General features: G+C 67.6%; 54 protein-coding genes, 1 tRNA gene and 1 pseudogene (1 of these 56 running past the window's edge). 20 read left to right on the top strand and 36 right to left on the bottom strand.

The genetic code is table 11. The features are described 5' to 3' along the window. The 11 genes from H5397_RS10835 to H5397_RS10785 all read right to left on the bottom strand — a co-directional run. Nucleotides 1-179, bottom strand: partial view of a hypothetical protein gene (locus H5397_RS10835; protein WP_182817382.1) — the 5' end (the start) only. 1,828 nt of this gene lie to the left of the window's left edge; only the first 179 of its 2,007 coding nucleotides appear in the window; its start codon is at nt 177-179; its stop codon lies off the left edge, out of view. 86 nt (nt 180-265) lie between these two features. Continuing rightward, nucleotides 266-1,711: a hypothetical protein gene (locus H5397_RS10830; RefSeq protein ID WP_182817378.1), complete on the bottom strand. Its 1,446-nt coding sequence runs from the start codon at nt 1,709-1,711 to the stop codon at nt 266-268. Then, on the bottom strand, nt 1,708-1,998 hold the full coding sequence (locus H5397_RS10825) for a hypothetical protein (RefSeq protein ID WP_182817376.1): 291 nt from the start codon (nt 1,996-1,998) through the stop codon (nt 1,708-1,710). The genes H5397_RS10830 and H5397_RS10825 overlap by 4 nt, the downstream gene beginning before the upstream one ends. 186 nt (nt 1,999-2,184) lie before the next feature. Beyond that, nucleotides 2,185-2,261, bottom strand: a tRNA-Ile gene (locus tag H5397_RS10820). A 223-nt stretch (nt 2,262-2,484) separates the two neighbouring features. Further along, nucleotides 2,485-3,099 carry a CDP-alcohol phosphatidyltransferase family protein gene (locus tag H5397_RS10815; protein WP_182817374.1) on the bottom strand — a complete coding sequence of 205 codons (615 nt, stop codon included), beginning with the start codon at nt 3,097-3,099 and terminating at the stop codon, nt 2,485-2,487. 1 nt (nt 3,100) lies between these two features. Continuing rightward, entirely contained in the window at nt 3,101-3,583 is a 483-nt protein-coding gene (locus H5397_RS10810; protein WP_182817372.1) for a DUF3566 domain-containing protein, read from the bottom strand. Further along, complete coding sequence (gene gyrA / locus H5397_RS10805) at nt 3,576-6,170, bottom strand: DNA gyrase subunit A (protein WP_182817406.1); 2,595 nt, start codon at nt 6,168-6,170, stop codon at nt 3,576-3,578. Before gyrA ends, H5397_RS10810 begins: the two co-directional genes overlap by 8 nt. A 233-nt stretch (nt 6,171-6,403) precedes the next feature. Further along, complete coding sequence (gene gyrB, locus H5397_RS10800) at nt 6,404-8,464, bottom strand: DNA topoisomerase (ATP-hydrolyzing) subunit B (protein ID WP_375539362.1); 2,061 nt, start codon at nt 8,462-8,464, stop codon at nt 6,404-6,406. 220 nt (nt 8,465-8,684) lie between these two features. Then, nucleotides 8,685-10,403 (bottom strand): alpha/beta hydrolase, encoded by a 1,719-nt coding sequence (locus tag H5397_RS10795; protein WP_182817368.1) that lies wholly within the window; start codon nt 10,401-10,403, stop codon nt 8,685-8,687. Nucleotides 10,404-10,564: 161 nt separating this feature from the next. Further along, nucleotides 10,565-11,143: a hypothetical protein gene (locus H5397_RS10790; protein ID WP_182817366.1), complete on the bottom strand. Its 579-nt coding sequence runs from the start codon at nt 11,141-11,143 to the stop codon at nt 10,565-10,567. Between the two features lie 10 nt (nt 11,144-11,153). Next, on the bottom strand, nt 11,154-16,442 hold the full coding sequence (locus H5397_RS10785; protein ID WP_182817364.1) for a DUF6531 domain-containing protein: 5,289 nt from the start codon (nt 16,440-16,442) through the stop codon (nt 11,154-11,156). A gap of 167 nt (nt 16,443-16,609) precedes the next feature. Here H5397_RS10785 and ppsR point away from each other — a divergent pair, with 167 nt between their 5' ends. Further along, nucleotides 16,610-17,497 (top strand): pyruvate, phosphate dikinase/phosphoenolpyruvate synthase regulator, encoded by an 888-nt coding sequence (gene ppsR, locus H5397_RS10780; RefSeq protein WP_182817362.1) that lies wholly within the window; start codon nt 16,610-16,612, stop codon nt 17,495-17,497. Here ppsR and H5397_RS10775 read toward each other — a convergent pair. From H5397_RS10775 to H5397_RS10765, 3 genes are all read right to left on the bottom strand, one after another. Continuing rightward, nucleotides 17,479-17,877, bottom strand: coding sequence for a DUF6578 domain-containing protein (locus tag H5397_RS10775; RefSeq protein WP_182817360.1), 399 nt, complete (start codon nt 17,875-17,877; stop codon nt 17,479-17,481). The two genes, ppsR and H5397_RS10775, sit on opposite strands and share 19 nt — an antisense overlap. Before the next feature lie 162 nt (nt 17,878-18,039). Beyond that, nucleotides 18,040-18,207 carry a hypothetical protein gene (locus tag H5397_RS10770; protein WP_182817408.1) on the bottom strand — a complete coding sequence of 56 codons (168 nt, stop codon included), beginning with the start codon at nt 18,205-18,207 and terminating at the stop codon, nt 18,040-18,042. Nucleotides 18,208-18,411: 204 nt separating this feature from the next. Next, the gene (locus H5397_RS10765) at nt 18,412-18,663 is read right to left on the bottom strand and encodes a hypothetical protein (RefSeq protein ID WP_182817358.1); all 252 of its coding nucleotides are present in this window, start codon (nt 18,661-18,663) and stop codon (nt 18,412-18,414) included. Nucleotides 18,664-18,952: 289 nt separating this feature from the next. Between H5397_RS10765 and H5397_RS10760 the strand changes: the two genes are divergently transcribed. The 6 genes from H5397_RS10760 to H5397_RS10735 all read left to right on the top strand — a co-directional run bounded on the left by H5397_RS10760 (nt 18,953) and on the right by H5397_RS10735 (nt 25,724). Next, nucleotides 18,953-19,132, top strand: a complete 180-nt coding sequence (locus tag H5397_RS10760; protein ID WP_182817356.1) for an FDLD family class I lanthipeptide — start codon at nt 18,953-18,955, stop codon at nt 19,130-19,132. Nucleotides 19,133-19,141: 9 nt separating this feature from the next. Next, on the top strand, nt 19,142-20,875 hold the full coding sequence (locus H5397_RS18870; protein ID WP_182817354.1) for a lantibiotic dehydratase: 1,734 nt from the start codon (nt 19,142-19,144) through the stop codon (nt 20,873-20,875). Next, entirely contained in the window at nt 20,872-22,668 is a 1,797-nt protein-coding gene (locus H5397_RS10750; RefSeq protein WP_182817352.1) for an ABC transporter ATP-binding protein, read from the top strand. The genes H5397_RS18870 and H5397_RS10750 overlap by 4 nt, the downstream gene beginning before the upstream one ends. A 40-nt stretch (nt 22,669-22,708) precedes the next feature. Next, a complete protein-coding gene (locus H5397_RS10745) occupies nt 22,709-23,611 on the top strand; it encodes a Clp protease N-terminal domain-containing protein (RefSeq protein ID WP_182817350.1) in 903 nt (300 codons plus the stop codon). A gap of 50 nt (nt 23,612-23,661) precedes the next feature. After that, nucleotides 23,662-24,303: a response regulator transcription factor gene (locus tag H5397_RS10740; protein ID WP_182817348.1), complete on the top strand. Its 642-nt coding sequence runs from the start codon at nt 23,662-23,664 to the stop codon at nt 24,301-24,303. A gap of 290 nt (nt 24,304-24,593) precedes the next feature. Beyond that, the gene (locus H5397_RS10735; RefSeq protein WP_182817347.1) at nt 24,594-25,724 is read left to right on the top strand and encodes a sensor histidine kinase; all 1,131 of its coding nucleotides are present in this window, start codon (nt 24,594-24,596) and stop codon (nt 25,722-25,724) included. Between the two features lie 9 nt (nt 25,725-25,733). On the opposite strand, the gene H5397_RS10730 is transcribed toward H5397_RS10735, so the two are convergent. The 4 genes from H5397_RS10730 to dnaA form a co-directional block, all read right to left on the bottom strand. After that, a complete protein-coding gene (locus H5397_RS10730; RefSeq protein ID WP_182817345.1) occupies nt 25,734-26,258 on the bottom strand; it encodes a DUF721 domain-containing protein in 525 nt (174 codons plus the stop codon). After that, nucleotides 26,251-27,450, bottom strand: coding sequence for a DNA replication/repair protein RecF (recF, locus tag H5397_RS10725; protein WP_182817343.1), 1,200 nt, complete (start codon nt 27,448-27,450; stop codon nt 26,251-26,253). The genes H5397_RS10730 and recF overlap by 8 nt, the downstream gene beginning before the upstream one ends. A gap of 1 nt (nt 27,451) precedes the next feature. Further along, nucleotides 27,452-28,612 carry a DNA polymerase III subunit beta gene (dnaN, locus tag H5397_RS10720; protein ID WP_182817341.1) on the bottom strand — a complete coding sequence of 387 codons (1,161 nt, stop codon included), beginning with the start codon at nt 28,610-28,612 and terminating at the stop codon, nt 27,452-27,454. 444 nt (nt 28,613-29,056) lie between these two features. Then, the gene (gene dnaA / locus H5397_RS10715) at nt 29,057-30,445 is read right to left on the bottom strand and encodes a chromosomal replication initiator protein DnaA (RefSeq protein WP_182817339.1); all 1,389 of its coding nucleotides are present in this window, start codon (nt 30,443-30,445) and stop codon (nt 29,057-29,059) included. Nucleotides 30,446-30,788: 343 nt separating this feature from the next. On the opposite strand from dnaA, the gene rpmH reads away from it, so the two are divergent. The 9 genes from rpmH to H5397_RS10670 all read left to right on the top strand — a co-directional run bounded on the left by rpmH (nt 30,789) and on the right by H5397_RS10670 (nt 36,646). After that, nucleotides 30,789-30,926 carry a 50S ribosomal protein L34 gene (rpmH, locus tag H5397_RS18290; protein ID WP_182817337.1) on the top strand — a complete coding sequence of 46 codons (138 nt, stop codon included), beginning with the start codon at nt 30,789-30,791 and terminating at the stop codon, nt 30,924-30,926. Nucleotides 30,927-30,942: 16 nt separating this feature from the next. Continuing rightward, entirely contained in the window at nt 30,943-31,278 is a 336-nt protein-coding gene (gene rnpA / locus H5397_RS10705) for a ribonuclease P protein component (protein ID WP_182817335.1), read from the top strand. 10 nt (nt 31,279-31,288) lie between these two features. Beyond that, nucleotides 31,289-31,528: a membrane protein insertion efficiency factor YidD gene (gene yidD, locus H5397_RS10700; protein ID WP_182817333.1), complete on the top strand. Its 240-nt coding sequence runs from the start codon at nt 31,289-31,291 to the stop codon at nt 31,526-31,528. Next, nucleotides 31,521-32,624 (top strand): membrane protein insertase YidC, encoded by a 1,104-nt coding sequence (gene yidC, locus H5397_RS10695; RefSeq protein WP_182817332.1) that lies wholly within the window; start codon nt 31,521-31,523, stop codon nt 32,622-32,624. Before yidD ends, yidC begins: the two co-directional genes overlap by 8 nt. Nucleotides 32,625-32,682: 58 nt before the next feature. After that, complete coding sequence (locus tag H5397_RS10690) at nt 32,683-33,342, top strand: R3H domain-containing nucleic acid-binding protein (protein WP_309224343.1); 660 nt, start codon at nt 32,683-32,685, stop codon at nt 33,340-33,342. A 1-nt stretch (nt 33,343) separates the two neighbouring features. Continuing rightward, nucleotides 33,344-33,976 carry a 16S rRNA (guanine(527)-N(7))-methyltransferase RsmG gene (gene rsmG, locus H5397_RS10685; protein WP_309224341.1) on the top strand — a complete coding sequence of 211 codons (633 nt, stop codon included), beginning with the start codon at nt 33,344-33,346 and terminating at the stop codon, nt 33,974-33,976. A 33-nt stretch (nt 33,977-34,009) separates the two neighbouring features. Beyond that, the gene (locus H5397_RS10680; RefSeq protein ID WP_182817328.1) at nt 34,010-34,663 is read left to right on the top strand and encodes a PhzF family phenazine biosynthesis protein; all 654 of its coding nucleotides are present in this window, start codon (nt 34,010-34,012) and stop codon (nt 34,661-34,663) included. Nucleotides 34,664-34,783: 120 nt separating this feature from the next. Further along, complete coding sequence (locus H5397_RS10675; protein WP_375539434.1) at nt 34,784-35,698, top strand: ParA family protein; 915 nt, start codon at nt 34,784-34,786, stop codon at nt 35,696-35,698. A 15-nt stretch (nt 35,699-35,713) separates the two neighbouring features. Beyond that, nucleotides 35,714-36,646 (top strand): ParB/RepB/Spo0J family partition protein, encoded by a 933-nt coding sequence (locus H5397_RS10670; protein ID WP_182817324.1) that lies wholly within the window; start codon nt 35,714-35,716, stop codon nt 36,644-36,646. A 66-nt stretch (nt 36,647-36,712) separates the two neighbouring features. On the opposite strand, the pseudogene H5397_RS10665 reads toward H5397_RS10670, so the two are convergent. From H5397_RS10665 to H5397_RS10650, 4 genes and pseudogenes are all read right to left on the bottom strand, one after another. Next, nucleotides 36,713-37,036, bottom strand: a pseudogene (locus H5397_RS10665) (DUF3817 domain-containing protein); the annotation flags it as partial. Between the two features lie 50 nt (nt 37,037-37,086). Next, nucleotides 37,087-37,830, bottom strand: a complete 744-nt coding sequence (locus H5397_RS10660; RefSeq protein ID WP_182817322.1) for an SURF1 family protein — start codon at nt 37,828-37,830, stop codon at nt 37,087-37,089. Continuing rightward, the gene (locus H5397_RS10655) at nt 37,827-38,792 is read right to left on the bottom strand and encodes a D-alanine--D-alanine ligase (protein WP_182817320.1); all 966 of its coding nucleotides are present in this window, start codon (nt 38,790-38,792) and stop codon (nt 37,827-37,829) included. Before H5397_RS10655 ends, H5397_RS10660 begins: the two co-directional genes overlap by 4 nt. Before the next feature lie 12 nt (nt 38,793-38,804). Then, nucleotides 38,805-40,115, bottom strand: coding sequence for a PLP-dependent aminotransferase family protein (locus H5397_RS10650; RefSeq protein WP_309224339.1), 1,311 nt, complete (start codon nt 40,113-40,115; stop codon nt 38,805-38,807). Nucleotides 40,116-40,161: 46 nt separating this feature from the next. Here H5397_RS10650 and H5397_RS10645 point away from each other — a divergent pair, with 46 nt between their 5' ends. Further along, complete coding sequence (locus tag H5397_RS10645; protein WP_182817318.1) at nt 40,162-40,659, top strand: hypothetical protein; 498 nt, start codon at nt 40,162-40,164, stop codon at nt 40,657-40,659. A gap of 30 nt (nt 40,660-40,689) precedes the next feature. On the opposite strand, the gene H5397_RS10640 is transcribed toward H5397_RS10645, so the two are convergent. From H5397_RS10640 to H5397_RS10605, 8 genes are all read right to left on the bottom strand, one after another. After that, complete coding sequence (locus H5397_RS10640; RefSeq protein ID WP_182817316.1) at nt 40,690-42,114, bottom strand: FAD-binding oxidoreductase; 1,425 nt, start codon at nt 42,112-42,114, stop codon at nt 40,690-40,692. Nucleotides 42,115-42,146: 32 nt separating this feature from the next. Continuing rightward, a complete protein-coding gene (locus H5397_RS10635) occupies nt 42,147-43,445 on the bottom strand; it encodes an MFS transporter (protein ID WP_255438827.1) in 1,299 nt (432 codons plus the stop codon). After that, nucleotides 43,442-44,107: a bis-aminopropyl spermidine synthase family protein gene (locus H5397_RS10630; protein ID WP_182817314.1), complete on the bottom strand. Its 666-nt coding sequence runs from the start codon at nt 44,105-44,107 to the stop codon at nt 43,442-43,444. Before H5397_RS10630 ends, H5397_RS10635 begins: the two co-directional genes overlap by 4 nt. 226 nt (nt 44,108-44,333) lie before the next feature. Then, nucleotides 44,334-45,554, bottom strand: coding sequence for a pitrilysin family protein (locus H5397_RS10625; RefSeq protein ID WP_182817313.1), 1,221 nt, complete (start codon nt 45,552-45,554; stop codon nt 44,334-44,336). Next, nucleotides 45,551-46,150, bottom strand: a complete 600-nt coding sequence (locus tag H5397_RS10620) for a PIG-L deacetylase family protein (protein ID WP_182817311.1) — start codon at nt 46,148-46,150, stop codon at nt 45,551-45,553. Before H5397_RS10620 ends, H5397_RS10625 begins: the two co-directional genes overlap by 4 nt. Beyond that, nucleotides 46,147-46,953 carry a bifunctional 2-polyprenyl-6-hydroxyphenol methylase/3-demethylubiquinol 3-O-methyltransferase UbiG gene (locus tag H5397_RS10615; protein WP_182817309.1) on the bottom strand — a complete coding sequence of 269 codons (807 nt, stop codon included), beginning with the start codon at nt 46,951-46,953 and terminating at the stop codon, nt 46,147-46,149. Before H5397_RS10615 ends, H5397_RS10620 begins: the two co-directional genes overlap by 4 nt. Before the next feature lie 782 nt (nt 46,954-47,735). Then, a complete protein-coding gene (speD, locus tag H5397_RS10610; protein ID WP_182817307.1) occupies nt 47,736-48,806 on the bottom strand; it encodes an adenosylmethionine decarboxylase in 1,071 nt (356 codons plus the stop codon). Then, a complete protein-coding gene (locus H5397_RS10605) occupies nt 48,807-50,159 on the bottom strand; it encodes a carbamoyltransferase C-terminal domain-containing protein (protein ID WP_255438831.1) in 1,353 nt (450 codons plus the stop codon). A gap of 54 nt (nt 50,160-50,213) precedes the next feature. Between H5397_RS10605 and H5397_RS18285 the strand changes: the two genes are divergently transcribed. Next, nucleotides 50,214-50,426, top strand: a complete 213-nt coding sequence (locus tag H5397_RS18285; protein WP_255438837.1) for a hypothetical protein — start codon at nt 50,214-50,216, stop codon at nt 50,424-50,426. 64 nt (nt 50,427-50,490) lie between these two features. On the opposite strand, the gene H5397_RS18280 is transcribed toward H5397_RS18285, so the two are convergent. The 6 genes from H5397_RS18280 to H5397_RS10580 all read right to left on the bottom strand — a co-directional run bounded on the left by H5397_RS18280 (nt 50,491) and on the right by H5397_RS10580 (nt 54,673). Then, nucleotides 50,491-50,625 (bottom strand): hypothetical protein, encoded by a 135-nt coding sequence (locus H5397_RS18280; protein ID WP_255438826.1) that lies wholly within the window; start codon nt 50,623-50,625, stop codon nt 50,491-50,493. Between the two features lie 62 nt (nt 50,626-50,687). Next, entirely contained in the window at nt 50,688-51,488 is an 801-nt protein-coding gene (locus tag H5397_RS10600; RefSeq protein ID WP_182817304.1) for a GTP cyclohydrolase I FolE2, read from the bottom strand. Then, nucleotides 51,485-51,853: a 6-carboxytetrahydropterin synthase QueD gene (gene queD / locus H5397_RS10595; protein ID WP_182817302.1), complete on the bottom strand. Its 369-nt coding sequence runs from the start codon at nt 51,851-51,853 to the stop codon at nt 51,485-51,487. The genes H5397_RS10600 and queD overlap by 4 nt, the downstream gene beginning before the upstream one ends. Continuing rightward, nucleotides 51,850-52,485 (bottom strand): 7-carboxy-7-deazaguanine synthase, encoded by a 636-nt coding sequence (gene queE / locus H5397_RS10590; protein ID WP_182817299.1) that lies wholly within the window; start codon nt 52,483-52,485, stop codon nt 51,850-51,852. Before queE ends, queD begins: the two co-directional genes overlap by 4 nt. Then, nucleotides 52,482-53,171: a 7-cyano-7-deazaguanine synthase QueC gene (gene queC / locus H5397_RS10585; RefSeq protein WP_182817297.1), complete on the bottom strand. Its 690-nt coding sequence runs from the start codon at nt 53,169-53,171 to the stop codon at nt 52,482-52,484. Before queC ends, queE begins: the two co-directional genes overlap by 4 nt. Before the next feature lie 215 nt (nt 53,172-53,386). Then, complete coding sequence (locus tag H5397_RS10580; protein ID WP_182817296.1) at nt 53,387-54,673, bottom strand: citrate synthase; 1,287 nt, start codon at nt 54,671-54,673, stop codon at nt 53,387-53,389. A 152-nt stretch (nt 54,674-54,825) separates the two neighbouring features. On the opposite strand from H5397_RS10580, the gene H5397_RS10575 reads away from it, so the two are divergent. Together H5397_RS10575 and H5397_RS10570 are read left to right on the top strand one after the other, a co-directional pair. Beyond that, complete coding sequence (locus H5397_RS10575; protein ID WP_182817294.1) at nt 54,826-55,371, top strand: YceI family protein; 546 nt, start codon at nt 54,826-54,828, stop codon at nt 55,369-55,371. A gap of 435 nt (nt 55,372-55,806) precedes the next feature. Continuing rightward, nucleotides 55,807-56,745 carry a hypothetical protein gene (locus H5397_RS10570; protein WP_182817292.1) on the top strand — a complete coding sequence of 313 codons (939 nt, stop codon included), beginning with the start codon at nt 55,807-55,809 and terminating at the stop codon, nt 56,743-56,745. Nucleotides 56,746-57,671 lie beyond the last annotated feature (926 nt).

Genomic DNA, 57,671 nt, shown 5'->3' with positions numbered 1-57,671 from the left:
GCGGCGGCCTCGGACGAACCTTTGGCGTCCAAATCGACGCACAACAGTCGATAGCGACCGGTCGCGTCGGCGAGGTGCACGGCCCACGGCGTCCGGGGTCGTGCCCCTGCGATGGGATGGACCAGCGGGTAGCTGTTGAGCGGCTGACCATCGCCATCCACCCCTGCGGAGCGCACCACGCGTCGCGGGCTGATCCGACCAGTCAACACCCAAGCGTCGACCTCCCCGCGCGGAGCGTCGCTGCGCGGCGGGGGGATGGCAGGGGTCACCGTCGCGGTCCCGGCGCGGGACGGCCGCCGAGCTGGATCGGGTTCCGCTGTTCGGCCCGGAAGCCGGCCAAGGGCGAGGAACGAACGGTCTCGAACAGGACGGGCTGGTCCGTCGTCTCGACTGCCACGATCCGGGCGCGGTCCCACCGCAGCCCACCGTCGGACTGACGGGTGGTGACAGAGGCTGCGGTGCGGTCCAGAGCAGCAAGGGCCATCGTGGTCATGTCGAGGGCGTGTTTCGCGTCGGCATGGAGTGCACGACCGGCGGGCTCGCCTAGCGGCATCTGGACCCAACCGTGACGGAGAGCGGCCTCAATGGTCGTTGGCCCGCGGTAGGCCGCTTGGGTGACTGCGGATGCAGCGATCCACAGTCGGCCGCGTCCACGCACCAGCGTGTCGAGAGCTTGGAAGTGGGCCAACGCCACGTTTCCTACCCCATGAACGCCGCGGCGCATCGTGCCCAGTAGTAGCCCCATGTCGAACCGGTCAGCCATGCGCTCGGGCGGCAACCAGTCCCGCCCCTGGCGCAGGTTGTCGGTGACCAGCTTCCGGAGCTGACGCGACGCGTGGACATGTTCGGGGTCACGGACTCCCTCCAGTCGGACCGTTTCCGGCCACGCTGCCGGCCGCCGCCAAGCGGCGTGCGCCGCTCCCAGCGCCGAGGTGGCCACGGCTGCCCGGTCTGCGTCCACAAGTCCTAGCCGGCGGGCCGCCGCGCAGACCGTTCCTGCCGTCGCGGTGAGGATCAAGGCGTCACCCGCGGCGACCTGGAGGGCCGCCTGGCTCACCCCCCGGCGCGAGCTCAGGATGTCTACCGTGGCGTGCACCCAGGTCGAGATCGCAGCGTCCAACGACTTCGACGTGACCGCGCCCACGTCCTCGTATCGGCCGCTCCGTCGTTCGGCGGGGATCATCGCGAACCGTTCCGTGCGGGCCTTGACAGCAGCCAGCACCGATCGAGGCGCCTGCAGATGGTCCCGGTCCTGCAGGAGTGGCAGGGACACCGTGGCCACGGCGTGAACGATCGAGACGACGTTGGCCTGTAAGCCCTCCAGAGCAGCCCGGTCCACATCGGTGCGCGCCGGCTTCTCGCCAACCAGCAGGTCCGCGATCAGCCCCAATCGGAGCGCCAGCTCGCCCACCGCCGGATCGGGCTTCAGGGACGCTGCTGCGGAACCGTTGTCGGCCGTGGCCTCGAGCACCCCTCGCCCGACTTGGCCCAACACCAACCGGACGGACCCCATGTCGTCCAGCCATGCCGGTTCCAGTGGCACCGCGTCCAGGACGCGGAGAGCTGCGGTCGCCAACCTGGGCCATACCGCCAGAACCTCCAGGCCGCGCTCGCCGTAGCGATTCTCGGCACGCCGGTCCTCGAGTTCCGCACACAGTTCCCAGGCGCGGGTGTGGACGTCGTCCAGCAGCATCCCGACCGTGGTGGTCATCGTGCTGCCCCCGCCCGCACCGCCTGTAACGCGGCCCACAAGGCCAGCGGCACCACCTGCCGCGCTGCGACCAACACATTGGACGCGGCGTCCAGCGACGCGATCGCGTCCAAGCCGGGATCGACTTGCTGTGGCACGACCCCGAAGTCACCGAACAGGCCCTCCAGGTCCAGACACTCCGCCGCCAGGAACAGTGATTCCCCGGTTGGGTCGTCCGCCGACACGAACGCGACCACCGCGCTCCGCACATGCCCCAGCGCCCGCGCCAACTCCACCGATCCGTTCACGGCGACCCGCCCTCCCACTAGCTCTCGCTATCCAGAAGCGCGCAGAACCCTCCCCTGCGGACACCCGGAGGAAATCAAGTTCGAGAGGGGGGACAGCCGTGGGGTTGAGGTGGGGTGGAATGTTCCCCAGGAGTTCCCCGCCTAGGCATCGAAAAACCCCCTGCCCTAGTGGGAGGGGGTTTTCAGTGGTGGGCCTAACTGGACTTGAACCAGTGACCTCTGCCTTATCAGGGCAGCGCTCTAACCGTCTGAGCTATAGGCCCGCTGTGCGGTGCACCGGGGAGACACTCTAGCGCCCGGGGTGCGGGGGGCTCAAATCGAGTCCGGCAACCTGATCGCCGTGGGACAAACCCATCCCCGTGCATGGGATTCGAGCGGCATTCGGCCAGATTCCGTGCCAAGACCATCCTCGTGCATGGGTTGGTCCCCGAGGGGTGCAATCAGGCCAGCACAGGCTCTCGACGCAGGGAACGCAGGCTGTCGGCGTCAGGCGCGCAGCGACTGGCGGTGGCGCTGGGCCTTGGTGATGTAGCCCAGCGCCGCGATGACGTGCAGCACCACACCGACGACCAGGAGCACCTGGCCGATCACGTCCGCCGCCGGCCACACGGTGGCGCCCATGACGACGAACAGCACGGCGACGAACAGGACTGCGGTGCGGGACTTGCCGACCCAGCTCACGCCCAGTTCACCGGCCCGGGCTGCCTTGGCCGCCGAAACAGCGACCACCATGTCGACGACCACGATGATGCCCAGCACCCACCAGCCGATGACGCCCGAGATCGACAGCGTCAGTGCCAGCCCCCAGATGCCGAGGCGGTCGGTGAAGGGGTCGAGCCACTCGCCCAGCTTCGAGCGCTGGTCGAGCAACCGGGCCAGCAGGCCGTCCACCCAGTCGGTCGAGGCCCAGATCGCCAACAGCACCACGGGCAGCCACGATCCCTGGACGCCGTGCCACACGAACCAGCACACCGGCACGAGCAGCAACAGGCGCAGCAGCGTCACCGCGTTCGGGATCGTCCACGGGCGCAGCGGCTCGTCGGGCCCTGACTGGCGTCGGGGCGTCGCCACCGAGCGGGGGTGAACCGGCGGCTCGGACATCTCAGTCCTCGGCGAGCGTCAACTCCAGGCCGCCCAGGATGTTGGCGGACAGGTTGTACAGGAAGGCGAAGATCGTGCCCAGCGCGGTGAGGATCACGACGTTCGCCACCGCGAAGATCGTCGTGAAGCCCATCAGCTTGTTGGTGTTCACGAAGTCCTCGACCCGGGTCGGGGTCAGGTTCTGGTCGGAGCTCAGCAGCGTGGTCAGCACGCCGTTGATCGCCTCGATCATCCCGGACGCCCCGATCAGCGTCCACAGCACGTAGACGGCGACCCAGGTCATGATGCCGGCGGCGATCGAGAACAGGAACGACGTCTTCATCACCGACCACGGGTCCACCCGCGAGATGCGCAGGCGGGCCCGCCGCACGCGGATGCTCGGGCGCGGGCGCGTGTCGGACTTCGCCGTGCGCTTCTCGGCGACCGGCTCGAACTCATTGCCGGACGCCGTACGCAACGTCTCCTGTGGTTGGGTGTCAGTCACCGCTGTCCTCCTCGCCCGGAGCCGCATCCTCCGATTCCGGTGCCTCAACGGTAGCCGCTGCATCGCCATCCGTCGCGTCGACGGCCTCGGCGTCGGCGGCAACCTCGGCAGCAGCACCCTCCTCGGCCGTCTCCGGCGTCTCGGGGTAGAGCGCGATCACGGTGACGGTGTCGTCGCCCGACAGGGTGACGAGCTTCACCCCCATTGTGTCGCGGCCCTTGGCCGGCACGCCCAACACGGACGACCGGATCACCTGGCCGGACTGCTTGATGGCGATCACCTCGTCGTCCTCGCTCACGACGAGGCCGCCGACGAGCGACCCGCGGTCCTCGTTCAGCTTCATCGCCTTGATGCCCAGGCCGCCACGGCCCTGCAGGCGGTACTCCGACACGGCGGTGCGCTTGGCGAAGCCGCCGTCGGTGACGGTGAACACGAAGCGGTCGTCCTCGGGGGTGTCGGCGTCGATGACGGCCATCGAGAGCAGCTCGTCGCCGGGGCGGAACTTCATGCCCGTCACACCGGAGGTCGCCCGACCCATCGGCCGCAGCTGGGCGTCGTCGGCCCGGAACCGGATCGCCTGGCCCTTCTTCGACACCAGCAGCACGTCGTCGTCGCCGGAGCAGATGCCCGCCCCGATCAGCTCGTCGTCCTCGTCGCGGAAGTTGATCGCGATCAGGCCGGTCTGGCGCGCCGAGTCGTACGCGGTCAGGTCGGTCTTCTTGACCAGGCCGCGCTTGGTGGCCAGCAGCAGGTACGGCTTGTCCTCGTACGTGCGGATCGTCTGGATCGAGGCGATCTTCTCGTCCGGCAGGAACGACAGCAGCCCGGCCACGTGGCCGCCCTTCGCGTCGCGGGACGCCTCGGGCAGCTGCCAGACCTTGCTGCGGTAGACGCGGCCGAAGTTGGTGAAGAACAGCAGCCAGTGGTGGCTGGACGCCGTGAACAGGTGCTGCACCTCATCTTCTGAGCGCAGCGTCGCGCCACGAACGCCCTTGCCGCCGCGCTTCTGCAGGCGGTACTGGTCGGAGCGCGTCCGCTTCACGTAGCCGCCGTAGGTGATGGTGACGACCATGTCCTCGTCGGGGATGAAGTCCTCGTCGGAGAGGTCACCGTCGGCGGCGATGATCCGCGTGCGGCGCTCGTCGCCCCACTTGTCGGTGATCTCCTGCAGCTCGGTGGAGATGATCTGCCGCTGCCGCTCGGGCTTGGCCAGGATGTCCTTGAGGTCCTCGATCTGGGCCTCCATCGCGGCCAGGCGCTCGATGATCGCCTGGATCTCCATGGCGGCCAGGCGGCGCAGCTGCGTGTTGAGGATGTTGTTGGCCTGCAGGTCGTCGATGTCGAGCAGCTTCTTCAGGCCGTCGCGCGCCTCGTCGGCGGTCTTGCTGGCCCGGATGAGCGCGATGACCTCGTCGAGCATGTTGAGCGCCTTGACCAGGCCGCGGTCGAGGTGGGCCTTGCGCTCGAGGTCCTCCAGACGGAACTGCGTGCGGCGCTGGATGACCTGCACCTGGTGGCGGATCCAGTAGCCCAGGAACTGGTCGAGGCGCAGCGTGCGCGGCACCGAGTCGACCAGGGCGAGCATGTTGCAGCCGAACGTGTCCTGCAGCGGCGTGAACTTGTACAGGTTGTTCATCACCACGCGCGGCTGGGCGTCCCGCTTCAGGACGATGACCAGGCGCTGGCCGGTGCGCGCCGAGGAGTCGTCGCGAATGTCGGAGATGCCGGTGAGACGCCCCGAGTTCACGAGCTCGGCGATCTTCAGGGCGAGGTTGTCGGGGTTGCACATGTGCGGCAGCTCGGTGACGACGAGCTGGGTGCGCCCCTTGTTGTCCTCCTCGATGTCGATCACCGCGCGCATGGTGACCAGGCCGCGACCGGTGCGATAGGCGTCCTCGATGCCCTTGCGCCCGACGATCAGCGCGCCGTTGGGGAAGTCGGGCCCCTTCACGTGCTCCATGCACGCCGCGAGGTTCTCCTCCTTGGACGCCTCGGGGTGGGCCAGCATCCACTGCACAGCCGCATTGACCTCGAGCAGGTTGTGCGGCGGGATGTTGGTCGCCATGCCCACCGCGATACCCGTCGAACCGTTGACGAGCAGGTTCGGGAACCGGGCCGGCAGCACGACCGGCTCGGTGTCCTTGTTGTCGTAGTTGGGCTGGAAGTCGACGGTGTTCTCGTCGATGTCGCGCACCATCTCCATGGCGAGCGGGTTCATCTTCGACTCGGTGTATCGCATGGCGGCCGCGCCGTCGTTGCCGGGCGAGCCGAAGTTGCCCTGGCCATCAACCAACTTGTGGCGCATCACCCACGGCTGCGCGAGGCGCACGAGGGTGTCGTAGATCGCCGTGTCGCCGTGGGGGTGGTACTTACCCATGACGTCACCGACGATGCGGGAGCACTTGTTCCAGCCGCGGTCGGGCCGGTAACCGCCGTCGTACATCGTGTAGAGCACACGCCGGTGCACCGGCTTGAGCCCGTCGCGCACGTCGGGCAGCGCGCGCCCGACGATGACCGACATCGCGTAGTCGAGGTAGCTCTTCTGGATCTCCTCGTTGAGGTCGATCTCCTCGACCTTGCCGGTCATCGCCACCAGGGCGTCCTTGTCGGACGCCACGGCCGCGACCGGGCTCTCACCCGGGTCGGGGGTGAAGGCGTCCGCCTTGTCGAGCTCGGCGTGGATCTCGTCGCTGACCTCCGGCGGCGAGTCGGGGGACTCGGGCGTGCCGGGCGAGGTGGGCGTGTCACTCATGGTTGTTCTCTCCTTGGCCCTTCGACAAGCTCAGGGAACTGTGGGTAGCTGGCTCAGGGACCTGGTCGTCAGATGTCGAGGAACCGGACGTCCTTGGCGTTGCGCTGGATGAAGTTCCTGCGCTGCTCCACGTCTTCGCCCATCAGGATGTTGAACATGTCGGACGCCGCCGCAGCGTCCTCGAGGGTCACCTGCGCCAGGGTGCGCTGCTCGGGATCCATGGTCGTGTTCCACAGGTCCTCGGCGTCCATCTCGCCCAGACCCTTGTACCGCTGGATCGGGTTCACGTTCGGCAGCTTCTTGCCACCTTCGAGGCCCACATCGCGCAGCCGGTCGCGCTCCTCGTCGGAGTACGCCAACTCGTGCGGCGCGTTCGTCCAGCGCAGGCGGAACAGCGGCGGCTGGGCCAGGTAGACGTGGCCCGCCGCGATGAGCGGCCGAAGGAACCGGAACAGCAGCGTCAGCAGCAGGGTGCGGATGTGCGCGCCGTCGACGTCGGCGTCCGCCATCAGGACGACCTTGTGGTAGCGCAGGCGCTCGATGTCGAAGTCGTCGGAGAAGCCGGTGCCGAGCGCGTTGAAGATCGCCTCGACCTCCTTGTTGGCCAGGATGCGGTCCAGCCGCGCCTTCTCGACGTTCAGGATCTTGCCGCGGATCGGCAGGATCGCCTGGGTGCGCGGGTCGCGCCCACCCTTGGCCGAACCACCGGCGGAGTCACCCTCGACGATGAACACCTCACACTCGACCGGGTTGCGGCTGGAGCAGTCGGCGAGCTTGCCGGGCAGGCTCGTCGAGCCGAGCAGTCCCTTGCGGTTGCGGGCCATGTCGCGGGCCTTGCGGGCCGCCATGCGCGCCATAGCGGCGGCCTGGGCCTTGCGGATGATGTCCTTGCCCTCGGCCGGGTTCTTCTCGAACCAGTCGCCGAGCAGGTCGTTGACGACCTTCTGCACGAAGCTCTTGGCCTCGGTGTTGCCCAGCTTGGTCTTGGTCTGGCCCTCGAACTGCGGCTCGCCGAGCTTGATCGAGATGATCGCTGTCAGGCCCTCGCGGATGTCGTCACCCGACGGCCTGTCCTCCTTCTTCTTGATCATCCCCCACGTCTCGCCCCACCGGTTCACGGTGTTGGTCAGCGCCGCGCGGAAACCCTCCTCGTGCGTGCCGCCCTCGTGGGTGTTGATCGTGTTCGCGAAGGTGTGCACCGACTCGCTGAACGAGACATTCCACTGCATGGCGACCTCGAGCGACAGCTTGTCGGTCGGCGACTCGGCGTCGATCGCGATCACGGTGGGGTGGATCGTGTCCTTGTTGCCCGTGAGGTACTTCACGTAGTCGATCAGGCCGTCGTCGTAGCGGAACGTGATCTCCTCGGGGTGGCCGGAGACGTCGTCCTCGAAGTCATCCAGGCCGGCGCCGTTCCCGTTGCCGTTGCCCTCGGTGGACGCCGCAGGTCGCTCGTCGCGCAGCCGAATGGTGAGCCCCTTGTTGAGGAACGCCATCTCGCGGAAACGGCTGGCCAGGGTCTCCCAGTTGAAGTGCGTGGTCTCGAAGATCGTCGGCGAGGCGTGGAACGTGACGGTCGTGCCGATCTCGTCCTCCTCGCCCAACTCCTCCAGCCGCTGCAGGTCGTAGTCGGGGACGCCGAGGGTGAACTCCTGGCGCCAGTGGTACCCGTCGCGGTTCACGTCGACCTGGAAGTGGTCGCTCAGCGCGTTCACCACCGAGGCGCCCACGCCGTGCAGACCGCCGGAGACCTTGTAGCCGCCGTCGCCGAACTTGCCGCCCGCGTGCAGCACGGTCAGCGCGAGCGTGACCGCCGGGATCTTCTCCTTGGGGTGCAGGTCGACCGGGAAGCCTCGCCCGTTGTCGGTCACCCGGATGCCGTCGCCCGGCAGCAGCGTCACCGTGATCAGGTCGGCGTACCCGGCCAGCGCCTCGTCGACGGAGTTGTCGACGATCTCGTAGACGAGGTGGTGCAGGCCCCGCTCACCGGTCGACCCGATGTACATGCCGGGCCGTTTGCGGACCGCCTCCAGGCCCTCGAGCACCGTGATGGCGCTCGCGTCGTAGACGCCCGCCTCCACCGAGTGCGACGACCCGTTGCGGGGCGCTGACTGGTTCGTGTCCGTCACAGACTTCACATCTCCTAGCACGCGGACGCCGCCCTTCACTCCTGAGTGCGGGGCGGCGACCCTTGAACTCGTCCATCCTACTAGGAAGGCCTCGAAAACCGCGTGTCTGTGAGTGGTGATTTGCCCCTGATCGGGCTTCTGTGGCCGGTTGGGCGTCCGTTCCCCCCGGTTTCCGACCCCCGGTACACCTCCGGGGGGTGAACGGACGCCCAGCGCGGGTTCAGCGGGACTGCGTGACCAGCAGGTCGCGCAGCATGGCGTTGGCCTTCTTGACCTCCTCGGTGCGCATCTTCAACTTGATCGTCCCCTTGGGCCCGATCGAGCCTGCGACCTCGTACGTCTTGTCCTCCAACGGCAGCGGCTTGGCCTGGCACGTGGTGAACGCGGCGGGCTGGACGCCCCGCAGCATGTACGCCTCCACCGCGTCGTCGACGCACGTGGTGCCGTACGGGTAGATGGCGTGCGACCCTTCGTTGTCGACGCTGATCAGCGACGTGTTGGGCACCTGCTGGGCCGAACGGACGCCCGCCTCGTACGGCGTCGCGGCGTCCAGTTCGGTCTGGATCATCAGCGTCTTCGGGGCGTCCTTCTTGGAGAGCTTCTGGGGCATCTCGGTGACCGCCGGCCACTGGGCGCACACCGGGGCCTCCATGAGCGGAGCGATGAACGGCGCCTTCTTGTCGAGGTCAGCGAGCCAGGCCTTCCAGTAGCCCTGCGACTGCTTCCACGGGCCGTCCTGGCAGCGGATCGCCTCGAACTCGAAGCCCGTGTACGTGTAGACCTCGGCGAGGCCACCCCGCTTGGCCGCGGCGAGGTGCTTGTTCAGCCGGGCCTTCTGGTCGGCCGTCAGGGCCGGGTTCTGGGCGGCCTTCTTCACCAGCTTCTCCAGCTGCGCGAGCGCCTGGGCCTCGTCACCACCGGACCCACCCAACTCGATGAACAGGGAGATCATCTCGGCGGCGATCGGGTAGTCACCGGTGTAATACATCGCGGGCAGCAGGACGAAGCCCGTGATGAGCTGGCCGAGCGGGTCGCGGGTGCCGCCGGCCTGCTCCCAGAGGCGACGCAGCTCCTGCGGGTCGCTCGTGGGTGCGCCGAACGTCGCCGCGTTGCGGCCCAGGTAGGGCAGCATGGCTTCCTGGAACTGCCGGTCGCGGCTGCGCGGCTGCAGGTCCCACGTCTCCTGCAGCGACTTGCGCGTCACATCGGTCGAGGAGTCGAGCAGGAAGCGGTGCGTGTGCGTGGGGAACACCCGCTGGTACCAGCTGCCGAGCCACGTGCCGTAGGAGTAGCCGATGTAGCTGAGCTTCGGCTCGCGCATGAGGGCCCGGATGAAGTCCATGTCGTAGGCGGTCTGCTCGGTGTTGATGTACGGGGTGAGCGGGTTGCTGCGGCAGGCGAGCGCCAGGTCCTCGTAGCTCGCGGTCTCCAGGTCACCGGCGTAGTCGCACTCGAGCGGGGTGCTCTCCCCCACGCCGCGCGGGTCGAAGCCGTAGAAGTCGTACTCGGTGGCCAGCTCGGGCGCGAGGAACGCCATGCCCGGCCCCCACAGCAGGCCCGAACCGCCCGGCCCGCCCGGGTTCACCAGCGCGATGCCCTCACGGGTGGCCGGATTCGTGGCGGTCGCCGTCTTCGAAATGCGCAGCGTGATGGTCTTTCCGTCACGGGGGTTGTGCCAGTCGCGCGGCACGGTGACCGTCGCGCACGCCAGCCCGGGAATGTTCTCGAACAACGCGTTGAGGTCCTCGCCGAAGTCGCACGCCTCCCACGCGATGGGTTGGTTGAGCAGGTGTGCGGCCAGGACGCCGGCGTCCGGCTTTGCCTTGCTGGGCGGTGGGGCGGACGCCGCGGGGAGCACCGTCGTTGCCGTGGACAGTGCCAGCGCACCAGCCGCAACCAGGGCGAGCGCACTGCGCCACGAACGAGGTCGGGATGACATGGGGAACCTTTCGCCAGGGGTGTCACACTCCACGGGCGGTGTGGAGTGCCGGGACCATCGTTGCCGTTGTTGGCGGGACGTGTCACCCGTTCTGCGCGACCTCACTCCCAAGAACCGACTTTGGTCGAATGTCTCGGCGACGAGTGCCGGGTTCGGCAGCGCTAGGAGCGACGCCGCTGCAGCGCGGGGCGCACCAGCAGGACCACGAGGCTCACGACCCCGAGGGAGCCCATGATCCGCAGGATCGCCAGGTCGAACGCGGCGGCCCCCCACAGGGCCACGACGACGAAGACGATGTGCGCCACGACGAGCCAGGCCAGGGTGCGCCCGGTGGCGGGGCCCTGTCCGGCCACGCGTTCGCCGGCGATGCGGGTCAGGCAGTCGGCGTCGTAGGGGGGCAGCGACGGTGCCTCGAGCAGGCTTCGTACCCAGGCGACCGCTCGCTTGGGTGGGGGCTGGTCGAACCGGGCGAGCTTCCTCCCCTCGGCGCACGCGGCCCACACGTCGGCGTCCACGAAGCCACCCACGCCGGGCAGGGCGACGTCGACGCCCCAGTACCCCGAGTTCGTCCAGACGCGGACGATGCCGATGGGGGTCGTGGCGTGCAACGTCCGGTCGCCCCGTGGTGCACCGCTGAGCGCTTCCTCCCGCAGCGGCGTGCCGCGGGAGGCGAGCAGGTCGGCCAACTCCCGGATCGGGCCCGGGGCTCGGCCGAGGTCGGCGGGGCGGGTGTCGTTCATCGACGCCACCCTACCCAGCCGAGGGGCCCGGCGGCAGCGCGAGCATCGGGGGCGGTGCCGGCAGCGCCGGCAACGGGGGTGCCCCCGGCGGCAGTGCCAACGGCGCGCTCGGGCCCGGCGGCAACGCCAACGGCGGTGGTGCTCCCGGTGGCAGGGCCAGCGGCCCCGGCGGCGCGGTCGGGGCGACCGGCGCCGGGGTCGGCGGCTGGTAGAGGACCAGCTCGGTCGACGGCGGCCGGTAGAGCACCAGCTCCGTGGACGGGGCGGGTGCCGCCGGCGCCGGGGCCGGTGGCGCCTGGCTCGGGGCCGGGTTGACGGGCACCAGGTCGGTCGAGGTCGACGGCTTCGGCGTGGAGGCGACGTGGCCGATCCCGTTGAGGATGCCCCCGAACAGCGCACCCATCCCCACGCTCTGCGCGACACTGGAGACCAGGTCGGAGCCCGACAAGCCGTCGCGGACTCCGGTGTAGATGCCCGTGACGAGACCCGTGGCGGCACCCGCGCCGGCTCCCCGCCCGAAGGCGCTGAAGACGGTCGCCGCCCGGCCGAGGGGGATCGCTCCGAGGACACCGTTGATGCCGACCTCGACGTAGTCGATCGGTATGCCCGGCTTCTGCAGGGTCTGGGTGACCACGTTGATGCCGGCACTGGCGATACCCGCGCCGATGATCTGGGCGCCCGGGATCGGCGCGAACATGATCGCCACGCCCGCCGCCGTGACCAGGCCGCCGACGATGGTGTCGCCGTTGCGCTCCCAGAAGCTCCCGGTGTGGGCGGCATGGGTGTAATCGGCGAGTTCCTTGTCGGTGACCGGGCGCAGGCCGGTCGGGTCGAGCGCGTGCAACGGGTCGTTGCCCGCATAGCTGTAGGGGTTGCCGGCCCACGGCGCGCCCAGGGTCGGGTCGAGCGGGTCGGGGCTGAGGAATCCGCGCGAGGCAGGGTCGTTGACCCGCTCGCCGAGCCACTCCAACCCCGCGAAGACGACCTGCCCGGACGCCCCGAGGCTGATCGGCCCGTGCGTCGACCCGGTGGCCAGCGCCCACGGATCGACGGCGTCACCGCGCTCGGTACGCCACCCGGTCGCCAGCCAGCCAGCGCCATCGCTGAGGAACCCGGGGGCCGCAGTCACGGCGTCGCCGCCGACCTGAACGGGGGCGACGCTGCGTTCGGCGATGTTCCAGAACACGTCGGCGTCGTTGACGCGGGCGAGTTCGCCGAGGGCGTCCACGTGCACGCTCGTGTGGCCGTGCGGGCCCTCGATGGCCGACAGCCACCCCATCGGGCTCCAGGTGAACGTCGTCTCGCCGTGGGGCCCGACCTCGCCGGTGCGGCGCCCTGCGGCGTCGTAGCTGTAGGTGGTGACCACCCCGTCGGCGTCACGTCGCACCAGTTGGCCGGCGTCGTCGTGGGCGTACGTCCTGGTCGTCGGGCCGTCCGCCTCGCGCACGAGGCGTCCGCCGGCGTCGTACTCCCACCGCTGGGTCGCGGCACCGGTGGTCGCGGACACCAGTTGGCCCGCGGCGTCGTGCCCGTACTCGGTGCGGACGCCGTCGCGCACGATCGTGGCGATCCGGCCGTCGGCGCCCCGCTCCACCTCGGTGCGACTGGTCTCGCCACCACGGGTCAGGGTGTGGGAGACGACGTCCCCGTCCTCGTGCACCCACGCCTGCTCGGCGCCGGGCGCGGTCGCGGCGACGAGGCGCCCGGCCGCGTCCAGGGTGAGCTGCACCCGGCCCGCACCCGCGGCGTCCACGGCGACCCGTCGGCCGACCGGGTCGTACTCGTAGCGGGTCGTGGCGCCGTTGGGGGCCGCGACGGCGGCGCACCGCCCGTCGACGTCGTACGCCCAGTGCACCGTGTCATCGCCACGGGACCGTTCGACGAGGTGGCCGCGGCGGTCCCAGCGCAGGCGATGCGTGACCTCGCCGGCGGGGTCGGTGTGGTCGAGGATGGTGAGCGTGTTCGTCGCGAAGTCGCGCTGGTGCTGCGCCACCGTCTCGCCGTCGAGACTGACTCGGCTGAGGGCGCCGTCGTCGTCGTACGCCCAGGCGACGCGTTCGCCGGTGCCGTACTCGTGCCAGGCCAGGCGCCCGGCCGCGTCGTAGCCGACGTGCTTGCGGCGCCCGAGCGGGTCGACCTCCTCGACCTTCTGGTCGCGGGCGTTGAACGAACGGACGGTGGTGTGGCCCAGCGGGTCGGTGACCTCGACGGCCCGCCCGTTGAGGTCGTAGCGGTAGCGCGTGACCCCGCCGAGGGCGTCCTGCGCCTCGACGAGTTGGCCGGCCGCGTCGTAGGCGAACCGGCGCAACCCCCACTGCCGGCTCCTGATGGCGACGACCCGGCCGACGAGGTCGTACGCCCACGTGGTGCGTCCCAGACCGGGCCGGACCGACGCAGTGACCCGTCCGTTGGCGTCGTACTCGTATCGGAGCACCTCACCGGTCGGGCCGAGCTCGGACTCGAGGCGTCCGTCGGCGTCGATCGTGAACGTGGTGGTGGCGCCCGCGGCGTCCGTCACCGAGGCGAGCTTGCCGCGCGCGTCGTAGGTGTACCGGGTCGTGGCGCCGCCCGGACGCCGCAGGCCCAGCACGCGGCCGGCCGCGTCCCGCTCCAGGCTGGTGACGTTCCCGTCGGGGTCGACGTACTCGACCGGGCGCCCGCACCGGTCGTACCGGGTGAGCTGGCTGCCGTACCCCGGCTGGGTCACGGACACGATCCGACCGATGCGGTCGGTGACGAGCGTGGAGGCGGGGCCGTCCTCGCGAACCGATCCAGTCCGGGTCACCGTGCGGTCGGTGCTGCGGGTGACGACGGTGGTGCGGTCGGTGGGGTCGATGGCGCGGACGGGAGTGCCGTTCAGGTCGTACTCCCAGCGCCACTCGCCGCCCTCGGGGTCGATGGTGGCGACGAGTCGCGACAGCGCGTCGTGGGTGAAGACCCAGGTGCTGCCGTCGGGCAGCTCGGTGCGCGCCAGGTTGCCCAGCGCGTCGAACACGCGCGAGGTCGTGCGCCCCAACGGGTCGGTGACGGATGCCGTCTCCCCGGCCTCGTCGTGCCCGTACTCGGTGCGCGCACCGAACGGGTCGATGACCGCGGCGATGCGTCCGGCCGGCGTGTGTTCGAACCGCCACGTGCCCCCATCGGGGTCGGTGCGCGCGGCGAGTCGTTCGTCCGCCCAGGTGAACGTCGTGCGGTGCCCCAGGGGGGTGGTGCTGGCGACGATCCGACCCGCGGCGTCACGCTCGAGCCGGGCCGTGTTGCCGAGGCCGTCGGCCATCGCGACCAGGTCGCCGTGCTCGTCGTGGGCCATCGTGACCCGAGCCCCGGTCGGGTCGACCGTCTCTGTGAGGAGGCCGTCGGCCCAGGTGAACCCGGTCCGGCCACCCTCGGCGTCGATGATGGTGTGGGGGTTTCGCTCCAGCCCGTCGTACTCGAAGCGGGTGGTGGCGGGGGCATCCCCGCCCTCGACCGTGACGCTCACGACACGGTCGTGCTCGTCCCACGCCGTCTCGACCCGGGCGCCGGACGGGGTCACCTCGGCCGTCAGCCGGGAGCGTTCGTCGTACTCGCGGACGGTGATCGACCCGTCGCGCTCGGTCGTCATCACCACCTGGCCGTACTGGTCGCGGGCCATCGACTGCCGCTGGTCGTGGGCGTCCACGACACCGACGAGGCGGCCGCGGTTGTCGTGGATCCACGTGTTCGCGCGCGACCCATCGGGGTCGGAGACCACCGTGACGTGGCCGGGCAGGTAGGCGAAGCGCGTCACCCGCCCGTGCGGCGAACGCTGCTCCACCACGCGGGAGCGGTCGTCGTAGGTGTTCTCCAGCTCGATGACGCCGTCGGCGTCCGTCACCCGGTGAACGAGGCCGGCGTCGTTCCAGTCGTAGCGGCGCGTGCCCTGGGGCGAGGTGGCCAACACCAGGCGGCCGGCGTCGTCGTAGTCGTAGGTGACGCGTCGACCATCGGACGCCTCGGCGGCGACGACCCGGTCGTCGGACCACGTGAGGTCGATGCGCCGCCCGCGCTGGTGGGTGAGGCGCACCAGGCGCGTCCCGTCCCAGGAGAGCACCACGCGGCTGCCGGGGCCGACGGAGGTCGCGGCGAGGCGTCCGGCGGCGTCGAACTCCCAGCGGGCGCCGGTGTTGTCGGTGATCGCGTGCCCGTCGGGGCGGGCCGTCAGCCAGAAAGCCTCGGTGGTGGCGCGGCCCCAGCCATCGCCCTGTCGGGGGAACAGCACGTGCCGGCCGTCGTCGCGCACCCAGCGGGCGCCGCCGTCGTCGAACAGCAGGCCCGCCTCGGTCCAGGACGACCACCCGGGGCCGAACGCGCCCACCGCGGGGTGCACCGAGTTGTACATGCGGGTCAGGCGGAGGCTTGCGGCCCCACCGCCGAATGTGAGATCGGTCTCGGGCTCCAGGAAGTTGCCGGTCGCCGTGTTGACCGGGTCGTTGGCGTAGCCGGTGGTCGGCGGGGCGCCGATGGCCTCGGGCGCGGTGATCACCAGGTCGTCACGGCTCGCGTTGACCCCCGCCGTCTGCAGGGACGCCGTGATGGCCGCGTTGGAGGTCGTCACCACACCCGAGCTGCCCGCGGCCTCGAAGGCACCGGCCACCGTGTCGGCCCACGACACGTCCTGCCCGTTGGCCGTGAGGTAGGCGGCGAACCCGCCCCACACACCGGCGGCGTCGAGGGACCCCCACGTGCAGGACCCCGTGAAGGCGTCGTAGGCGGTGCGCAGCCGACCGGGGTGCGGCGCGAGCGCGTCGTTGGCCCCCCGGGAGTTGCTGGCGAACGAGCGGAGGTTCGCCGGCCGCGCGGAGGAGGTGCCGGTCGACCCGTTGCCCGACAGCGGTTCCCGCGGCGGGGGTGAGTACGGCGGCACCGACAGGTTCTTGGTCGGGTCGGGGCCCCCGACGGGCGGCGGCTCGCCACCGGTGAACCAGTCACTCACCTTGTCCCAGAAGCCGCGCGCCTCCTGCCGCGCCTTCCAGTCGCGCGCCGTCTGGCGGCGATTCTGCTCGGCCGTGGCGGACGCCTTGAGGTCACCGACCGCCGTGGCCACCTGCCGCAATCGGGTGGCCAGGTGGGACGCGTCGCTGGCCTGCGTCCGGCCGTTCTGCTCGAACAGTTGGGCGTAGTAGCCCTTGAAGTCCTCGAGCCCGTGCGCCACCCAGGAGGCTCGCGACCCGGTCTGACCCTCGATGGCCGAGGCGGCGTTCGTGCACGCGGTCACCAGTGCGTCAGCGGCGCCGTGGTCGAACGGGACGTCCTCGGTGATGCCCTGCATCACGCTCATGGTTGGCCTCCTGGGGGCGAACGGGCGGTCATCTCGAACCTAACAGCACCGACGGGCCCGACCCGTGTTTTCCACAGGGGAGCACTCCCCCCGCCCGACGACCCGGTCGACCGCCGGAGTGCTGGCATTCGCGACGCCCACGCACCGGAGTCGGCGAGGATGGACCCATGACGGACGACCTCGAGATCCACCTCATCGCCGACTCCACCGGCGAGACCGCGGCCCGTATCGCTCGCGCGGCCGTGGCGCAGTTCCCGACCCGCGACTTCACCCTGGTGCGGCACCGCCGGATGACCACCAGCGAGGCCGTGATGGGCGCGCTCGATGCCGTCCGCGCCCGGGCTCAGGAGGGGCGGCCGACCGCGGTGATGTTCACGTTCGTGAAGGAGGACAAGGCCCACCTGGTGACCAAGGCCTGTGCCGAGATCGGGGTCCCGTGCGCCGACCTGATGACGGACGCGATCCGCGCACTACGGACGATCAGCGGGGTCGAGCCCGACCGCGAACCCCTGCGCCCGGTCGGCGTCGAGGTCGACTACTTCACCCGCATCTCGGCGATCGACTTCGCGGTGCGCAACGACGACGGCGCCGCGCCCTCGTCGTTCCACGAGGGCGACATCTGCCTCGTGGGCCCCTCGCGCTCGGGCAAGACGCCCCTGTCGATCTTCCTGGGTTATCTGGGCTACAAGGTGGTGAACGTGCCGATCATCCCGGGCATCGTGCCACCCGAGGAGCTGTTCGACGTCGACCGGTGGCGCATCGTCGGCCTCACCATGGATGCCGAGAAGCTCCAGCACATCCGCTCCGAACGCGTGAGCGGGCAGGGCTATGCCGGCATGAAGGACGGCTACGTCAACCTCGCCGCGATCTACGACGAGCTCGACGAGGTGAACGCCCTGCACCGCCGCCTGCGTTGCCCTGTGCTCAACACCACCGACATGGCGCTGGAGGAGTCCGCGGCCCGCGTCATCGACATCGTCCGCGAGCGGGGCCGGCGCATGGGCGGTCGCCTGCGGCGTCCGGCCAACACCACGAGTCAACTGCCGGGGGCGTGAGGGAGCACGACCACGGGTGCCAGCTCGACCACCCACCCGCTGGGCTGACGGTCGAAGTCGATCTCAACCTCGTGGACGCCGATCGCCCGGCCGCGCCCCGTCAGCGTCTCGAACGCTCGTTCACCGACCTGACGCAACTCCCACCAGACCTCCCACAGGTTCACGACCCGGGCCCGCACCCGAGGGGCCGCACTGTCGTCGTGCCACGACCAGTACTGCTCGAGTGGGGTGAACAGTTCCTGCGCTGCGGGGGCCAAGTAGTCGTACAGGTCGGCGTCCACGAGGTCACCCACCCTGAAGGGCGAGCCGCAGCACTCCACCTCCCACCCGGAGACTTCCGCGAACACATGCCCCGGGCGCGACGGGGTGATCGGCTCCATGGAGCCATCGTCGCACGGTGCCGCAGCAGCCGCGTTGTCGAATGGGGCCGCTGTTCGGAGGGAATGGGCGCGCCGACCATCGGCCCCTCATCATCGGCCCCATTTCGCAACAGAGGCGGGGGCCCGTCCGTGCTGCCAGAAGCCTCGGTTCACCCCGATGGCTCACCCCATCGTGTACGGCAGGACGAGCCGGCTGGGGTGGGCGGCGTCCCGATAGATGGTGTGGGTGACCGGGCGCCCCACCGGCAGGTGGAACGAGTCCGGGGGCAGCAGGGCGTTGTGCTCGTCGGCCAGGGGCTCGTTGTTGCTCAGCTCGAGGCTTGGTGCCACGCGGTCAGGGCACGGGCGCAGGATCCAGCGGAGCGCCCCATGACGCAAGGTTCTCATAGGCAATCTCGACATCGGGTTCTCCTGCTCAGGACCGATTCGATCCGACTGTCCGGTAGGAATCTTTCAGTTCTGACAATTCCGGCCAGGACTCGAATGGGCAATCCCACGGCCGATGGGGCATGGCAGCGCGCCCGAAGATAGAAGTCAGTCGCCCTGGGGACGCGTGCGGCGCCGGGTGGATGAGAGGGCGTTCCACCCGGCTGCGGCGAGGCTGACGCCGCCGGTCAGGACGAGGAAGGCCACGGCATAGACGCCCCAACCGAGCCAGGGTGCACCAGAACCCCCCCACGTCGAGGCGGGCGGACGTAGCACGAGATAGGCGAAGAAGGCGACGACCATGGCCGCGCCTCCCACGAGCTGGGCCACCGCAAGGGCTGATCGCTTGGTGGTGTGCATGGGCATCCTCCAGGTGTTCGGTCTCGCCACGGTACAACGCCACGAAGCCTGCACCTCACCCCGTCGCGACGCTCGGCCCACGGTGCACCCGATCGATGACACGACCGTCAACCTTCGGGTCGCCAGCCTCCACCGAAAGTCGACCCAGGCGACCGAGCCCTTGTGCCGGACCAAGAGTCCCGAGTGTGATGAAACCGCGGGAACCCCCTCCCGTCGGGAATCCCGATCGACGAATCCAATTCGTCTTTTCGGCGTTCCCACAATCCCCCAAGAAAGGATGTGTTTCGTCATGAGTGATTTCCAGCTCGATGTCCGGATCAGCACGCCGGCGGCCGGCCACGTGGAGCCCGCCTCCTGGACGCCCGCGCGTTCCCGGACCATCAAGTGCACCAAGTGGACCTGCTTCTGTTCCAACACCTGCACGCCCATGTGCACCATCGGGTGCGGCATGGACGAACCGGCCAACTGAGCCCAGACCGTGGTGGCCACCCGACGACGGGGCACCTTCAGCCTCGGGGGGCGCACCTACGGGCGCTTCCATGACATTCTGCCGCCCACGTCGATGACGAACCTCGAGGACTTGTACAGAGCGTGGCACCGTAGTCGCCCCGAGGCCGTGATCGCCGAGTTGTGCTATCTGCCATCGTCGGGGCACGCCGCCAATGTGGCCGTCCGGCCGCTGCTGACCGACCACGAGATCGTCTTGAACGCGGGAGCGACTGCGGACGAGGAGGGCCGCATCTCCCTCGACGAGCTCGAGGTGGGCATCTCCGCCACCCGGATGTTCCTGTGGTGCCGACGTCTCCAACGCGAAGTCGTGGTGATCCAAAGCCACATGTTGAACGAACAGATGGCCCCCAACGTGGCCCGGTTCCTGCTCGACGTGTCGGCCGACGGGTACGTCATGCCGTCCGGCTTCACCTGGGGACGCCTCGAGGGGGCGACCGCCCTGCCCCGCGTCATCCACCGCGACGTGGTGCTGCGCCCCGCCACGTGGACCGTGTCCCGCCGTCTGCTCGCCGCACTGTTCCCCGACCAGTCACTCTCGCCGGAGACGATCGCCCGCTGGCGCCACAGGCACCGGGTTCCCCGCTGGGTCTATGCCGCTGACTTCGACAACCGGCTGCTGCTGGATCTCGATCACCCCGCATGCGTCCGTGAACTCGTGTCGCTCCTCGACGATCCCGCCCACGTCCAGGGCCTGACCATCAACGAGATGCTGCCCTGCTCCGACGGAACGTGGTTGCGCGGCGACGCGGGCGAACGCCACGCCAGCGAGCTGGTCGTTCCCCTGGTGGCCACCGATGCGCACCCCATGCCCGCCCCCATGAGCATCGGGCCTCTGGACACCGGGCAGCGGCACGGGGCCGGAGGGGAGTGGTGCTACTTGGTGTTGTACGCCAACACCGTGGAACAGGACCGCATCCTGATGGAAGAAATCGCAGAGCGGTGCGAAGCCTGGGTGGCCCAAGGCGTGGTCCAGGCTTGGTTCCACATCCGGTACATGGATCCGCGGCCCCACCTCCGCCTGCGGATCAGGCGCGCTGTCGGCGCAACGGCTGCCCAGCTCGTCGGTCAGGTCGTCGAACTGGCCGAGGATCTGGTCGGGCGGGCACGCGCATCCCACTACAGCTTGCTGCCCTATGTTCCGGAGGAGGCCCGCTATGGGGGCTCCGACGTGTTCCCGATCGTGGAAGAGACCTTCCACGCCTCGAGTCGTCTTGCTGTGGCCCTCCTGCCGTTCCGTGAGGACTGCGGAGGCGCGTTCACCAACGAACAGGTGGGCATGGCCGCCGTGCTCGCCTTGTTCAGCCAGTGGGGCTGCACACCCGACCAGTTGAGCGACATGTTGCCCACAGGGCAACCCTCCGACCGCATGCGAGCAGCGCTGAGAAGTGACGCCCGCAGGCTCGTCAGTCTGGCCGAAACCGTCACGGGCGGAAACCCTGACCCGGCCCTGGACGACCTTCATGTCGCCCTGCGCATCGGGGAGGCGGAGCACCGCCGAGCCGGAGACGCCGTACGTCTGGCCGAGGTGGAGGGGCGCCTGCGCGGGGACCACAAGACCCTCATCGGCAGTCTGGCCCACATGCTCGTGAACCGCCTGCTGCCCATCGACCTTGGTCGCGAAGCGGAGATCTACTTCCTGTGCCACGAGGTATTGCGCACGCTCCGCAGCCGTCAGGCGGCCCGGGACAGGGGGTTGTTGTGAAGGGTCTGGGGCGTGCCGCCCTGCGCACGGCGTCCGAACAGAGGGACGGGCACAGCGTCTGGCACGACTGGATCAGCGCCTTCCGCCTGCTGTGGTCGACCGGACCCCTCACGATCCTGGGGATCATCCTCCTCACCGTGGTCGCGGCCTCCCTTCCGGCCGTCCAGGTGCAGGCCTTGGCCTGGGCAGTCCAGGCGGTCGCGGACGGGATCACCCAGGCTGATCGCTCCTCGGCCGTCCGGGCGGTGGCGCTGCCCGCAGCCCTGCTCGCCGGCGTGATGCTGGCGGCCCATGTCCTCGGTATCGCCACCCAGTACCTGTCCCACGTCATGCAGCTCAAACTGGGCGCGCTGGTCAGCGAACGGCTCATGGAGGTGGGGACGCGCCTGGAACTCGAGGTTGCTCGTGAAGCACTCACGCTCGTGTCGGTGGCCGTGGTCATCATGGGGTGGAACCCCTGGATCGCCCTGTTGGTGATCCTGTCCCCCATCCCGGCGGCCATCGGCACCATGTGGTTCGGCGCCATCTCTTACCAGATCGAGTACGACCGCGCGCCGGGACGGCGTCTGCTCAGCTACCTGCAGCACCTCACCACCAGGGACCACTCCTTCAAGGAGGTGCGCCTGTTCGGGCTGGGCGCCCACCTGATCAACCGCTACCGCGGACTCGTCCGCGAGTTCCTGGCGGTCGATCGCAGCATCGCCGCGCGGCAGGCATGGGTCCTGGGCGGGCTGGGGCTGGTCACGGTGGTGGGAGCGGGCGCTGCGATCACGGCGGCCCTGTTCCTCGCCCTCGACAACGGTCGCCTGGGGGAACTGGCCGGCTACCTGCAGGCCCTCACCACCATCAACGCCTCGATGCTGGCGCTCCTGGCGGCTGTCGGCGGCCTCTTCGAGCTGTCACTGTTCCTGGGCAACCTGTTCGCGGTCTTCCGGATGCCCCGGAACCGTGAAGGCACCGGTGGGCTCCCCTTCCCCCGGACACTGAAGCAGGGCATCGAGTTCCGCAACGTCTCCTTCACCTACCCCGGGACCACGCGGGAGGTCCTCCACGACGTCAGCTTCCGCATACCCGCGCGCACCTGCGTCGCCTTCGTGGGGCGAAACGGCTCCGGCAAGACGAGCGTGGTCAAGCTCCTGACGCGTCTCTACGAGCCGACGTCGGGCCAGATACTGCTCGAAGGGCGCCCGATCGAGGAGTACGACCTCGACGCCTACCGAGCCAACATCGGGGTCATCTTCCAGGACTTCATCCGCTACGAGATGAGCGTGCGGGACAACATCGGGTTCGGGCGTGTCGATGAGCTGGCACACCCCACGTCCATTGCGGGGGCTGCCGCAGCTGCGGGGATCGACGCCGAGATCCGACAGATGGAGCACGGCTACGACACCACGCTCGGACGGCACTTCGTGGCCGGGCGTCAGCTCTCCGGCGGCCAGTGGCAGCGGATGGCCCTGGCCCGGGCCTTCGTGCGGAAGGCGCCCATCGTGGTGCTCGACGAACCGACCGCGGCCATCGATGCCGAGTCCGAACGCGAGATCTTCGAGCGGTTCAGGGAGCAGACGCGGGACGCCAGCACCTTCCTGATCGCCCACCGGTTCTCCACGGTGCGCATCGCTGATCGTGTGGTCGTGATCGACGGTGGCCGCATCATCGAGCAGGGCACCCATGAGGAGCTCCTTGCCGTGAACGGACAGTACGCCCACCTCTACCACCTTCAGGCCTCCGCCTACGGCGACCCGCAGCCGACGTCCCTGGACATCGAAGAACAAGGGGTCGCGAGCCCGTCCTGACAGTTCAGCACCCCATCACCCAGCAACAGGGAGGACCCCCATGACACTCAACCTCGCCAACCTGTGGACGACGGCCGCCCACCGCGAGGCGCTGCGCCTCCGGGCGACGCGGATCGACCGTGCCCACCTCTACCTCGGCCTCCTCCAGACCGGCGGCGATGCAGCCCGGCTGCTCGGCACGCACGGGATCAGCCTCGACTCCGCGAGGACACATGTCGTCGCCCTGACCGGTCCCGCTACCGGGCCGGCGACCCACCCCAAGGCGACACTGCCCCTCACACCGCCGGCGCAGGCCCTGACCGAGGAGGCCCTCCGGACGGCCCCCGGGACCGCTGCGCTGTTGATGAGTCTGCTCGAGGACCCGTCAGGCGTCGTGACACGCCTCGTGGAAGCGGCCGGCCTTCGCCCGGCGATGCTCACCGCCGAACTGGACGTGACGGCCGTCGACCCCTTCGTCCCCACGGTAATCCCCGGAGCCCCCGTGGAGCTACCCGCACCTGCTCGGGTCCAGCGACTCACCTGGTACGTCTCCGTCCCGGGGGCGACGGTCACCGACGCCCTGATCCGACCCGACTCGTTGGACTGGTGGGCATACGATCCCACCCGTGCCACGCGCTCCGGGGACGGCACCACCATCCACCACCACCAACGAGGCGGGGACACCTCGGTTCACATGCACCCCAGCAGCCGCCAGGAGGACGGTGCCTCCATCGTCGTGTGGCGCGCCGAACTGGTCGAGGGGCCACGCGCCGGTCAGCTCCTCACGATCGACCGGTTCGAGATCCGGCGGGCCACCGGTGGATGCCACATCACGCGGGTCGCCGCTCGACGTTCGTTCGGCCTCATCGGGCGCGCCATCGTGCCCCTGACCGACCGCGTCTACGCGCGGACCCTGATGCAAGCGGCCTCGAGCATCACCTACGGGGTCAACGAACAGGGCTGAGCAACGGGCTGGCTGACGCAACTCCCGGCGCGGACCCGCACATTGGGTTCATGTCACCCCACATCCGCGTCCTCCTCGCTGAGGATGACCCCCTCGCCCAGCGCGCCATCGAGACGTATCTCGCCCGTGCCACCGACCTCGAACTGGTGGGGATCGCCTCCGACGGCGCCGAAGCCGTTCGCTTGGCCGAGGAACTGCTGCCCGACGTGGCCATCGTCGACCTGCACATGCCGCACTTGGACGGGATCGAAGTCACGGCGCGGATCACGGCCCTACCGGTGAACTGCCGGGTTGTCTGCTTCACGGCTCTTGGCGATGACCGGTCCCTGGTGAGGGCGCTGGAGGCTGGCGCCTCCGGCTTCCTCCTGAAGTCCGACAACCCGGGCCTGGTCCTCCACGGCGTGCGCAGCGCGTACAGCGGTGACGCGCTCGTGTCGCCCAAGCTCGTCGCCTCCCTGCTCCGGACGGTCGCTTCGCGACACACCCCTCCGCCGGACCACCTCACGGACAGCGACAAGGAACTCCTCGGCCACGTCGGTCGCGGGTTGAGCAACGCCGAGATCGCCGAACTCCTGTTCCTGTCGCCCAGCACCGTCAAGACCTATGTGTCCCGACTGCTGAGCCGCCTCGAGCAACCCAATCGCGCCGCGCTGGCCGCACTGGCCCACACCTGGGGGCTCGTCCCACGCTGACGAGGCGTCACCCACCCGAAGGTTGACCGGGTGAACCACCCCGGTCGACAAAGCATCCTCCCGGGTAGACCCGGTCCACCACAGCCTCTCCGTCGTGCCTACCGTGGGGCCGTAATCCCCACCCGAGAAAGGCACCCCATGACCGAGGCCGTGATCGCCCTGTCCCCGACCGTCCTGTTCCTTCGTCCGCCCCTGACGCTCCTGCTCAGGGATCGGACCAGCTGGATCTGTCGGGTGATCCCGATCCGCTGCCCCCGGTAAGGTCCCAGCCGACCCGCTAGACTCCGGGGGTGTTCCCGCCGCACACCCCTCGCGAGGAGCCCGCTGAAAGACTGGCCCTCAGCTACCTCGCCGAGCCCAGCCTTGCCCTACTCAGCTTCCTTTTCGTCTTCACGATCCAGCACAGTTTCGAGACGTCTCCATGGGCGTGGGTCACAGCTGGGGTCATCCACTTGGCGGCTGCCGGGTCCGGACGTTGGCCGGTCCCGGCGGCCGGTCTGGCCCTCGTGGCTGTCGGGGTTGAACTGTTCATCCCCGCGGCGGAGACGACGACGGCCTCCATTGCGCTCCTCATCAATGCAGCCTCAGCGGCGGCACGCAACCACCGGTTCTCGGTCGCGCTGACCACCGCCATGATCACTGGCTCCTTCGTGGGGCTCGTCCTGCACCTCGACAACTTCGACCCGACGCTTCGGTCCTTCACGCCCTTCGCCGTCACGACGTTGGTGGCCGTCGGTGCCGCCCTGCTGTGGCGGCTCGCTGCCGCTCGCCTCTCCCACCAGCGGGAGGAGTCACGCCTTCGAATCGAGGAGCTCCGGCTCGAACTTGCCCGGGAGCTGCACGACACGACCGCCCAGAGCCTGTCCCACGCCGCCATGCGCGCATGGATGGCCGCGGAGGACCCCGGCGTCCCGGACGCGACCCGTGACGAGTTGGGTCGCATCGCAGAGGACTGTGCCTCAGCAGCGAGGGACCTGCGGCAGCTGTTGTCGTCCCTCCGAGATGGCCACCCGTCCGTCATCCCCGCGACGATCCTCCCCGGCCCCGACGCCCTCACGACCATGATCGAGGACCAAGCTGAGCGCCTCCGCCTGCATGGCCTGATCGTCCACACCGACATCCGCCTGGGAGCGGTGTCCCCAGCCCGTTCCGCCACCTTGGCCAAGATCGTCCGTGAGGCGACCAACAACATCATCAAGCACGCCCCCTCGGGCTCGACCTGCTGGTTCTCCGTGTACGAGGAGGACGGGCTCTTGCACGGGTTGTTCGTCAACCGCACCCGTTCCAAGCGGATCGGCGCCAAAGGGTTGGGGCTGATCGGCATGGAGGAGCGCCTCCGTCTGCTCAACGGGACGGCCGAGGTGTCGTTGGTGAACGGCCAGTGGCGCACGCACGTGACGCTCCCCACCGGCCAGCGCTGACCTGGCGTACTACCCGTAGGTGTCCCGCGGGCCGCGCCCCTTCACCGAGCGCGGCCCGTGGCGCCAGCTCGGCGCCTCCGGCCCCAGGATCTGCACGCGTTTGACCGTGCCCTGGCCCAGGGTGGCGTTCATCTTCGCGACGATCTGCGGCGCCATCAACCGCAGCTGGGCGGCCCAGTTGGTCGACGTCGTCCGCACGACGACGACCCGATCGCGGTACGCCTCGGGCGTGGAGTGCTGCGCGACGGCGTCCCCCACCAGCTCGGCCCAGCGGCCCAGCAGCAGGTGGACGTTCACCTGGGTGCCCCAGCCTCGATCCTCGATGACGCCCTCGAGCGCCTCACCCAGGCTCAGCGGCTCGCCCCTCTCCTTGCCGGACGCCCCGCGCCCCGGTCCGGCCTTCTTCCGCAGCTTCTTGCGCGGGGGTGGCGCGGGCGCGAACCGGCCGGCCGCGGCCGCGACCTGGCGCGCGAGGTCGAGCCCCGTCGGGTCGAACGGGACGGCCTCGGTCTCGTCGTCGGGCAGGTCACTCATCGGCATCCAGCGTGACAGTTCCCTCGTGGATGATCCAGCGCTTGCCGGCCAGTGACGCCGGCACATCGGAGGCGACCGCGGCGGTGATGATCACCTGCTCCGCACCGGCGATGCGCTCGGCCAGGCGTTCGCGACGCACTTCGTCGAGCTCGGCGAACACGTCGTCGAGGATGAGCACCGGCTCGACACCATCGGCACGCAGCAGCGCGTAGGCGCCCAGGCGCAGCGACAGGGCGAACGACCAGGACTCCCCGTGCGAGGCGTACCCCTTGGCGGGGAGGTGCCCCAACGACAACACCAGGTCGTCGCGGTGGGGGCCGACGAGCGTGACGCCGCGGGCGACCTCCTCCTGGCGGCGATCCAGCATGCACTCCTTCAGCAGGGCGGCAACCTCGTCGGGGGTGGCGGTGGTGATGTGCCCTTCGACAAGCTCAGGGACCGAAGGGCGAAGGGGCTCCCCCGGCGCCGGATCCAGACCGAGCGAGCTCGACCGGTAGGCGACCACCGCATCGTTGTTGCTGGGCGCGATCGCCAGGTAGGCCTCGGCGACGAACGGCGCCATCTCAGCCAGCGTCTGCAGCCGGGCCGCGATGATCTCGCCGCCGAGGGTGGCGAGTTGGTCGTCCCAGACGTCGAGGGTCGCGGCAGCGTCGGGGAACGTGGACCCACGGCGTCCGGACAAGGACTTCAGCAGCATCGACCGCTGGCGCAGCACGCGGTCGTAATCGGCGCGCACGCCGGCCAGCCGCGGCCAGCGCTGGGTCAGGAGGTCGTCGATGAAGCGGCGCCGGTCGGAGGGGTCGCCCTTGACGAGGGCGAGGTCCTCGGGTGAGAAGAGCACGACGCGCAAGGCGCCGAGGATGTCGCGCACGCGGCGGAGTGGTCCGCGGTTGAGCGACGCCTTGTTCGCCCGGCCCTGGTGGATCTCGATCTCCAGCCCCAACGCGCGGGGGTCGTCCAGCCCGGCCTGCACGCGGGCCCGGACGATGGCCCGGGGTGCGCCGAACCGGATCAGCGGGGCGTCCGAGGCGACGCGGTGCGAGCCCAGCGTGGCCAGGTACTCGATCGCCTCGACGAGATTGGTCTTGCCCTGCCCGTTGCGTCCGGTGAGCGTGGTGACGCCGGGCGCGAGGCTGAGTTCGGCGAACTCCCAGGAGCGGAAGTCGGCCAGGCTGAGCTGGGTGACGAACAACCTACTGGGGCAGGCGCATGAGCATGATGACGTGCTTGTAGTCGGTCGACGGCTCACCGTCGAGCTCAACCAGCGGCGTCAGCAGGCAGGGCTTGCCGGGCGCGGTGAAGGCGAAGTTCACGCACGGGGTGTCGAGCGCGTTGAGGGCGTCGAGCAGGTAGTGGGGGTTGAAGCCGGCCGCGGTCATGGCCACGCCGTTGCCCGTCTCGTCGACGACGGTCGCCTCGACGGCCTCGACCGCCTGCGCCTGGTCGCCCGTGGCGGCCTCGAGCGTGATGTGGTCGTCGTTGATGACCATGCGCAAGCTCGTGTTGCGCTCGGCGACCAGGGCGACGCGCTTGACGGCCGCGACGATCTCGGAGGTGTTCGCCCGCACGGTCACGCTCGGCTGGACGTTCATCAGGTGGCGGACCTTGGGGAACTCGCCGTCGAGCAGGCGGGTGGTGATCTGGCGGGTGCCGTTGGTGCCCTCGCCCTCGAAGCCGATCAGGCCGTCGCCGCCCTCACCGGAGGACAGGCTGAGGGAGATCTTCTCGCCCTGGGTCATCGACTTGCTCGACTCGGCGAGCACCTTCGCCGGGACGAGCGCGGCCGCCTCGGTGTTGCGCGAGGTCGGGTTCCAGGGCAGCTCCTTGAGCGCCATGCGATAGCGGTCGGTCGCGAGCAGGCTGAGCGTGTCGCCCTCGATCTCGACGCGGACGCCGGTGAAGACCGGCAGCAGCTCGTCGCGTCCGGCGGCGACGACGACCTGGGAGACGGCCTGGGCGAACGTCTCGGGGGTCACGGTGCCGGTCGAGACAGGCATCTCGGGCAGGTCGGGGTACTCGCCCACGGGGAGCAACTGCAGCGTGAACCGCGCCGAACCACAGGTGATCTCCATCTTGGAGGTGTCGGCCTCGAGGTCGACCGGCTTGGCGGGCAGGCTGCGCGCGATGTCGGCCAGCAGGCGGCCGGACACCAGGGCGACGCCCTCGTCCTGCACGTCGGCGGCGATCGTCACCTTGGCGGAGGTCTCGTAGTCGAAGCTCGACAGCACGACCTGGTTGCCGGCCGCCTCCATGCGCAGGCCCGCCAGGATCGGCACGCTCGGCCGGTTGGGCAGGCTGCGGGCCACCCACTGGACGGCGTCGGCCAGGATGTCACGCTCGACACGAATCTTCACTGATGCTCCCAGGTCACGGTTCGACGGCACCCGCGTGGGAGCTTCGTCGTGAATGCTCCTTCGGGTGGCTGCTCTGCCGATCCTATCCTGACTGTGCGGGTGCGGTTGGTTACCCACACCCGGGCAGGTTCGTGAGGTTTAGGAGATGGAGATGTCTTTCTTTTCCTTGTCGTAGTAACGCCTGTGGATCCCGTGGACGAGCGGCGTTTGCTGCTGTCAGCTCGGCGATTCGGGGTGGGACGCCGGTGTGGGCAACTCGGAACTACACGGGGAGGATTTGTGGAGGCCGTTTCCGCCCCGTTCCTCTTTCCACAGGATGATCCACTTCTCCACAGGGTTTTGGGGAGAACTTCCCCAGTGCGGCGGTGGCGCGACACTCAACCGGGACAGGAACTGACAGGGCTTCGGTGTCAGGAGGGTGAGTGTCGCCCCGAGGGGCCGACATCAGCGAGCCGAGGCCGCCTGCTTGATCCGGTTGGTGAGCTCGGTGACCTGGTTGTAGATCGTGCGACGCTCGGCCATCAGCTGGCGGATCTTCTTGTTCGCGTGCATGACCGTCGTGTGGTCGCGGCCGCCGAAGAGGCGCCCGATGGCGGGCAGCGAGAAGTCGGTGAGCTCGCGGCACAGGTACATCGCGATCTGGCGCGCCGTCACCAGCACGTGGGTGCGCGCGGGGCCGCAGAGGTCGTCGACGGTGATGTTGAAGTAGTTCGCGGTCTGGCTCATGATCAGCGGCGGCGTGATCTGGGCCTCGACGCCCTCGGGGATGAGGTCCTTCAACACCTCCTCGGCCAGGCGCAGGTCGACGGGCTGGTGGTTCAGCGACGCGAACGCCGTGACGCGGATCAGCGCGCCCTCGAGCTCGCGGATGTTCGTCGCGATCTTGTCGGCGATGAACTCGAGCACCTCGGGGGTGGCGACCAGGTTCTCGGCGGTCGCCTTCTTCCGCAGGATCGCGATGCGCGTCTCGAGGTCCGGCGGCTGGATGTCGGTCAGCAGGCCCCACTCGAACCGTGAGCGCAGCCGGGGCTCCAGGGCCTCGAGCGCCTTCGGCGGGCGGTCGGAGGTCATCACGATCTGCTTCTGCGCGTTGTGCAGCGTGTTGAACGTGTGGAAGAACTCCTCCTGCGTCTGGATCTTGCTCTCCAGGAACTGGATGTCGTCGATCAGCAGGACGTCGATGTCGCGATAGGTGCGCCGGAACTCGACCGTGCGGTTCTCGGAGATCGCGTTGATGAAGTCGTTCGTGAGCTCCTCGGTCGAGACGTACTTGACCCGCACCTGGGGGAAGTACTGGCGCACGTAGTGGCCGATGCCGTGCAGCAGGTGGGTCTTCCCCAGCCCGGACTGCCCGTAGATCATCAGCGGGTTGTACGACTTGCCGGGCGCCTCGGCCACCGCCACCGCCGCGGCGTGCGCGAAGCGGTTCGACGAGCCGATGACGAAGTTCTCGAACGTGTACTTGGGGTTCAGCCGGTCGCCGTTGCCGATCGCAGTCGGCGCCGAGCCGGCTCCCAGCGTGGGCGCGTCCAGCGGCAGCTCGGGGGACGCCGTGGCCGTCGCGTCCGCCAGGTCGGTCTCCAGGGAGGAGTCGACGGAGACGGCGAGGTGGATGGGGCGTCCGAAGTGGCCGGCCAGCGTCGACTCGATCCAGTCGCGGTGGCGCACGGCCACCCGCTCACGGGAGAAGTCGTTGGGCACCGCCACGACCAGGGTGGACTCGTGCAGCGCCAGCGGCTGCGCCGCCTTGACCCAGGGCTTGACCGGGTCGGGGGCGAGCGAACAGACCTGACCCCATGCTGCGACGAGGGCCGAGGACCCGTCCTGCGTCATGGATCACGTCCCCTCGGGTGGTGCTGGTGCCTCGATCGTCCACATCCCTGTCCACATCGTGTGGACAAGGTACGACACGAGCGGCACGCGCCCGTGTGGTGGGGGCGTACTACGGCGGTCGTGGTGGGTTACGCTATCCCCAAGCGACGAGCCCCGGCAAATGGTCCTCCACAAAGGCGGATGGTCCTCGGCGTGTCGCCTCGACTTCCGCTCCGCGGCGCCCCAGTTTGCCCAGACACCCCCTCCCCGCGTAGAGTTGCGTGGTCGCCGCCTCGGCGACGCCTGTGTCCGCGTGGGCACAGTCGATCCGCACCCGTGGTCACAGCAAGTTAGGGAGATTGGCGTGAGCAAGCGCACTTTCCAGCCGAGCAACCGGCGTCGCAGCCGCACCCATGGCTTCCGCCTCCGCATGCGCACCCGCGCCGGTCGCGCCATCCTGGCGGACCGTCGTCGCAAGGGCCGCGTCCGCCTCGCCGGCTGACGTCACCCCTGCCGCGGTGTTGCCCGCACCCCACCGACTGCGCGCCTCGGACGAGTTCCGCTCCGTGGTGCGCAGCGGCGTCCGGGTCGGCAGGCCGACCCTCGTGGTGCACGCCCTGGCCAAGCAGAGCCCGCCGTCACGTGCGGGCTTTGTCGTGTCCAAGGCCGTGGGCAACGCCGTCACCCGCAACCGCGTGAAGCGGCGCCTCCGGCACCTCGTCTCGGACGCCCTCGGCTCGGCTCCCCAGCCGGTCGACGTGGTGGTCCGCGCACTGCCGCCCGCGGCGTCCGGACCCCTCGTCGAGGACTTCACCGGCGCCTGGCGCACCGCGCTGGGAAAGCTGGCGGCGTGAGGTCGCGGCCATGAAGTACCTGCTCATCGGCCTGTTGAAGGCGTACCGCGCGGTGATCAGCCCGCTGTACGGCGATGTCTGCAAGTTCTACCCCACGTGTTCCTCCTACGGGCTGGATGCGATCCGCACCCACGGCTCGGTCAAGGGGACGTGGCTCACCCTGAGGCGCCTCGTGCGCTGCCATCCCTGGTCGCTCGGGGGCTACGACCCCGTGCCGGCCGCTGACGCACAGAAGGTGCACCATGTTTGACGCCATCGGCGGCTTCTTCGACATGCTCATGCAACCCATCTACTGGGTGATGTCGGGCATCCTCGTGGGCGCCCACAGCCTGTGGTCCATGGTTATGGACCCGAACTCCGGCTGGACGTGGGTCCTCGCCATCGTCTCGCTCACCGTCGTGGTGCGGACGCTGATGATCCCGCTGTTCGTGCGGCAGATCAACAGCTCCCGGTCCATGCAGCTGGTGGCCCCGAAGGCGCGCGCCCTCCAGGAGAAGTACGGCTCCGACCGCGAGCGGTACGGCCAGGAGGTCATGAAGCTGTACAAGGAGGAGGGCGTCAACCCCGCCGCCTCCTGCCTGCCGCTGCTGCTGCAGATGCCGGTGTTCCTCGGCCTGTTCTACGTGCTCAACGGCGCCGCCCGCGGCACGCCCGTCGGCACCTGGTTCGTCGAACGCCCCCACCTGGTGGAGTCGCTGCAGAAGTCGAAGATCTTCGGCACCGAGATCTCCGCGACGCTGGCCCAGAACGGCTTCGTGTTCGGCCCGACGCTGTTCGTCGCCGGCTTCCTGATCATCGCGATGACCGCCTCGCTGTTCTTCATGCAGCTGATGATGATGCGGAAGAACATGCCGCCGGAGTCGCTCGAGGGCCCGTTCGCGCAGCAGCAGAAGATGATGCTGTACCTGTTCCCGGCGATCTACCTGTTCACCGGTGTCGCGTTCCCGATCGGCGTCATGATCTACTGGCTCGCCTCGAACCTGTGGACCATCGGCCAGCAGTGGATCCTCATCCACAACAACCCGACCCCGAACACCCCGGCGTTCATCGACTGGGAGGAGCGGATGAAGGCCAAGGGCAAGGACCCGGCCGAGATCCTGCGCCAGCGCGCCGAGAAGACCGGCCGCAAGCGTGGCGGCCCGGTCGCCACCGCCGGCGACCCGACGAAGGTCGCCCGCCAGGGCCGCACCGGCAGCACGTCCGCGCCGGCGGCCAAGGCCGACGACACGACCACCACGGACGCCGCGGGCTCGGCCCCGCGTCCGGTCAAGCGGCAGCAGCCGTCGAAGAACACCCGTGCCAACCGCAAGCAGGCCCGCCCGCGCAATCCGGGCGCGTCCACGTAAGGAGTTACACATGAGCGAGGACCTGGACACCACCGTGGCTGTCGAGGAGGAGGCCCCCGTGGCCGAGGCCGTCGAGTTCGTGGGCGAGCCTGTGACCGACGAGGTCGAGGCCCCCGTGGTCGCCGAGGGTGACGACGCGCCGGTCGAGTCCTCCGAGGACTCCGCCGCCTCCCCCGCGTCCGCCGACGAGGTCGACGAGGCCGACACCGACGAGGACGCTTCGGAGGCGGGCGAGGCTGCTGCCCCGCGGATGAGCAAGCGCGAGGAGGCCCTGACCAACGAGGGCGAGATCGCCGCCGACTACCTCGAGGAGCTGCTCGACATCGCCGACCTCGACGGCGACATCGACACCTTCAACGAGGGCGGGCGCGCCCACGTGTCGATCATCACCGACTCCGACGCCCTGGTGGGCAAGGACGGCGAGGTGCTCGACGCCCTGCAGGAGCTGGCCCGCCTCGCGGTGATGACCGAGACCGGCCACCGTTCGCGCCTCATGCTGGACGTCGCCGGCTATCGCGACAAGCAGCGCTCGATGCTGCAGGACCTGGCGGCCGACGCGATCTCCGACGTCCAGGAGAGCGGCGAGCCCGTCCGCCTCACGCCGATGAACCCCTACCAGCGCAAGATCGTGCACGACGCGGTCGCCGCCGCCGGGCTCGTCAGCGAGTCCGAGGGCGAGGAGCCCAACCGCCGCGTGGTCGTCCTGCCCAAGGCCTGACGTGAGCGTGCCGGACGCCGCGGCGTCCGTCTTCGGCGACGAGCTGGGGCGGGCGACCGCGTACGCGGACCTGCTCGCCACCCGCGGCCTCGAGTGGGGCCTGATGGGCCCCCGCGAGGTGGACCGCATCTGGGACCGGCACGTCCTCAACAGCGTGGCCGTGGGTCACGCGATCGCACCCGGGTCGTCCGTCGTGGACGTCGGCAGCGGGGCCGGCCTGCCCGGCATCCCGCTCGCCCTGGCCCGCCCCGACCTGCGTGTCACCCTGCTCGAGCCGCTGCTGCGCCGGGCCAACTTCCTGACCGGCGTGGTCGAGGAACTCGGCCTGGGCGAGCGGGTCGAGGTCGTGCGTGGGCGCGCGGTCGGGCCCGACGACAAGGACCCGCTCGGCCACCACGCCCAGTACGACGTGGTCACCAGCCGCGCGGTCGCCGCACTGCCCCGGCTCCTCGCGTGGTGCGTCCCGCTGATGGCGCCGACCGGGTCGATCGTCGCGTTGAAGGGGTCGTCCGCCGCGGCCGAGGTCTCGGACGCCGCCGCCGACGTGGCCCGCCACCGGCTGAAGGCCGAGGCGATCCCCGTCACCACCCACGACGGTGCGGACCCGACCTGGCTGGTCGTCTGCACCCGGTGACCCGTCCGGGTGGCCGGCGATAGGGTCGGGAGCATGCGCCCCGTTGACCATGTCCTACGAGTCTTCACCGATGCCGAGGGCCGCTTCGGCAACTTCTTGGGGGTCTTCCTCGACACCGCCGCCTGGAGCGACGAGTTCTGCCAGTCCCGCGCGGCCGACCTGGGCTTCAGCGAGACGGTGTTCGTCGACGACATCCGCACCGGCCGGATCCGGATCTTCACCCCGACCGTGAAGCTCGGCTTCGCCGGGCATCCCACGGTGGGTGCTGCGTGGCTCATCGACCACCTCGGCCACGAGGTGCACACGCTCGAGTGCGAGGTGGGCACCGTGTACAGCGTGGCCACCCAGCTCGGCGCGACCGTGCTCGCCGACCCCGCGTGGAGCCCGCCGATCGACCTGACCCAGGTGGCCTCCCCCGAGGTCGTGGACTCCTACCGCCCGTGGGAGGGGTCGCACGAGTACGTGTGGGCCTGGATCGACGAGGCCCGCGGCATCGTGCGCGCGCGTGCGTTCGTCGACGAGGTCGGCATCGAGGAGGACGAGGCCACCGGTTCGGCGGCGATCCTGCTGGCCGCGCACCTCAACCGGGCGCTGCGGATCCATCAGGGTGTCGGCTCGCGCATCGATGTCGGACCCACCCACACGAGCAAGGTCGCGCTCAGTGAAGACGTGAAGCTAGACCGATAGAGCGGTATGTCGACAAAGAGTCGTAACGACTTCGAGCCCCTCAGTCGGGTGTGCCGACTGTGTTGTCATGCCGGTCCGGTAGATTGAGCAGGTCATCTCCTGTGAAAGGAAGGACGACCTGTGACGTCTTCCCCCGCCTCCCCGCGCCGAGCATCGTTCGCCGTGGCAGAGGATGCCGTGACCGAGCCGGATGCGCCGGACGATCTCGCCCCCGGTGTTTCACGTGAAACACCCACACTCCCCCAGCCCGGTTCTCCCCGCATCATGGTCGTCGCCAACCAGAAGGGCGGGGTTGGCAAGACCACGACCGCGGTGAACATCGCGGCTGGCCTGGCCTCGGGCGGTCTTAAGGTCCTCGTCGTGGACATCGACCCCCAGGGCAACGCCTCGACGGCCCTCGGGGTCGAGCACAGCGAGGGAACGCCGGGCACGTACGAGGTGCTGGTGGACCAGGAGCCGATCATCGACACGGTCCAGCGCTGCCCCGACCTCCCCGGGGTGTGGGTCCTGCCCGCCACGATCGATCTCGCAGGAGCCGAGATCGGCCTTGTGGCCACCGTTTCACGTGAAACGCGCCTCAGAATGGCCCTGGATGCCTTCTTCGACCACTACTACGTGGACTACGTCATCATCGACTGTCCCCCATCCTTGGGGCTGCTCACCCTCAATGCCCTGGTGGCCGCCCATGAGATCATGATCCCGATCCAGTGCGAGTACTACGCGCTGGAGGGCGTCACCCAGCTCCTCCGAACCATCAACCTGGTCAAGGGACGCCTCAACGACGGCTTGGTGCTGTCGACGGTGCTCCTCACCATGTTCGACGGGCGCACCAAGCTCGCCGCCGAAGTCGCCGCCGAGGTGCGGAAGCACTTCGAGCGGGAAACCTTGGAGACCGTGATCCCCCGCTCGGTCCGGATCGCGGAGGCACCCTCCTACGGGCAAACCGTCCTCACCTACCAACTCAACTCCGTCGGCGCGCAGGCGTACCTCGCGGCAGCGACGGAGATCGCCGAGCGCGGCGCAACCGGATTCTGATCGAAAGGCACCACCATGGCAGCACCACGTCAACGCAGCGGCCTCGGACGCGGGCTCGGCGACCTGATCCGCCCCACGACGCCCGAAGAGGCGCCCCAGCCCACCGCTGAGGTACCCGATACGCCCGACCTGGTGGCCGCACCGGCGGGCGCGAGCTTCGGCGACATCCCCGTCGACCAGATCGTCCCGAACCCGAAGCAGCCCCGACAGGTGTTTGATGAGGACGACCTCACCGAGCTCGTCGAGTCCATCCAGGAGGTCGGCCTCCTGCAGCCCATCGTGGTGCGTCGCGTCACCGACGGCTACGAACTCGTCATGGGCGAGCGCCGACTCCGCGCGACCAAGAAGGCCGGCCTCGCGACCATCCCGGCGATCGTGCGCGACACCGCCGAGCACGACCTGCTGCGGGACGCACTCCTCGAGAACCTCCACCGCGTTCAGCTGAACCCGCTGGAGGAGGCCGCCGCCTACCAGCAGATGCTCGACGACTTCGGCTGCACCCAGGAGGAGCTGGCAACCCGGATCAAGCGGTCACGGCCCCAGATCTCCAACACCATCCGGCTCCTGCGCCTGCCGGCGCCCGTCCAGCGACGCGTAGCGGCCGGCGTGCTCGCGGCCGGCCACGCCCGCGCGCTGCTCGCCCTGAGCGACCCCGTGGAGCAGGAGCGCCTGGCCCAGCGGATCGTCGCCGAGGGCCTGAGCGTGCGCAGCGTCGAGGAGATCGTGGCGGTGGGGGAGCGTGGCACGAAGACCCGCCGGTCCCCGGTGCTGCGTGCGCCGTCGCCGCGGGCCGTCCACCTGGCCGAGACCCTGACCGACAGCCTCGACACCCGGGTCAATGTCCAGATCGGCAAGAAGCGTGGCCGGATCACCATCGAGTTCGCCGGCGAGGAGGACCTCGACCGCATCCTCGTCGTCCTACGCGAAGGCGTCACGACAAACCAATAACAGGTTAAAACGCTAAGTCGACAAATCGCTGGGTGGACAAGCCCGGCGAGGTGGCGGAGAGCTGGCTCAGTGCTGGCCCGGGGCCTGCAGCTCGGCGATGCGCTCGCGGACGTCCTTGGTGGCGTAGTGCTCGGCCACGAAGGAGAGGAAGGGGATCGTCCCGGCGAGGGCGATGAGGCCGAGGCGCAGCCAGGGCCAGCGCACGCGGCGTCCGAGGTCATAGGCCGTGATCAGCAGCACCATGTACAGCCAGCCGTGGGGCACGCCCGTGGCCACCACGACGGCATCGTTGCCGCCGAAGTACTTCAGGGGCATGCCCACGACCACGAGCACGACGAGCAGGATGCCGACCACCCAGGCCATCACGCGGTACCGGAGCAGGGCCCCCTTGATGCCGGGGACCTCCTCGAGTTCGATGGGGCTGTCGTCGACCGACATGCTCATGCGGATGCATCCTTCCTGATCACTTCGAGGGCGGCAGCCTCCTGCGCCTTGCGCTCGCGGACGCCCATGCTGTGGGCCAACTTGATGGCCATGCCGAGGCCGAAGGCGGCGAACACCCACCACTGGAGGGCGTAGCCGCTGTTCTGGGCCGACCCCTCGCCGGTCGGCAGGTTCACCGGTGCCTGGGCGAGGCCCTGCTCCTCGGAGTCGGCCCCGCCGAGCGTGATGAACCCGGGCACGAGGTTCGACCACTCCTGGGCGAGCGCGGGCATGCGCACCGAGGCCAACTGGCCATCGGGTACCTGCACCGCGACCCCGCGGTCGTCGAGCACGTTGCCCTCGCCGGGTAGGAACAACCCGGTCTCGGTGACCTGCCCGGCGGGCGGGGGAGTGATGTCCGACTCGGAGGGCGTCAGGCCGCGCACCACGGGCAGCGTGCGGCCGTCGACGACCTCGAACGCCCCGAGCACGCGGTACCCGCCCTCGCCGGGGATGAGGATCTGGTGGTCGGGCAGGTAGCTGCCGGTCACCGTGACCTGCTTGCCGTAGATGTCGGCGAGGGACGCCTCGCTGCCGAGGTGGTCCTCGAGCGGGACGGCGGCCTGGGCTGCGCGGTCCTCGACCGTCTTGTTGCCCTTGTCGACGAAGACCTGCATCTGCCACAGGCCCAGGAACACCATGACCAGGGCGCCCACGACGCCCACGAGGAGGATGAGGACCTGCTTCAGACGCGTGCTCATGCCGGCTCGGTGCCCTCCGCCCGACGACGGGCCACGGCGACGAGCGCCGAACAGACCTCGGCGAACGACGAGTCGGACGCCTCGATGCCCTGGGGCAGCAGCGACGTCTCGGTCATGCCGGGGGCCACGTTCACCTCGATGAACACCGGCTCCCCGTCGCAGACGATGATGTCGGTGCGGGAGAGGTCCCGCAGGCCCAGGGCCTGGTGGGCGGCCAGCGCGAGCTCGGCGCAGCGGGCCGCCTCGGCGTCCGAGATGTCGGCCGGGGTGACGAACCGGGTCTCGCCGGCGGTGTAGCGCGCGGTGTAGTCGTAGACGCCCGAGCGCGGCTGGATCTCGACCGCGGGCAGCGCCTGCGGGCCGTCGCCGAGATCGATGACCGAGACGGAGACCTCGGTGCCCTCGATGAACTCCTCGACGATCGCGATGTCGCCGTACGCGAACGCGGCCACGATCGCGGCCGGCAGCTCGGACGCCTGCGTCACCTTCGTGCAGCCAAGCGCCGACCCGCTACGGGCGGGCTTGACCATCATCGGGAAGCCGATCTGCTCGCCGAGGGCGGCGATCAGGTTGGCGGCGCCCAGCTCGCGGAACATGTCGTGGGGCAGGGACGACTGCCGCGGCGTCCGGAACCCCGCCGCGCGGGCGGCGACGACCGGGGTGCTGACGGCCTTGTCGAACGCGATGCGGGACGCCGGGCCGGTCGAGCCGACGTACGGGACGCCGAGCAGGTCGAAGACCGAGCGGAGGGCGCCGTCCTCGCCCGCGCCGCCGTGCAGCACCGGGAAGATGACGGGGTCCTCGACCGAGGCGATGGTCTCGAGGAGGGAGGCGTTGACGTCGGCCTCGAGCACCGTGTGGCCCGTCTCGCGGAGGGCCTGGGCGACACGGCGCCCGGACCGCAGGGAGACGTCGCGCTCGTGCGACAGCCCACCGGCGAGGACGATGACGTTGTCGGACACTGGGGCGACTCCTTAGCTGATGTCGGGCGCGGGGCCGAGGTTGGGTGCGTGGCGGTGGTCGTCGGAGCGCAGCCCGAAGGTGACGTGCATCTCGAGCTCGTCGGCGATGGCCTTGCCGAGGCGCCGGGTGCCCTCGTAGATGCGCTCGGGCGTCGGGAAGCAGTACGACAGGCGCATGTTGCGGCTGCCGAAGCCGTCGGCGTAGAACGCGGTGCCGGGCACGTAGGCGACGCGCTCGTTCACCGCGCGGGGGAGCAGCGCCTGGCTGTCGAGGCCCTCGGGCAGGGTGACCCAGACGAAGAAGCCGCCGTTGGGGGAGGTCCACGTGGTGCCGGGGGGCATGTGGGCTGCCAAGCCGTCGAGCATGGCGTCGCGGCGGGCCTGGTACATGCTGCGGAACGTGTCGATCTGGCCACGCCAGTCGAAGTTCTCCAGGTAGTTCGCGATGGCGAACTGGCTGAAGACCGGCGGGGAGAGCACCGCCGCCTCCTGGGCGATGGTGAGGCGCTCGCGCACCGCGTGCGGGGCGAGCACCCAGCCCACCCGGAAGCCGGGGGCGAACGTCTTGGAGAACGAGCCGAGGTAGATGACCTGGTCGTCCATCGAGCGCATCGCGTCGATCGGCTCGCCCTCGATGGTGAGGAGGCCGTACGGGTTGTCCTCGACGATGAGCAGGCCGAGCTCGTTGGCGACCGCGAGCACCTCGCGGCGGCGCTCGAGCGGCTGGGTGATGCCCGTGGGGTTGTTGAAGTTCGGGATCGTGTAGAGGAACTTCACGGCCTTGCCCGCGGCGCGCAGCGAGACGACCGCTTGGCGCAGCGCCTCGGGGACGAGACCCTGGTCGTCCATCTCCACGTGGTGGATCTGCGCCTGGTAGGCGTTGAACGTGCCCATCGCACCGACGTAGCTGGGCGCCTCGGCGAGGATCACGTCGCCCGGGTCGATGAAGATGCGGGTGACGAGGTCGAGGGCCTGCTGGCTGCCGCAGGTGATGACGACGTCGTCGGCGTTGGCGGTGATCGCCTCCTCGGCCATCACCTCGACGATCTTCTCGCGCATGAACAGCTCGCCCTGGCCCGAGCCGTACTGCATGGCCTGGACGCCCTTGGTCTGGACGAGCTGGTCGAAGGAGGCCCCGAGGTTCGCCAGCGGGAGGTCGGCGATGTTCGGCATGCCGCCGGCGAGGCTCACGACCTCGGGGCGGTTGGCGACGGAGAAGAGAGCTCGTACGGCCGAGACGGTCATGGAACCGGTCCGGTCTGCATACTGGTCGATGTACGGATCCAGCCGCGTGTCGCGGCGGGACTGTTCGAGTGAGCTCACCCGGCCATTGTTCCACTTCGTGGGCGGGGGCTGAACGGAGGTGCACGTGCGGTCACTGGTGGCCCTCGACAGCGTCGACCTGCGCACCCTCGCCTGCCCCTGGTGCGGCCGTACGCCGCAGGGCGCGACCTTCGGGTGGAAGGCGGTCCGCGACGGTCAGGTCGTGGGGGCGCTGGCTGCAGCGCCGGCGTCCGAGCTCGGGGGGCCCTACCCGCAGGGTTCGGTGGTCGTCGTGCAGGCCTGGGTGCGGCGCGAGGACGTGCGCGAGCTCATCGGCACCCAGCTCGTGCACCGCGCGTCGGCCGTGCTGGTGCAGCGCAAGGTGCGTTCCCTCGTCGCGCCGGGCACGTTCGGGGTGCCCGACTGCCGGCACCTGCCGGGGGTGTTCCTCGGCAGGCTCGGCTTCGTCGAATCGGTCGCGGGGCGGCAGTGGCGCCTCGACCTGCGGCGCACGGTGGTGGTCCCGGACGCCGTCCGCTCGGCCGTGTCCGGCTTCGCGCGGCTGCTGCGCCCGGGGCGTCCGGTGCAGGCGAACCGTGAGTGATGGACTCATCGGTGGGGGAAGGCGCTGGCTTCAGCGATCCGCCCATCCGTCCAAGTACGAGAGGATCTCTCGGCCCAGCTCCGTAGCGGGCGAGATGAAGGCCAGGACTTCGGGTGGAACGGCATGGCCACCCCACGCGTCATAGGCGTCCTCAGTGTCACGCCGGAAGAACTCCGCCATCTGCCCGTGCAAGCCCGCCACCCCGGGATCCAACTCGTGTTCGGCGAGGACCGCCAGGTGATGCATGACCGTGTCTTCCACCGTCTCGGATCGAGGGGTTGTGATTGAGGGACTGCGCGCAGGAGTCCAAGCCGGGGGGAGTGCGGGAGTGCCATGCAGGATTTCAACCACGATTGCGTCAGCCAACTCGGGGGCCATGGTGAGCCCGTCGCGGTACGTTCCGGTCATCAGCCAGAGACCCTCGATGGGTGTCATGCCCACGATGGGCAGCAGGTCGAATGGAATCGGCCGATTGGCGGCGCGGACTTCTGCAATGCCTGAGGCAGCAAGTTGGGTGTTGATCTGAGTGCGGGCACAGCGTGCCAGAAACTCGACGTCACTCATGCTGAGGCGAACCCATGGTTCGGACAACACATTGTTGGTGGCACCGACATACAGGTGGTCTTGTCCCGTGGGTAGCACGTGGAGTCCGCAGGCGAAGGCCCGGTTGGGGGTACGGATGCATGACCTCACGCCGCGGGCGCGCCTGCCCTCGAGCACGATGGCGCCACCCGCCCCGGGGAGCAGGGGCGGGATCAGATTTCGTATGCTGGGCGGGAGGATCTGACGTGAGGCGACCCCGGCAGCTATGACAACGTGTGCGGCAGTTGTCACTTCTCCGTCCGACGTCTCGACACCAATGAGTTGGTCTTCGCGGACAAGCGGTCGAGCGGCCCGCGGTACGACGGTCACGTTCGGGAAGCGACCCAACCGCTCCAGGCTCCAGCCGTGCAGCGCGGTTGTGTCCAGGGTCAACTCGTCCGGGATATGGAGGACGCCGTGGGGACGCGCCAACGGGGACGGGGCCAGCCCTGGAACGTCTGACGCATCAACCGTCTCGTAAGCCACCTGGTTCTGGTTCAGTTCCGACTGGATGGCGTGGAAGTTGAGATCCTCCAACTGATGGGACACTGTGTTTCGAACAACGAAACTCCCCCGCCCGCTGATGACCGGGACGTCATTGAAGCGGGCATCTTCCAAGGCGTCGACCCAACGTTTGCGGGCTCGCGTGGCCCATTGCACGTGGACTTGATGACCAAGGCGCTCGCGTCCTCTCGCTGTCGTCTCACTCCAGGGCGCAATCATCGCGCCAGCAGCCCGAGACGCCGCCGGGAATATTCGCCCCGCGAAGACTGTCACGCTCAAGTCCGGGGCCTGAGTTGCCAGCGTGTCGGCCAAGGCCAGACCTAACGCACCGTCGCCCAGCACGATGACATCTGTTGTCCGGGTCGTCATGCTCCTGCCTCCATCTTGTCGGTCAGACTGTCTCAATCGCTGTCGGTGGGCGCGGGGGGAGAACCGGCCAGTCTTTCTCCTGAAGGAGCGTGATGCGCCTCAGTGGCCCCATCTTGGGTGCCGTTGGCGTGCGAAGGGTTGTCCAAGTACTTCCGTGCGACCGGCAGCCACGTCAGGGCGAGTACGAGGAGAACTAAGCCCAGACCGATGCTGGTTGCCGTTGGGCTGATGTCCGCGCCCCAGCCGAGCACAGGATTCACCGCGATTCCGATCAGACTGCCCAAGGTGCTCATGAGACTCAGCACGGTGCTCCTCCGCCGTGAGTCAACGAGCTTGTTGGCGATCGCTCCCATCACCGGGCCGCGGGCATTCATACCGACGATGACGAGGAAGAAGCCGGCAATGGTGGCAGCGGGATGTGGCAAGGACATCAACAGGAAGCCGATCCCCCCCAGCGCGGTTGCGAGGAAGAGTGCGCCAGCCCGCCCCAGGCGAGCCTCGAACAGGTCCGCGAAGTGGTTGCAGACGGCGGCAAGGAGGAGCGCGGCCGCCACGAGCGACCCCCACCAAGAAACGGGGATGGCCCCGGCGGTGAACAGTGGTTGGTTCAGCGTGTACACGGAGTTGAACAGGACGAACCCAGCACTGGCAGCGACGGAGACGTACAGGAGAACCGGGCTGCGGAAGATCAAACGTAGTGCACCGCCGACTTGTCGGATGGGGGTCGGATCGCCGTGCTCAGCTGGGTCTGGTGCACAGGCAGGCAGGAACCAGGCGATCACTGCTGCCAGCCCTGCAGCTACGGCGCTCAGGATCGCAGGCAGGTCGATGCTGATGGTGGCCAAGCCACCGCCGACGACGGCCGCGAGCACGCCTGCAGCAATACCGAGGGAGCTGAGGTGCCCGAACACACCGACCGCGGCCTCATCCGCCCCGTCCCCCATGGATTCGTAGACATAGGCGTCCTCGATGCCGCTGAGTAAGGCGAGGCCTATCCCGCTCAATGCGAAGGACAACGCGAACATTGCGAAGTGCTGTCCCACTGCGAACAGGACTTCGGCCGCAGCATTGAAACCGTAGCCGGCCATGATTGCCCAACGCCGGTCAATTCGGTCTGCCCATACCCCGGCGGGTACTTCCGTGGCCAGAATGCTGGCCAGCAGGACGCTCTCCAGCCAGAAGATCTCAGTGAAAGAGAGCCCCCGGCTCGTCAAGAAGAGTGCGCTCACGGGGACGTAGAAGCTGAGGGCTGCGGCGATCTGAGACAGCGCCAGAGTGGCCAGGGGCCGATTGCGCCAGACTCTGTGTCGCGGACGAGGAGGGACACTCATCGGTTGGTCTCGATCTCGACATAGGGGACAGGTAGCGAACTGGGCAGGGCCATCCTCTCGAAGACCCAGAGGTCAGTGGTGGTATCAGCCCATGAAGGCGACGGGTACCGCTTGATGCGCTCTTGGGATCGAACTGGAACCAGGTCTCGGCGCGCCAGCCCAGCCAGGAGGGATGCCCACCGACGTCCGAGTCGGTGCATGTTGACCGACAGGTACACGCGTACCCCCTCCTCGTCTCCCAGGTGTTCATGCACGCGATTCAGCCAGTGATTGAGGGCGACAGAACCATCCGCGGGGTCGAGAACGACTGCATCGAACTGCCCCGCTTCGAGGGGGCGCCGGACATCCCCCAGGACGAAGGACAGGTCTGCCTCAACGGTGGCCAGACACTGACCGATACGCTCATCCACGTCGACCACGGTCACTGAGAAGCCCGCCAGTGCAACAGCTTCGGAGACGAGGTCGTCGTCACCGAGGAAAAGAACCCTGCCGCCGTAGGGGAAGTCTCTGCAGATCTCCTCAGCGACCCGGTCGCGGCTGGCCACGTCGCATGTCAGTTGGCCGTAGTCGACGTTGCTCTCCAACGGAGGTAGTCGAACTTGCGGATTCTTCAACGAAGAGATGGGCGCAGGGGCCGGACCGATGCCGTCGATGATGGTCATGATTCGGTCGTGCAGGCGAGTCAGACCACCCACTCCGACGTTTCCCGGGTGAAAGATCGAGGCTTCGGCCAGCAGCCGATCGGCTTGGGGTTGAGTCCAGCGATACCAAGATCGCCACGTGTATCGGGCAAGGGCCGCTCCTGGCTGTTCGTTCCAGGACGCGGTCTCAGAGCGATTCAGTGACTCGAGCAAGGAGGCTCTGTACGTGTGCAGGGATTGTCCGGAGTCACTCATGTCCAGTCCTCCCTTCAAGTATGGTGACGGATGGTTCACCCATGCGTTCGACCATCTCGACCAGGTGGTCTGCCCCGACTTGGGCGAGTCGGGACTTCGACCCTTCGTAGGAGGGCACCTCCGGGTGGGTGAGGAAGCTTCGACCCAGCCAGTTGGCACGCATGTGAGTGCTCTCCAGACCGAGCGCAAGGGACCCTGCCAGAGCCGCTCCAGCCCGGTGCACCTCGTCGTTCGCCGGTGGGCGGGAGCCACTGAGCTCGTAGTGTGCTTCAATGATCGACCCCGTCACGCGGTCTTGGTCGCGAGGATCGCACATGGTGTAGACAGTCCAGATGGCGCAGTCTGAGAACGTCGATCGGTACGAATAGAGTGAGTAGGACGAGTCGGATGCCGCGAACCGATCTCGAAGGCGTCCGTGCGCGCCTGCGCCCATGACGCGATTCAGGACGCCCAGCGTCGCGGCATCCAACGATCCGGCCGAGGGAAGAAGCCAAGAGACCAGTACTTGTGAACGTGATTGCTGTCGTTGGCGTACCGTGCGGCCGGGAATCGCCACGGGTGGTGTTCGCCTTGTCGGGATGGAGGTCCTTGGCAATGCCTCGATCAGAGTTCCGGCGAGGTGTCCGCCTACGGTCCGATCCACCGCACCGGACAACACGATGGTCACATCTGGCCTGCGGTGCGCCGCCTTCATGTGGGTACGGACCGCGGCAGGGCTCAGCGCGTGTATCCCGTCGATGGTTCCCATCGCAGGATTGGCCAAGGGGTGTGGACCAAGAAGGTCCTGGATCGCGAGTTGGTGGGCGGCGCGGGACTGATCATCCGCAGCGTCAGCGATCTCGTTGAGGACGATCGTGCGCTGGTGTTCGAACAAGGCGGAATCGAAGGAGACCGATGTCAGCTGATTGGTGAGGGCGGCCCAAGGTCGTTCCCACGAATCGGCGGACGCAGTGAAGCCGTAGACAGTGAACTCCGGAGTTGTAAGAACTTTGTACTGGCCCCCGACTGCATCCACCATACTTACGAACCCACCGGGTACATCTTCGTGGGCCGCGGTCACCAGATGCTCCAGCAGGTGGGCGGCGCCCAGCGTGGCCGGCGTCTCATCACGGCTTCCTCGCCCAATCCAGACAGTGGCGCACACGGAGGCGATCCCGGGGAGGGAATCGACGATCACGGTACTGTCGCCGAACGTCAAGCAGTCGATCGTCATCGCCCGATCACCGTGAACACCTCGGCATACTTCCCGCGACCTGTCATCACACCTCGATATCGGGCGAGTGCGAGTGCCCCGTCATCGTACGCATTCGCCTCCAGTTGTGATCGGTAGCACTGGATTGCCTGTACCTTCCGCTCGATCGTGGCATCCACCTGCTCGATGACATGCACCTCTTGCAGGGGTGTCCACACCTCGTAACCGAGGAGGGGTGGCCACCATCCCGTCAGTGCCATGGCGTCGTGCACCGCGTCGCCGACGGCTGCGTGGTCACGATCCTTCTCACCCGGGTGCGGGACCAGGACAAGATCGGGACGGAAGCTGTCCAACCACCCAGCAATGGCGTCCACCGCCTCCCGCTCTCGCGGGAGCGGGTGTTCCCGGAGGTCCGCCCAAGCATGCGACCGCACGCCCAAGAGTTCCCATGCAGCGTGGGCCTCTTGCATCCGTCGTTCATGCTGCTCATCCCCTCGATCCCGGGTGAGTATCCCGACGAAGTGCTCTACGCCCCGTTCGGCATACTTCGCCAGGGTCGCTCCGCAGCCGATGGTCTCGTCGTCCGCATGCGCTCCGATGATCAGCCGGCGGCTCATGCAACACCCGCGCTGATGACGAAGTTCGAAGAGTTGCGGGTTACTGGCTCACCACGAAAGCCGCCGAAGATCTGACCACGAAGACCGGCCAATGGCAGGAGCATCCGCCATTCAGCGATGGTTGTGTAACGCGTGCGATAGGCGACTGCGACCGGATCATCTTGCTCGTGCAGGTAGAAGTGACACCGGCTCTCAAGCACCTGATGGAAGTGATCGTACGCGAACCGAACCTCGGACGACTTCACCAAGGATGCGGAGCCGTCCGGGCCAAGGGAGTCATCGGAGGATGCTGAGCCATCACCTACATAGTTGCCGCGAGGCGTTCTGGAGGCGAATGGTGGAGCCGCGACGTCGATGAGCAACTGCCCGTCAGGTGTCAGCAATTCCCCCATCCGACGGAGGGCGGCAATCTGATCCCGCGTGGTCATGAGGTACTCGAAGGCCCCTCCCGCAGCGATGACTCGATCGTACAACCGACCCTCCTGGCTGCCGAGTTCGGGAAGTTGGTCCACGGTCAACTCCACGTCACGGGAGTTCGGAACGCGAGATGCCATCGAATCGAGTCGCTCCTGCGCGCGCCGAAGCATCTCCGTGGATGGGTCAACGCCCACAACCAAGATCCCGGATTCCGCCATCCCGGCCAGGAGCCGTCCGGTGCCGCATCCTACGTACAGGACCGTCTCCACACCGCGACAGCTGTCAAGATAGAAGTCGGTGAAACCTGCCGGATCCGGGATCGCGAGGTCATAGATCCCTGCCAGCGTGTCATACGCCTCGACGGCGGGGTTGTCAGTCTCGGTCACGTGACATCCCTTCTCGAATCTGCTCCGCGGCGTATCCCATTGCTGTGGCGAAATTGAATGCCAACGCGTACATCGCCGTGAGGGGACCGACCCGACGCGCCAAGCCCGGTAGTTGGGTGAGGCCACCCGGTCGAAGCCTCCGGTAACCGGGGAGGCCCAATCTGACCCCTTGGCGATGGCCGGCACCGTAGGACATGGCTTTACGTAGGTCTTCCGCTGGGTTCAACGGTTCGTGGATGACGACGGCATCGCGGAGTCTACGGACGGGGACACCTCGAGCATGGACGCGCTGCGTCAAGTCGAAGTCTTCGGTCCAGGTGAGGCGTTTGTCGAAGAAGTACCCCCCCACGTGGGGCTCAACCTTGCGGTCGATCATCAGGGGTACCTTGAAGACGAATGAGGGGGCGTTTGTGTGCATGGTGCGCACTGCCGCAACGACACGTTGAGATCGGGTGTAATGCGCGAAGACGACCCGACCCCTTACGAACGGAGCACTGCCAATAGCGCCATGGAACGCCGCCAAAGCCCCGGCTCGGAAGACGCAGTCACTGTCCATGAGTACCACGTGGTCGGTTGGTGCCTGCCGGATGCCGTGTTGGCACGCAGCTGGGCCCCCCGCAACATCCAAGGTCAGAAACGGAGCTCCTGAATCCTGGACCAATCGCCGAACTCTCGCCGTAGGGTCATTGAGAATAACCAATGGCTGAGCGCCCGGGTGGTCGAAGGACCGCAGACACCTCTCGATCATTGGGTCATCGCGTACGGGGATGACGACGGTCAAGTCAGCCATGATGGACAACCCCGTCGAGGTGGGCCAGGAGGGCAATCAGGCGCCTGTCGAGTTGCGCCAAGGTTGTCGGCATGAAGAGGGGGGCGTCAACGTCCGCGTTCCCCTCTGCCTCAGACTGAGAGACAAGATACGCATCGGGGGTGGGTACCGCGAAGCCGGACAAACCCGTGGACCGAGCGATTTCTTGGACCTGGGTGCGAAGGCTGCTGACGAGCGGATGCCCCAAGAGCACCACGGCGCTGTAGTCACCGGTATGTGCCTCGAGGTAGCGGCGGATCCGATCCGACGCGAGCTTTGCGAAGATTGTCGCACTCCCCTCCGATTCATCCACGGACTCAAGCTTCCCGACTGGACTGTAGTCATAACTGCAGAAAAATGGGTTCATTTGGTATTCGAAGGGGACGACGCCGACATTGGAAATGATGGCTCTATGAACGCGTGGATGCTTGTCGGTCACCCCCCTCAATAGAGTGATGAAGGCGGACATGTCGTACGGTTTAGCCCAAGTGCATGGATGGAGTAGCAGGATGTCTTGGCCTGAGGGCGGTTGATATTCAGCCGAACAGAAGAACTCCTGCCAAGCCAGTGCTTCGGGCTCCATCATGAACTCACGTCCAATTCCTCGTCGGAAGACAGGCGGTGCGAAGTGTCCGCCAGGCGTGGGTCGAAGCAGGTACTGCTCGAATCGGTGATACCTCGTCATCTTCGGAGCGACCTCGACGGACCGTTCGCCGAACTGCATACTTGAACCCGTAGCGCGTAAGGTGCGCGCAACCAAGGGGAGGGTGGAACTGGGGTCGACCTCCCCGCAACTGAAGATGTCGATGGTGGCAGATCCCAACTCTGGCCACGTGTGAACTGCGGCGTGCGATTCTGCAAGAATAGCGACGACGCTCACGCCCTGCGGTTCGAAACGTTCCTCGTGGAGCGATTTGATATGAACGCGCAGCACCTCACACATGTCGCGGACCAGCGTACGAATAACAGTCAAAGAATCGAGAATATCGCGGTCACAACCCGTTAGTGTGAACCGGACTTCGCGGCCAAGCACGTCTTCTCCCATTCAACTTCTCCTCGCCAGATCGACGATCCACCCGTTTCCGGCCAATGCCTGCAGACCCATCGATCGTGCGCTGAGGAGCGCATGCCTAGGCGAGTAGACGATTGGTTCGCCCGCCCGATTGAAGGAGGTGCAGATCACTGCTTGGGGTGTGGAGTCACTTCCCATGCCAGCGACGACCTCGCTGTAGGTTCCGGCAGGGGGGACCACTTGGGGTCTGGCGGTTCCATCGACATGAGTGACGCCACGAAGACCCTGTGCTCCAGGGCGTACCAAGCTTGCCTTGAGCATGTAGCGCGACGGACAGCCCTCGAAAGAGCGTTCGAACTCGGCGCTGGTGACGGATGGGGCAAGTGGCCGCCACGATTCTCGGCCCTTCGCGACGTTGATGCGGTCCCGGAGTGCTTCGGAATCCGGCCGTGCAATGACACAGCGTGCCCCCAGGGCCCTCGGTCCGATTTCGGCGCGACCGGCGAACCACCCGATGGTCTCGCCTGCGCGCAGGCGATCGACTAGATGCTCTGTTGAGCAGTCCGCCATGCGAGCGCCGAGGCTCGTCATTGCATCACCTATCTGGCCCGTCGTGAATTCACGGCCGAGGAGAGCCGTATCGAGTTGCTCGACAGGACCCTCCTCGGATGCGACCGCGACCGCCGCGCCCAACGCTACACCCGCATCATTGGCCGGGGGAGGAACAACAAGGCGCTGCCCACGGTGTGCCAACCAAGTGGCCATGTCGCCGTTCATCGCGCAGTTCAGCGCCGTTCCACCGGACAGTACGATCGTGGGAGCATCTGCTTCTCCGATCAACCCCTTGACCGAACGTGTTAGGTGTTCCTGGGCGAATGCCGCGACCTTGGCACGTTCCATGAATGTGTTGGGCTCGCCCAAGGCCATGGTCAGTTGCCGCGCAAAGCCCTTCACGATCGTCAGGTAGTCATGTGACAACTGTGGCAGGGGGCCTTCGAAACGCCGGGCCTCTGGAGTCGGCAGTGGGGGGAACTCCCCGACAACGGTTCCGTACGATGCCAGTCCCATGGTCTTGCCCTCCTGACCCCAGGCAAACCCGATGGCAGCCGTTGCCCCCTCGTAGAAGGCTCCCAGCGAGCTCTCCAAGGGAAGGTGCCAGACCAACGTGGGTCGGCCCTCGCGGACATGGAAGAGTGCTCCGGACGTACTTTCGCCGCTGCCATCCAAGGCGAGTACTGCCGCCCGGTGTCGTTCCTGGACGGGGAGGTATGTCAAACCGACCCAAGCGTGGGCCTGGTGATGCGGAACGAAGCGGACCTCTACGGTCCTTCGCAGTCGGACGCCACGGGCGCGCAACGTTTGTAGAATGCGCTCAGCCTCGCGCATCGGATCCAGTCCGAGGGGCTCAGGTACCCATGGGTAGGCGACAACGTCGACTGCTTGATGGTCGATGTCGCCAAGGGACAAGACTTCCAGCGCCGAGACACCAGGGTCTTGGTGGGGTGCTCGCTTCACGCGACCAAGTCGCTCTTCCTCGACTGCCGCCACAACCTTCTGATCCACAACAAGGCAACTCCCGGCATCATGGTCAGCATTGAAGAAGCCATTGACTCCAAGCACGATCAACTCAGTATTCCTTCGACATGGGGGTGAAGATGTCTCTGGGGTGCCGGGCAACCAGCCCGTTGGCCGGTCACCCGGCACTTGCAGATACTTGCTACAGCATCTTCTTCATGGCACCGAAGAACAGCGCCTCGGTGTCATCGACAACTTCGACCTCCGACCACGTGAAGTCGGACTCGAACTCGGCGAGGTCCTGTGCCTCGGCCTTCTTCGGGGTTTCGTCGATCATGCTTTTCCCTCCTTTCGTTCCTTGGTTACTCCCCGGGCGACTCCCGGGTGAGGCTGGGGTTGCTACTTCTCCTCGGGAGTCCACGACAGACGAGCGACGGCATCGTGGCTGTGTATGCTCTCGAGATTCCGAACCTTTACCTGGTGGTGGAGGCCGCGCCGGCGCATCGCCGCGCTCACGTCGCGAACCATGTCTTCCACGAACTTCGGTTGGTCGTAGGCGAGCATGGTGAGGTGGCGCTCGTCGGCTCTCTTCACGAGAGGAATCACGGGTGCTGACCCGTGGAGTACGATCTCGCCGCCGATGTCACTCACGCTCATGGGGTAGGGGTTGATACCCGGCCCGATCACCGTCAGATCAACTTGGCTGCGCTGGTTGTGGGCGCCATAGTCGCTGATGGCCTTGCTGCATGGACACAGGCTCGTGACCTCCGCACTTACCGTGGTGGCCAGTGTGATGGCACCGTCGCGAAGAGTCGAGGCGAGGTGCACGTCGCTCACCTGACACGAGAGTTGACTTGTGGACGGTGCCACGACGGTAGTCGCAAAGGGAAAAGCCACGGAGAAGGAAGCGGACGCTGTACCCATCTTGGTGGCAAGTGCACGCAGGAGCGACGGTGTCTGGCGCGGGTCGTACTGCACCAAGGTCTCGTGGAGGAATGCGACCATTCGGCTCATGTGGGTGCCTCGACGATCGGCTTCCAACCCCACGCTCACCTCGCACGAAGCGACGGTCGTCATCGTTGCCTGACCGTCATCGAAAACTATCGGGTAGCGAACTCGATCAATCCCGACCCATTCGATGGGGATGCCGCGCAATTCGGCGGCCGTCTGCGGATCGATCAGGTCAGTCGCGGGCGTCATGCGCCACCCCCACGATAGGTGCATGAGGTTGTCTCAGTCTCTCGGATAGTGACCTGTGACAGTCCGGGCAAGCGAGGCTTCAGGGCATTCCAGATCCATTGGGCAAGGATTTCACTGGTCGGATTTTCCAGGCCCGGGACATCGTTGAGATAATGGTGGTCCAGTTGGTCGATAAGGGGTTTCACTGCCACCTTGATCTCCCCATAATCTATCACCCATCCCGACGGCTCCCCAAGATCCCCGGTGACGGAAACGTCCAGGGTGAAGGAGTGCCCGTGGATGCGTCCGCACTTATGACCTTCCGGCACATTCGGGAGCCGGTGAGCGGCCTCGAACCGAAACTCCTTGGAAATCTCGAACGTCATGCGATACCTACGATCTTGTGTGTCTGGAGGCTCAATTGCCAGCGAGGGTTCTGGAGACAGTAAAGAGTGGCGAGCCGCGTATTCTCAGCGAGATTCGGATCGTCGAGTGGCTGCAGCCGCCAAGAAGCGAAGTCAAGGTGGATGAAGTCGTCTGGGTGGTTCTCTGCTTGCGGGTACACCAATTTGAGTTCGTCACCTGCCGTGAGGGCGAGAGGTGCCCCGGCCTTGGGGCTGACGCAGATCCAGTCGATCCCTTCGGGGGCTGGCAGCGTGCCGTTCGTCTCGACCGCCACGTAAAATCCGCGTGCCTGCATCGCAGCGATGAGCGGACCATCCAGTTGAATCAAGGGCTCGCCTCCGGTGAACACGACCATGGGCTCGCCCTCCGTCCCGACGGGCCAGCGTGACTCCACGGCCGCGGCCAGGTCCGCGGACTTCTTGAACTTACCTCCCCCGGGTCCGTTGGTCCCGACGAAGTCCGTGTCGCAGAATCGACACACGGCTCGCGATCGGTCCCTTTCGCGTCCGGTCCACAGGTTGCACGCGGAGAACCGGCAGAAGACTGCGGGCCGACCTGCCCAACGCCCTTCCCCTTGCAGGGTGTAGAAGATCTCCTTGACCTGATAAGTCATGAACCGCACTCATACTCGATGGGGTCGGTCACGCCGGCATCATGGAATCCCTTGAGACGCAGGAGACAGGCGTCGCACGCCCCACACGCGCGATCGTCAGGGGTGGGATCGTAGCAGGACGTCGTCAGCCCGTAGTCCACGCCAAGGGCCAGACCCTGACGGATGATCTCCGCCTTGGACATGCCCGTGAGTGGCGCATGGATGGTCAGTTCACCGGTGGTGACGCCGAGTACGGTGCCGAGACGGGCCGCCTCCTGAAAGGCCTGAATGAACTCGGGCCGGCAATCTGGGTAGCCCGAGTAATCGACGGCGTTGACGCCGATGAAGATGTCGGAAGAGCTCAGCACCTCGGCCAAGGCCACAGCGAAGGAAAGGAAGATGGTGTTGCGTCCTGGCACGTATGTTACCGGTACACCAGCACCGATCTCACGGACGCCCGGGTGCTTGGGAACGTCGATCTCATCCGTCAGGGCAGACCCGCCAAAGGCGCGGAGGTCGACCCAGATCATGCGGTGGTCCACTACCCCTGCTCGGGCCGCGATCTGTTGAGCCCGCGCCAACTCACCGACATGCCGCTGACCGTAGTTGAAGCTCAGCGCAGTGACATCAAAGCCACGCTCTTTGGCCAATGCCAAGCACGTGGTGGAGTCGAGCCCGCCGCTAAGTAGGACTACTGCCTTCTTCACATCGCCTCCTGGGGGTGGTGACTGTTTTCACGGCTCCCCCAAGCTGCGAAGATGTTCATCATATTAGCAATGCCCGTCACAACGTTGTCAACCCACTCGTTCCGAAAGGTAGACACGTCTCTCGACGTAGTAGTGTGCTGGCCTTCGTCCGCCGTTTAGTTAGGCAAACAGCAGGGGCAGGCCGGATGGCCTGCCCCTGTCGAAGGAACTGCTGATCAGCGCTGGTCGATCGGGACGTAGTCGCGCTCGGTGGCACCGACGTAGATCTGCCGCGGGCGGCCGATCTTGTTGGTCGGGTCCATGATCATCTCGCGCCACTGGGCGATCCAGCCCGGGAGGCGGCCGATGGCGAACAGGACGGTGAACATGTCGGTCGGGAAGCCCATCGCGCGATAGATGAGGCCCGTGTAGAAGTCCACGTTCGGGTACAGCTTGCGCTCGACGAAGTACGGGTCGCTCAGGGCGGCCTCTTCGAGCTCGAGGGCGATGTCGAGGAGCTGGTCGTTGCCGCCGGCGCGGTTGCGCAGGATGGCGTCGGCGTGCTTCTTGATGATCGCGGCGCGCGGGTCGTAGTTCTTGTACACGCGGTGGCCAAAGCCCATGAGGCGCTCGTTGGAGGCCTTGTCCTTGACCTTGTTGACGTAGTCCTTGACGGAGATGCCGCGCTCGGCGATGTCGTCGAGCATCTCCAGGACGGCCTGGTTGGCGCCACCGTGCAGCGGGCCGTACAGGGCGTTCACGCCGGAGGACACCGACTGGTAGAGGTTGGTCTGCGCCGAGCCGACCAGACGAACGGTCGAGGTGGAGCAGTTCTGCTCGTGGTCGGCGTGGAGGATCAGCAGGACCTCCATGGCCTTCACGATCTCGTCGTCCAGCTCGTAGGGGCCGGTGACGGTGCCGAAGGACATCCGGAGGAAGTTCTCGACGTAGGACAGGGAGTAGTCCGGGTACAGCGTGGGCTGACCGATCGAGTTCTTGTAGCCGTAGGCGGCCAGCGTCGGCACCTTCGCCATCAGGCGGTGGGTGGCCATGTCGATGCGCTCCTCGTCGAAACCGATGGTCTCGGGGGAGAACAGGCCCAGGGCCGTGATACCGGCGGACAGCACGGGCATCGGGTGCGAACGGCGCGGGAAGATGCGGAACATCTCACGGATGCGCTCGTCGATCACCATGTGGTTGGCGACCTTCTCGGTGAACTCGGCCAGCTGCTCCTTCGTCGGGAGCTCGCCGTACAGCACGAGGTAGGAGGTCTCGAGGAAGGTCGACTTCTCGGCCAGCTGGTCGATCGGGTAGCCGCGGTACTGCAGCACGCCCTTGTCGCCGTCGATGAAGGTGATGGCCGACTTGCAGACCGCCGTGTTGGCGAAACCGATGTCGAACGTCGTGTCGCCGGTCTGTGCCATCAGCTTGCTGATGTCATAGCCATTGTTGCCCTGGGTGGCCTGCACGAAGGGCAGTTCCAGGTTCTTGTCGCCAGCAGAGATCGTGGCAGGGGTCGTCATTGAACTCCTCCTTGGTGAGGCCGTGGGTCACTCTGGCGTCACACTACAGGCAGCGCAGAAGGGCAGCGAAAACAGCTTTTCCCGTAGGTTGTTGACGATTCAACCATCATGGGTGTATGGTTGAACCAACAACCAACGCAGGAGGACACAACATGTCGCAGCTCGCCGAGCTCAAGGGGACCTACGTCCTCGACCCGTCGCACACCACCATCGGCTTCGTGACCCGTCACGCCATGGTCACCAAGGTCCGCGGCTCCTTCGAGGAGTACAGCGGCACCGCCACCATCGACGGCGCCAACCCGTCGGCCTCGACCCTGAACGTCGACATCAAGGCCGCCTCGATCAACACGCGCAACGCCGACCGTGACGCGCACGTCCGCTCCGGCGACTTCCTCGACGTCGAGACCTACCCCGAGATCACCTTCCGCGGCACCGACTTCAACGTGAAGGGTGACGTCGTCGAGGTGACCGGCGACCTGACGATCCGTGGCACCAGCAAGTCGATCACGATCCCGTTCGAGTTCCAGGGCGCTGCCAAGGACCCGTTCGGCAACAACCGCATCGGCTTCGAGGGTGAGGCGACCATCAGCCGCGCCGACTTCGGCCTCACCTGGAACGCCGCCCTCGAGACCGGTGGCTTCCTGGTCGCCGACAAGGTCGTCCTCGAGTTCGAGGTGTCGGCCATCGAGCAGGCCTGACCTGCACCCAAGACTCCGATCGTGATGCCTCCTGGGGGTGGGTAGGCTCCGATCGGACGCCGCGGGCCTCGTCCTTCACGGACGGGGCCCGTGCTGCGTTTCCGGGTGGAGCATCATGCACTTGTCCACAGGTTTGTCCCCACTTGGGGATAAATCACATGTCTGTAGTTTCAGTCTGGCCGACGCGTCGCGAGGTCAGCTGTCCGGTAGGTGCGAAAGTGAGAGTAACGACCGGAAACTGAGAGTCGATGAGAGTAGAAACCGGTTTCCGGTCGGAAAGTGAGAGTGAGCCGAGTCGGCTCAACGAATCTCAACTCGCGTGCTGCACAGCGCACCGTGAGGTCAGCTCTGGCAAGGGTGCGACATCACGCACATGCCGATGGTCGTGACATCGCTGTCATGCCCAGAGTCGGTCGTGTGTTGACGCCCAGGATCGTGATCTCGCTCAACTGCCGATGGTCACGACATCGCTCTGATGCCCATGGTCGGACGTACGCCGAGCTGGTCGAGACCGATCATGCCGAGGAGTCCAGTGCGCGTTGGGAGGGAGTCGCCGCGAGCCGCGTCCTGGGTATCCTCTGGGAGGTGGGCGAGGTTCTTCAGACTGCCGCACTGTGGTCGGCGATGCGACGCGGTCACCGCGACGAGGCCATCGAAGTGCTAGTGGGGATGTCCTCAGCGCAGCGGCAGCGCCTGAGAACGGCGGTGCGCGCGCATGAACGCTTCGTCACCGGATACCCGGACGGTGCTCGCGCCCCTGACCGAGAGTGGCTCGGCCCTCTCCGGTCAGGACACCGGTCTGCGGCCGCCGCCGCGCTTCTGGCCTCCTCCACGCTGTCGCAAGCGGTTAAGTATGCGCCGCTGGACATGCCGGACGCCGTCGATCTGCCCAGGGCCTTGTTCCCCGACGACCTCGATGCCTTCGTCGAGGAATGGTCGGCTCGCTTCCTGCGCAACCCGAAGGCTTCGGACCGCATCCGCGGTCTGGACGCGATGTTCGACTGGGCACACGAAGGCCTCGTGCCCGCCCCGACCCAGCGGGGCGCGGTGCTCTGCCTGGCCACCGGTGTGCCCGGCGCCCGCAGCGGCACCTACCTACTGCGCTACCTGGAAGAGCGGCCATGTCTCATCAAGGTCACCTTCGCTCGGATCTTCGACGTCGACGGTGTGAAGGGCGCCTCCTTGGCGCAGCGGGATGAAGCCACCCCCTGGTCCGGTCGGAGGCTCGACAACTATGTCATCCCGCAGTTGGTGCAGCGCGGGCACTGGAGCCGGGAGATGGTCCTCAACGGCATCGAGCGCGCCCTGAGCCGCGGCCAGACGCCTTACCTTCAGCGCTGGTTCCACGGCCTCGCCCAGATCGTCAGAGGTTGACTTGACCAACATCCGGTCATGCCGCCGTCAGCGTGGGCATACGCGGCGGCGACGTATTGCCAGGAGCTTGCTAGCTCGAGCGTGTCTCGGCGGTCGCGACCGATGCCGGATGGGCCCGTCACTCGTCCCGAACACCTGATCGAAGGTAGGGCGCTCGCTCGCCCACGGTGCGTCGATGAGCGGTCCGCATCATGGTGAAGGAGCGGCAAGGAGCAGACGGGTGCGCCCAGCGTCGTCTTCCTACCGACGTGCGCCCCTTCGATTCCGTCCATTCAACCGCCCCACCAGACGATCCAGGCGGTCTGCTGAGCGGTGATCACCCCTGGCGTGGAGGCCACGGACGAGGAGGCTCCCAAGGAGTCCGATGGCGGGGACAGCGACAAACATGATCAGACGGCGCTTCATCTCACTTCTCTCTCGATCGAGTGCTGGGTGATGCCGACGCCCCTGACACGGCAACAGACTTCAGGGGGTCGCGGAGTATCTACCCGCTAACAGTCGCGCGCTGACCTTCTAGCCCCACTTCCGAGGCGTAGGACGTTTGGCACAACGCCAACCAAGCCCACGCATCTGCCGCGAGGTGCGGGTCGACGGTGGGCTCGACGTGAGTAGCGCCAGCCCTAGGAGCCTGCTGAACAAGGCGTCTATCTGACGGCGGGTTGGACGTGGGTGGCGGGTGGGACGCCGCCGCGGCTGTCGAGCCGCGAGTGTGAGTCAGCGCAGTTGAGTGCGACAGCGGGGTCGTCGCGCTTGTCTGAGGGTCGTGGTGGACCCGTGTGGTTGGTGTTCAAGCTCGTTGCGGGGCTGGTCAGGCGATCGCCCAGCCGGTGTTGCCGAAGCTGAGGCCGAGGTTCAGGAGGCGGCGGAGGTTGATCGCCGCGACTCGTTGGTGGAGCCAGTTGTCGTTCTTCGTGACGCCTCGGTAG

Source organism: Propioniciclava sp. MC1683, from assembly GCF_014164675.1.
Taxonomy (GTDB): Bacteria; Actinomycetota; Actinomycetes; order Propionibacteriales; family Propionibacteriaceae; genus Propioniciclava.
Note: the sequence above shows the minus strand (reverse complement) of the source record. Positions and strands in the feature narration are given on the sequence as shown.

Bases quoted from the DNA above. Each gene is read 5' to 3' on its own strand.
- gyrA (WP_182817406.1), bottom strand. From the start codon at position 6,170: ATGACCGGCAAGGTCGAGGAGATCGACCTCAACGAGGAGATCCAGAAG.
- H5397_RS10740 (WP_182817348.1), top strand. From the start codon at position 23,662: ATGTCACCCCACATCCGCGTCCTCCTCGCTGAGGATGACCCCCTCGCC.
- H5397_RS10605 (WP_255438831.1), bottom strand. From the start codon at position 50,159: ATGCGCGAGGCTGAGCGCATTCTACAAACGTTGCGCGCCCGTGGCGTC.
- H5397_RS10830 (WP_182817378.1), bottom strand. From the start codon at position 1,711: ATGACCACCACGGTCGGGATGCTGCTGGACGACGTCCACACCCGCGCC.
- H5397_RS10630 (WP_182817314.1), bottom strand. From the start codon at position 44,107: ATGACCATCATCGACGGCATCGGTCCGGCCCCTGCGCCCATCTCTTCG.
- ppsR (WP_182817362.1), top strand. From the start codon at position 16,610: ATGACGGACGACCTCGAGATCCACCTCATCGCCGACTCCACCGGCGAG.
- H5397_RS10600 (WP_182817304.1), bottom strand. From the start codon at position 51,488: ATGACGCCCGCGACTGACCTGATCGATCCGCAGACGGCCGCCGAATTG.
- H5397_RS10575 (WP_182817294.1), top strand. From the start codon at position 54,826: ATGTCGCAGCTCGCCGAGCTCAAGGGGACCTACGTCCTCGACCCGTCG.
- H5397_RS10670 (WP_182817324.1), top strand. From the start codon at position 35,714: ATGGCAGCACCACGTCAACGCAGCGGCCTCGGACGCGGGCTCGGCGAC.
- H5397_RS10745 (WP_182817350.1), top strand. From the start codon at position 22,709: ATGACACTCAACCTCGCCAACCTGTGGACGACGGCCGCCCACCGCGAG.
- H5397_RS10625 (WP_182817313.1), bottom strand. From the start codon at position 45,554: ATGACGATCGACTGCTTGACGTTCGGCGACAGTACCGTGATCGTCGAT.
- dnaA (WP_182817339.1), bottom strand. From the start codon at position 30,445: ATGACGCAGGACGGGTCCTCGGCCCTCGTCGCAGCATGGGGTCAGGTC.
- H5397_RS10640 (WP_182817316.1), bottom strand. From the start codon at position 42,114: ATGACGACCCGGACAACAGATGTCATCGTGCTGGGCGACGGTGCGTTA.
- yidC (WP_182817332.1), top strand. From the start codon at position 31,521: ATGTTTGACGCCATCGGCGGCTTCTTCGACATGCTCATGCAACCCATC.
- H5397_RS10795 (WP_182817368.1), bottom strand. From the start codon at position 10,403: ATGTCATCCCGACCTCGTTCGTGGCGCAGTGCGCTCGCCCTGGTTGCG.
- queD (WP_182817302.1), bottom strand. From the start codon at position 51,853: ATGACGTTCGAGATTTCCAAGGAGTTTCGGTTCGAGGCCGCTCACCGG.
- H5397_RS18280 (WP_255438826.1), bottom strand. From the start codon at position 50,625: ATGATCGACGAAACCCCGAAGAAGGCCGAGGCACAGGACCTCGCCGAG.
- H5397_RS10765 (WP_182817358.1), bottom strand. From the start codon at position 18,663: ATGCACACCACCAAGCGATCAGCCCTTGCGGTGGCCCAGCTCGTGGGA.
- H5397_RS10790 (WP_182817366.1), bottom strand. From the start codon at position 11,143: ATGAACGACACCCGCCCCGCCGACCTCGGCCGAGCCCCGGGCCCGATC.
- H5397_RS10760 (WP_182817356.1), top strand. From the start codon at position 18,953: ATGAGTGATTTCCAGCTCGATGTCCGGATCAGCACGCCGGCGGCCGGC.
- yidD (WP_182817333.1), top strand. From the start codon at position 31,289: ATGAAGTACCTGCTCATCGGCCTGTTGAAGGCGTACCGCGCGGTGATC.
- speD (WP_182817307.1), bottom strand. From the start codon at position 48,806: ATGGGAGAAGACGTGCTTGGCCGCGAAGTCCGGTTCACACTAACGGGT.
- H5397_RS10775 (WP_182817360.1), bottom strand. From the start codon at position 17,877: ATGGAGCCGATCACCCCGTCGCGCCCGGGGCATGTGTTCGCGGAAGTC.
- H5397_RS10620 (WP_182817311.1), bottom strand. From the start codon at position 46,150: ATGAGCCGCCGGCTGATCATCGGAGCGCATGCGGACGACGAGACCATC.
- queE (WP_182817299.1), bottom strand. From the start codon at position 52,485: ATGACTTATCAGGTCAAGGAGATCTTCTACACCCTGCAAGGGGAAGGG.
- H5397_RS10730 (WP_182817345.1), bottom strand. From the start codon at position 26,258: ATGAGTGACCTGCCCGACGACGAGACCGAGGCCGTCCCGTTCGACCCG.
- H5397_RS10635 (WP_255438827.1), bottom strand. From the start codon at position 43,445: ATGAGTGTCCCTCCTCGTCCGCGACACAGAGTCTGGCGCAATCGGCCC.
- H5397_RS10660 (WP_182817322.1), bottom strand. From the start codon at position 37,830: ATGAGCACGCGTCTGAAGCAGGTCCTCATCCTCCTCGTGGGCGTCGTG.
- H5397_RS10785 (WP_182817364.1), bottom strand. From the start codon at position 16,442: ATGAGCGTGATGCAGGGCATCACCGAGGACGTCCCGTTCGACCACGGC.
- H5397_RS10815 (WP_182817374.1), bottom strand. From the start codon at position 3,099: ATGTCCGAGCCGCCGGTTCACCCCCGCTCGGTGGCGACGCCCCGACGC.
- H5397_RS10580 (WP_182817296.1), bottom strand. From the start codon at position 54,673: ATGACGACCCCTGCCACGATCTCTGCTGGCGACAAGAACCTGGAACTG.
- H5397_RS10680 (WP_182817328.1), top strand. From the start codon at position 34,010: ATGCGCCCCGTTGACCATGTCCTACGAGTCTTCACCGATGCCGAGGGC.